Consider the following 57,671-nt stretch of genomic DNA (forward strand, 5'->3'; position numbering starts at 1 on the left):
AGGCAGCAATTGCCGCCACCTGCAACGGAGTAAAAGTGCCATAGTCGTGATAGCTTTTGATGCGAGCCAGCGCATTAACCAATTCCGGGTTACCCACCATAAAACCAATACGCCAACCGGCCATATTGTAGCTTTTGGATAAGGTGAAAAACTCAACCGCAATGTCTTTTGCCCCAGGCACTTGCATGATTGACGGCGCTTTCCAACCATCATATACAATGTCGGCATAGGCCAAGTCATGCACCACCAGCACGTCGTATTGCTTCGCTAACGCCACCACCCGTTCAAAAAATTCTAGCTCCACACATTGTGCTGTAGGGTTAGACGGGAAGCCGAGGATCATCATTTTCGGTTTAGGAATGGTTTCACGAATCGCACGTTCCAATTCACAGAAGAAATCAATGCCCTCGGTCAATGGGACTGAGCGAACTTGCGCCCCTGCAATCACCGCACCATAAATATGAATCGGGTAGCTAGGATTCGGCACCAATACTGTATCACCGTGGTCCAGTGTCGCCAGCATCAGATGAGCCAGCCCCTCTTTCGAACCGATAGTGACAATAGCTTCAGTTTCAGGATCAATATCCACTTGGTAACGCTCGGCGTACCAGTTGGAAATGGCCCTACGCAGCCGCGGTATACCCCGAGAGGTTGAGTAGCCGTGGGTGTCTTCACGTTGCGCGACACTGCACATTTTCTCAACGATATGGGGTGGTGTCGGACCATCGGGATTACCCATACTGAAATCAATAATATCTTCACCGCGACGGCGGGCCGCCATTTTCAACTCAGCGGTAATATTGAAAACATAAGGGGGCAGGCGATCAATACGTGTAAAACGACGCTTAGCAGGGAGTTCAGCCATAATTTCCTCGAGGATACGTTAGCGCCCGGACCGTCCGAGCGACGCTGACCATCAGATGGTCTGTTTATGAACATATCCCAGCGCTAAAGGGCTGTCGAGTGGCTGGTAACAAATATCTAACTCATCGGAGAAGTTACTGAGAATCAAACTCACTCGCCAGCATCCCTAATACCCAGTCATCACACCATTGCCCGCCAAGTTGATAATTATCACGCAACGTCCCTTCCAACTGAAAACCACAGCGTTCCAGTAACCCGCGTGAAGCATAGTTGCCCACAGTAACCGTGGCTTTCATTTTATGAAACTGACATTGCTGGAAACCAAACGCCAATACAGCCAACAAGGATTCTTTGGCAAAACCTTTGCCCTGGCAGGACGGTAACATGGCATAACCCACTTCAGCTTGCTGTAATGGCAACCATTCAGCCAAAAAGCCGGTAAGCCCCATGCTCTGCCCGCTGGCGCGTTCACGAACCACCAGACATAGCCAATGGTTGGAGGTCTTTTCCCAAGGGGTTAAACGTGATTCAAAACGCTCACGAATCTCGGCCATATCCATCGGATCTGCCATATAACGCTGAACCACAGGATCTTGGTATAAGCGTAAAAACAGCGGCCAATCCTGCTCTTTGAGGCTCTCGAGCACCAACTGTGGTGTTCTCAGAGAAATCGGCGAGCTACTGAACATCGGGATCACTGGTGACATTTTTCCCTCGAATTGAAGATGTTAGCCATAAACAGAACGCAGAATATTAAAGAGGAAATTTTTCCATAACCTCATCCCTTTATTCTTCTCCATTTTACTTAAATAATGTTCACTTCAAGATAACAAAAAACAAACAAATGGTCAGCATCGCGCGCGCCATTACCACGGCCCTCCCCTACAGCTATCGGAGAATCAGTATTATGGCTTCATTACAAATAAACGATATTCCCGCAGCAATCAAAGCGGTGAAGCAGCAATTACGTCAGGCGCTGCCTGATTATCAGCAGGTCTTCCAAGCCGTGGAAGAGAATATTCGCCAGCAAGTCACCGAAATCCGCCGTAGTTTGGCGCAGGGTGAGAACCCTGTTCCCCAAATTCATGCCGATGATATTATCAATGGTAACGTTACTGAAGAACAAAAAGCACAAATAAAACAACGAGGATGCTGTGCCATTCTCGGTGTCTTCCCAACGGAAAAAGCAGCAGCGTGGAACCGTGAAATCGGTAACTATCTCGAACGTAATAATTTCGTCGAACGCCTGAAAAATGCTGCGGAAGATAACTATTTCGGTACGCTGGCTGCCAGCAAACCGCAAATTTACGGAATTTACTGGTCAACACCGCAGGTTGAGGCTCGCCAGGATCAGCGCATGAATGCGGTGCAGGTATTCTTAAATAATCTGTGGCAAACCGAGAGTAACGGCAAGCAACATTTTGATGCTAACCGGGTGGTGACTTATGCCGACCGGACCCGTCGCCGCCCGCCAAAATCATCGTCACTGGGCCTATCCCCCCACGTTGATGGTGGCTCCATAGAGCGCTGGTTGGATGAGAACTTCCGTCATGTGTACCGCCACGTGTTCTCGGGTGACTGGCAGAAGTATGACCCATTCGCCGCTGAAGGCCGCCCACAAGTGCGCGAATTCCCCTCACCGGCAGTGTGCTCGATGTTCCGTACCTTCCAAGGCTGGACGGCCCTGACACCACAGCGAACCCATGCGGGGACGCTGAATGTTATCCCGATCGCTAATGCCATGGCCTATATCCTGCTGCGCGCATTACAAGATGATGTTGCTGACGATGATCTGTGCGGTGCAGCACCAGGGCGCGCTTTATCCGCCTCTGAGCAGTGGCATCCTCTTTTAATGGAAGCCATTTCCCCTATTCCAGATTTGGAAGCAGGTGATACGGTATTCTGGCATTGCGACGTGATTCACTCAGTGGAAAATGAGCATAATGGTGAGTTTGACAGCAACGTCATGTATATCGCGGCGGCGCCATGGTGCGACAAGAACGCCGCATACCTGCCACGCCAGTTAGCCAGTTTTATTGATGGCCGCTCACCACCAGACTTTGCCGCCGATGATTTCGAGGTGGATTTCAGTGGCAGAGCCACCGCCGATAACCTAACCACCCTCGGCAAACAACAGTTGGGTATGGCTGAATAACATTCCTATCAATCCCGTGTTTCTCTGCCAATAAGAACGATATAAATAATCTCCTCAACGTTATCTCTGCTGGCGCGACCCGCCAGCAGACTCCCCTGCAATCCGCCGCGTCGATTTACCGGATAACGCGGATAAAGTGGCAGTTGCCGGTCATTTTCCTTATAGTTAGCCGCTTATTCGCCGCCGAATCTGATGGCCCCAAACTAAGATTCAAGGCTGTCGCCAAGAGAAAATAGTGTGCACCAGATATTTGAAATGCTACTGGCGGTGTTTGATCGTGCCGCATTAATGTTGATTTGTTTATTCTTTCTGACCCGCACCCACCTGTTTCGTCAGTTATTGCAAAAAGAGAAGCACACACCACTGGAACTGGCAGCGGTAACCGCTATCTTCTCGTTGTTCGCTATTTTTGGTACTTATTCCGGTATTAACGTCGAAGGTTCATTAGTGAATGTTCGGGTTATTGCTGTCATGTCTGGCGGTATTTTATTTGGCCCGTGGGTAGGTATCATTACCGGACTTATCGCCGGCTCTCACCGATATTTAATTGATATTGATGGAATTACATCAATCCCCTGTCTGATTACCAGCATTATAGCCGGCCTAATGTCCGGCTATATAAATCTGAAAATAAAGAAAGAGCGGCAATGGAGTATCGGTATTCTGGCAGGCATGATTTGTGAGTCACTCACCATGCTATTGGTGATTATTTGGGCCAGGCCGACCGCATTAGGTATTGATATTGTGTCTAAAATCGCCATTCCTATGATCTTAGGGGCGGTTTGTATCGGGTTAATTGTCCTGCTGGTACAGAGTGTCGAAGATGAAAAAGAGGTTATTGCCGCGCGGCAAGCAAAACTGGCACTGGATATCGCCAATAAAACCCTGCCCTATTTTCGCAATATCAACGGCGAATCACTGCGCAGTGTGTGTGAGATTATTCGCACCGATATTAAGGCAGATGCTGTCGCCATTACCGACACCCAACATATTTTGGCTTATGTGGGGGTGGGCGTTGAAGCCTATAATATCGGTCATGAGATCATCAGTGATATTACCAAAGAGAGCATTCAGTGTGGGAAGATTACTATCCGCAATAATGATGAAGTCCATCGCACGCCACAAATTCACTCCCTCATCATTATTCCGTTATGGGAAAAAGGTGAAGTCACTGGCTCACTGAAGATCTACTATTGCCATGCACATAAAATTACCTATTCACTGAAAGTGATGGCGGTCGGCTTGTCACAAATTATCTCAACCCAGATTGAAGTCTCCCGTATAGAACAACTGCGTGAAATGGCAAATAAAGCGGAAATGCGCGCACTACAAAGTAAAATTAACCCGCACTTCTTATTTAATGCCTTGAATGCTATCTCGTCCTCAATTCGTATTAATCCAGATACCGCGCGCCAATTGATCATCAATTTATCCCGTTATCTGCGTTATAACCTTGAGCTGAATGACGAACAGATTGATATTCGCAAAGAACTACATCAAATTCAGGATTATATCGCCATCGAGCAGGCCCGCTTCGGCAGCAAGTTAACTGTGATTTATGATATTGACGACGATATTGCGCTGAAAATACCCAGCTTGTTAATTCAACCCTTGGTTGAAAATGCCATTGTGCATGGCATTCAGCCGTGTCGTGGTAAAGGTGTGGTGGTCATTGCGGTTAAAGACAGTGGCGACCAAATAAAAATTTCCGTAAAAGACACCGGTAATGGTATTAACCCAGAGACAATTGAGCGCGTGGCGAATAATGAAATGCCGGGCAATAAAATTGGTTTACTCAATGTGCATCATCGGGTGAAGTTACTGTATGGGGAAGGTTTACAGATACGCCGCATGGAACCGGGCACCGAGATCTCTTTTTATATCAGCAAAAATGGCGGCAAAATCCATGCTGACCCCCATATTCCAGCCGGAGTCTAGTCCGTGAAAGCAATCATTGTTGAAGATGAGTTTCTGGCTCAAGAAGAGTTGAGTTACCTGATTCGCCAGCACAGCAACATCACCATTGAGGCAACCTTTGACGATGGGCTGGATGTGCTTAAATACCTGCAAAACCATCAGGTCGATGCTATTTTTCTCGATATCAATATTCCATCATTGGATGGCGTGTTATTGGCACAAAACATCAGTAAATTTGCCCATAAGCCTTATATTATCTTTATCACAGCCTATAAAGAGCATGCCGTTGAAGCCTTTGAAATTGAAGCATTTGACTATATTTTAAAGCCTTATCATGAGTCTCGTATTGTCACTATGCTGCAAAAACTCGAAGCGCTGCATAAGCGTGAGCACCAAAATAGAGAACAGACCAGCAGTACCAACCACCGTTCTGCGGCGCATACCATCAATTTGATGAAAGATGAGCGCATTATCGTCACTGACATCAATGATATCTATTATGCCGCAGCACAGGAAAAGGTCACGTTGGTCTATACTCGGCGCGAAGAATTCATTATGCCGATGAATATTACTGAATTTTTCAGCCGCCTACCGGAGGAGTACTTCTTCCGCTGCCATCGCTCCTATTGTGTCAATTTAGCCAAAATCCGTGAAATTGTGCCGTGGTTTAATAATACCTATATTCTGCGGCTCAGTGATTTGGACTTTGAAGTCCCTGTCAGCCGCAGCAAGATAAAAGAATTCAGGCAACTGATGCGTCTTTAAATGCATTTCATTCCGCGTGGAATGCAGCTCATTCCCCTTTCGATCTATAGTGATTAGCCCGCCCGTATACTGGTTTCATTCGGCGGGCTGATAACACCTCAAGACAAGATTTCCGGTGCCCCATCAGCGCGTAATCTTTGGCTTCCGACGCGATTGCAAATCATTGTTATGTTCGCAATAGCCATATTCGGGCCACATTGCATTGATGTTTAAGGAGTCCGGCATGAGCAGTAAACCGGTAAATCGTTGGCTAATTGTTGCGGGTACCATCATTGTTCAAATGGGGTTGGGAACTATCTATACCTGGAGCTTATTTAATCAGCCACTGGGAGAGAAGTTCAGTTGGTCGTTAGGGGCAGTTGCAACCACATTTTCCATTACCAGTTTTTCTCTCGCTATTGCCACTCTGTTTGCTGGCCGCCTGCAAGAGCGCATAGGTATCCGTAAACTGACGTTACTTTCCGGTATCATTCTTGGTTTGGGCCTGATTGCCAGCTCTTTTGCCACATCATTAGGAATGATTTATCTATTGGCTGGTATCGTGGTCGGTTTCGCCGATGGCACCGCCTACATCACCACCCTGTCGAATCTGATCAAATGGTTCCCGGAACGTAAAGGGCTGATTTCCGGTATTTCAGTGGGGGCATTTGGTACCGGCAGCTTATTGTTCAAATATGTAAATGCCAGTCTGATTGCCAACCAAGGAGTGTCGCTGGCATTCTTCTACTGGGGCCTCATCGTGATGGTATTAGTAGGGGCTGGCTCTTTCCTGCTACAAGAGAAAGCAGTGGCACCACAGGTCAATAACAGCCTGCAAACCGCCCGTGCCGGGCGTGATTTTAGTGTCAAAGAGATGCTGGCGGTTAAAGAGTCTTACTTCTTATTTATCATCTTCTTCACCGCATGTATGAGTGGCTTATATCTGATTGGTATCGTGAAAGATTTAGGCGTACAACTGGCAGGAATGGACTTGGTGACGGCAGCCAACACCGTTTCAGCCATTGCCATCTTTAATACCGCCGGGCGCATTATCCTTGGCGCACTATCAGACAAAGTGGGCCGTCTGCGCGTAATCAGCTTCACCTTGCTGGTCACCACATTAGCGGTATCCGTGTTGAGTTTTGTTCCACTGACTCATGCGCTGTTCTTCTTGTGTGTCGGGGCGATAGCCTTCTGCTTCGGCGGCAATATTACGGTGTTCCCGGCGATTGTCGGCGACTTCTTCGGTCTGAAAAATCACAGTAAAAACTACGGTGTCATCTATCAAGGGTTTGGTTTGGGTGCTCTGGCAGGTTCGTTTATTGCCGCACAACTGGGTGGATATCAGGCGACCTTTATGGTTATCGCGGTGCTGTCAGTACTTTCCTTGCTGCTGACGTTGATAATCAAACCGCCAAAAGGTGCAGCAACCGAGACTGAAAGTACACCAACAGCAACAGCGGGCGTAACTGCCCGTAGCCATGCCTAATAGAGGGTGACACGGCCCACCATAACTAATACAACTCAGCCAGAGTTTGTAAAGTATGGGGGCTGTTTTAAAGCAATGATGTAAAAAAGCAGAGCCTTGGCTCTGCTTTCATATTTCAGCGATGGCGAACAAAAACCTTATAATTCATGTCCTAATGTCTGACGCAAGTAAGCGCCCGCCCCCAGCAAACCCGGTTGCTGATGGGTAATCATATAAACAGGAATATCTTGCAGGAAATCTTTGAAACGGCCTTTATCTTCAAAAGCACTGCGAAAGCCCGAAGCTGTAAAGAAATCCATAAAGCGTGGCACGATACCGCCAGCAATATAAACGCCGCCAAAAGTGCTGAGATTCAATGCCAGATTGCCGCCAAAACGGCCCATAATCACACAAAACAGTGATAAGGCGCGGCGGCAGTCAGTACAGCTATCCGCCAGAGCGCGTTCAGTAATATCTTTCGGTGCCAGATGTTCCGGTAGGCGTGCATCAGAAATCACGATAGCTCGGTATAAATTAACCAACCCCGGCCCGGAAAGTACTCGCTCGGCAGAAACATGGCCCAGTTCCTGACGCAATACCGCCAAAATAGAGTCTTCTTCTTCGCTGTTCGGGGCGAAGTCCACATGACCGCCCTCTCCCGGTAAGCTAATCCAACGGCGGCCCACATTAACTAAATGGGCCACACCCAGCCCAGTACCTGCACCATAAACCGCCACTGGTTTACCCGCTTGAGGCGTTGTGCCACCAAATTGCAACACATCCTGTTCGGACAACACCGGAATCGCCATCGATACTGCCGTAAAATCGTTGATCACCTCCAGATGATCCAACCCCAGGCTTTGCTGCATAGCTGCAATAGAAAATGCCCAAGTATGATTGGTCATCGCCACCCAATCCCCGGTAATCGGGCAAGCAATAGCGATACAGGCATCCTTTACGGTGACTGTATGCTCTGACAGATATTGCTTAATGACATCTTCCAGACTGTCGAATTCCAACCCTGAATATGTTTTTGCTTGTGATATTTCGCCCGTCGCCACAGCGCAAAGCGCCAAACGGGCATTAGTGCCGCCAACGTCACCCACCAGGGCATAGCTTGTCATCAGAAACTTCTCCGTTACAGGGATGCTTAACTTCAACTATGTCCACTGTAAAATCAGGCTGGAGAAACAACAATATCAATGCGCTAAACCCTTTCGCTTTGCGATAAAGATCACATAAAAACGTTTCAGCAACAGCAAAATACCGCTGCTGAAGGTGAAAAATGACGTAAATATTTAGCGTGAATTGCGCCCTTCCTCAGAAACCGGCTGCAATGTCGCAAGCTGGCGCGAGCGGATAACCCGCATCCGCAGGCTGTCATAGGCCCAGTTGTAACATACGGTGTAAGGCAGGAAGAACAAGAAGAAACCGATCTCCAACATAAATGCCTGTAATAGCGAAACACCCAACGTGAAAGCCGCGATAGGTAAGCCTATCAGGATAAAACCACCCTCGAAGCCCAGCGCATGGAGTACCCGCACGAGCAGAGTCTTTGCTACCCGACTGACTGGCCAGAAGTGGTCGAACAGACTGTTGTAAACAATATTCCACAGCATTGCCACTGAGGAGAGGATCAAGGCCAATGTTCCCATTTGCAGTATGGAGCGATCCAGTAACCATGCGCCGACGGGCGCACAAATGGCAACGGCAATCACTTCAAACCCAACGGCATGAATAATCCGCTCCAAGAGAGATCGGTGATGAACTTGCATAAAACACCTACTTAAATTAACTGATGACAGATTGTTAGAGGTGATTATCATCGTTTTTTAAGATAGATTAAAAATAGAACCCATCGATAAAATAGATAGTTTATGCATTATTCTCCCGAAGCCTTAATTGCATTTGTTGAAGCCGCAGCCCTTGGGTCCTTCTCCGCGGCAGCCCGTAAGCTACGCAAAAGCCAATCAACTATCAGCACCGCCATCGCCAATCTGGAAGCCGATCTGGGTTTGACCTTATTTGACCGCCAGGCGCGCCAACCGGTATTAACTGACCATGGTCGCCGGGTGCTATCCCATGTGCAGGAAATTCTGGCGGCCAGCGAACGGCTGGATAATCTATCAATACGTCTGGCAGGTCAGGTTGAAACCCGACTGACTTTTGTCCTTTCTGATACTTATCAACCAACACATCATGAGGACTTACTACGTCGCTTTGAGCAGCGTTACCCTGATATCGAATTTGAGTGCCTGATTGCCGAAGAGGGCGACGTCATTGACCTGCTGCAACTACGGCGAGCGCATATCGGTGTAGTAGAAGTTCAGTCGTACTATCCACCGGATATTGCGGCCAGCCGATTAGCCGCACAGACTGAAATGGCTATATTCGTGCAGCAGGGTCATGCGCTGGCAAAGCTCCCTCAGGTTCACCCCGAACAACTGGCTACCGCCCGGCAACTTTGCCTCAATACTTACAATCGTACTGAGCGCAACCAGTCGCAAGGGCTAATGTGGTCTGCCCCCAGCTACTTAATGTTGTTAGAAATGGCGGAGCAAGGCTTCGGCTGGGCGATTTTGCCACGCTGGCTGGTGGAGCAATACAGCCGTCAAAAACTGGTCGCGTTGCCCACCATTGGTTGGCCTAAAATGATCTCTATTGATGCGGTTTGGTCGAAAAAAAGCCCACCGGGGCCAGCGGGCTATTGGTTGTTAGACCAATTAACCGGTCGTAATGGTATCGATAAACCAGATGCCTAATTAGCTACCACTGTAATTATTTTCTGACATCCCTTTCTCCGCCTTATCTTGTGATCCCGTTAGCTTACGTCGTCGGTGAAAACGCATACACTAAACTGTCGTTTACTCTCGTTAATAAGGGTCATCATGGTCTATCAGGCAGCTTCCTCCCGTTATCAAGAGATGAAGTATCATCGTTGTGGTCGTAGTGGATTAATGCTTCCGGCAATTTCTCTTGGCCTGTGGCATAACTTTGGTGACAGCACGCTGTACGAAAATAGCCGCAATTTAGTGCATCGCGCTTTCGATAGTGGTATCACCCATTTTGATTTAGCCAATAACTATGGCCCGCCGCCCGGTTCAGCCGAGCTGAACTTTGGCCGCATCCTGCAACAAGACCTGCGCCCCTATCGTGATGAACTGATTATCTCTTCCAAAGCGGGATACACCATGTGGCCCGGCCCTTATGGTGACTGGGGTTCGAAGAAATATCTGGTAGCCAGTATCAACCAAAGCCTACAACGTATGGGGCTAGATTATGTAGATATTTTCTACCACCATCGCCCGGATCCTAATACACCATTGGAAGAAACCATGGCCGCATTGGACCTGCTGGTGCGCCAAGGTAAAGCGTTGTATATCGGGTTGTCCAACTATCCAGCGGCGCAAGCCCGTCAGGCCTGTGAAATTCTGGCAAATCTCGGTACGCCTTGCCTGATTCATCAGCCTAAATACTCTATGTTCGAACGCTGGATTGAAACCGGGCTGCAAGATACTTTGGATGAGTATGGCGTAGGATCTATTGCCTTTTCTCCGCTGGCAGGCGGCGTATTGACGGATCGCTATTTGGCGGGTATTCCGCAGGACTCAAGGGCTGCCAGTGGCAGTAAATTCCTTAATCCCGAGCAGCTTACCGCAGAAAAACTGGCCAAGGTGCGCCAGTTGAACGCATTGGCCCACGAACGCGGTCAGAAGTTGTCACAGATGTCTTTAGCCTGGGTATTACGTGGCGGGCGGGTGACTTCAGCACTGATTGGTGCCAGCAAAATCAGCCAGATTGACGACGCGGTTGGTATGCTAGCCAACACTGATTTCAGCACCGAAGAAATCAAACGTATTGAAGATATTCTGGTGTAAACGCTCTCTCCAAAGGCCCCAACAGGGGCACTCCGGTGCCCCTAATCCATCATTATTACAGATAAATCTCAATTTTTTATTTTACAGTTTTATCTGAATCACAGTTGCCGAACCGCAGTTTAAGATAGGCCATAGCCAATAAAGCTGCGCAAGGATAAATCATGTCAAAAGTGGATGTTTTGAAACCAACGATATTTAGACCTATTGCGTTAAGACCACTGTTATTAGTAACGATATTAGCCTGGTTTCCTCTCGTTCCTATGGCAAATGCCGAAAGTATTGAGCTACTCCCCAGTGTTTCATTGCAGATCGGTGAGCAAGATCGCCGTGGCAATTATTGGGATGGTTATGACTGGCGCGATCAACGATGGTGGCAGGATCATCAGGGCCGGGATTTAGGCGAACGAAATCGCCATGGACATTACTGGGATGGGCACCGCTGGCAAAACAGAGACTGGTGGCAAAAGAACTATTATTACCGTGAAGGGCGCTATCAGAAACACGATAAACATTATGACAACCACGGCAAGAAACATCATCGAGGGAAAGGGCATGACCGCCATCATGATGATGACTAATTAAAAAAGCTTCTGGCGGATGATTGGCTATCGATCCGCCAGTATGAAGAAGTTAGAGCAAGCTAATCAACAGATAAGCATTTAATCCAACCACCACTAACACAATCATCTTCCCCAAAATCTGAATCAATTTTGAGTTAACCATCTCTCCCATCAATTCTTTATTGCCAGTAAAGACCAGCAATGGAACTAACGCCAACGCAATACCAAAACTCAGCAGTACCTGGCTCATCACCAAGATCCGTGTTGCATCCATACCCGCCAGAATGACAATAAAGGAAGGCAACATCGTGACCGAGCGTCGCACCCAGATAGGGATATAAAACCGGACAAAGCCTTGCATGACGACCTGCCCTGCCAAGGTCCCCACCACTGTCGATGACAACCCAGCGGCAACCAGACTCAAACCAAAAATAGTGGCTGCGGCATTACCTAACAGGGGTTGTAGTGTGAGGTACGCTTGCTCGATTTCAGCAATACTGCCATAACCATTGAAATGGAAAGCCGCCGCCGCCGTTGCCATCATAGCCAGATTCACAAAACCGGCAATTGTCATGGCAATCGCCACATCCAATTTAGTCGCAGCATAACGAGAAGCCTTGGAGTTTTCTCCCGCCGTTTGCGTCAAGGATGAATGCAGATAAATAACATGCGGCATAATAGTGGCACCTAATACCCCGGCCGCTAGAAACACCGCGTCACGGTTAGGCAAGTCAGGAACCAACATACCGCGACCCAACGCCGCCAGTTCTGGTCGGGAGAAAATAAGTTCGACAATATAAGCCGCCGCTACAAATAACAGCAACCCACCGATAACCAGTTCGAGAGGTTTTTGCCCACGCTTTTGCAGCATAAGAATCAGGAAAGTGGCAATGCCGGTCAGGACAGCACCTTCAAGCAGGGTCACACCTAGCAGTAATTTAAACCCGATTGCCGCCCCAATAAACTCGGCCAGATCCGTGGCCATGGCGATGATTTCGGCTTGTACCCAGTAGGCCCATACCGCAGGCCGTGGAAAACGATCACGGATATGCTCAGCCAGATTTTTACCAGTGGCAATACCGAGTTTAGCGGACAGTAATTGGATCAACATAGCCATGATGTTGGCCCAAACCACCACCCACAATAAGGTATAACCGAAAGAGGCCCCCGCCTGAATATTGGTTGCGAAGTTACCGGGGTCGATATAACCGATGGCCGCGATAAAAGCAGGCCCCATCAGGGAGAGTTTTATCCTCCTTGATGTACGGCGGGATGTATCGACAGTACGGCTATTCAGCATTCAGTATTACCCTTGAAAACTTACGTCTACTTTCTTATCAATAATAATATCTAAATGATAATAATTATCAAGCGCACTTGGCGTGGTAGAACTTATCTCTCTGATAGCTAACACCGTATAATCACCCGTGGTAGCTTTCTGAAAAGTTGGGTTAAATGTTCCATCGCCCTTTTCGTAACGAATGACTACAATTGTTCAACCTAGCATATTTAAACTACTTCCGTAGCAAATTATTAACATCCTATTTTTTGTGATCCACTCCACTAATTCGTTTGCATTAGTGCAAGTGAATTTCTATATTTGCTGCCTACGTCTCGTTTTTAATGTAGCCGTTACATAAAATGTCCACCGAAATCTAGCCTGCCTCAAATTTGGAGCACACATGTCCCATATTCTGCAGTTTGCGTTGGCCTTAGTCGTGGTGGCCATATTAGCTCTGGCGATCTGTAAGGATCGTAAAAGCATCCGCATTCGGTTTGTTATTCAATTGCTGGTAATTGAAGTGTTGTTGGCGTACTTCTTCCTCCATTCGGAAGCTGGATTGGGTTTTGTGAAAGGATTCGCCGGTTTATTCGACAAGTTGCTTGGATTTGCCGCCAACGGTACCGACTTTGTCTTTGGCAATATGGGTGATAAAGGTTTGGCGTTCTTCTTCCTGAGAGTGCTGTGCCCTATCGTCTTTATTTCTGCTCTGATTGGTATTCTGCAATATATCAAAGTTCTCCCCGTCGTTATTCGTATCATTGGTACTTTGCTGTCTAAAGTTAACGGCATGGGTAAGCTGGAATCATTCAACGCCGTCAGCTCACTGATTCTGGGTCAATCTGAAAACTTCATCGCCTATAAAGACATTTTGGGCAAAATGTCTGAAAAACGCATGTACACCATGGCAGCAACTGCGATGTCGACAGTTTCTATGTCAATCGTGGGTGCATATATGTCAATGCTGGACGCGAAGTTTGTGGTTGCGGCGCTGGTACTTAACATGTTCAGTACCTTTATCGTGTTGTCATTGATCAACCCGTATAAAGCAGAGGACGAGGAAGAGTTGCAACTAAGCAACTTGCACGAAGGCCAAAGCTTCTTTGAAATGCTGGGTGAGTACATTCTGGCCGGTTTCAAAGTTGCTATCATCGTTGCAGCCATGCTGATTGGTTTTATCGCGTTAATTTCTGCGATGAATGCCTTATTTAGCTTGCTGTTCGGTATCAGCTTCCAGGGTATCTTGGGCTATGTCTTCTTCCCGTTTGCCTGGGTGATGGGCGTACCGACTCATGAAGCCTTACAAGTTGGTGGCATCATGGCAACCAAACTGGTATCTAACGAATTCGTGGCAATGATGGACTTGCAGAAAGTGGCATCAGAACTGTCGCCACGCAGCGTGGGTATTCTGTCAGTGTTCCTGGTTTCATTCGCTAACTTCTCCTCTATTGGTATCGTAGCCGGTGCGATTAAAGGTTTGAATGAGCACCAAGGGAATGTGGTTTCACGCTTTGGCTTGAAGCTGTTATACGGCTCTACGCTGGTCAGTGTGCTGTCCGCCTCTATTGCAGGCCTGGTACTCTAAGTATCAGAAAAAAATCTCTAAAGAGGCGCTACGGCGCCTTTTTTTATACCTGCGATTCATACCCGGACTATTTACACGGATGATGACTCTTTGAGTAATCAAAGGCTGGACAACTTTAGTGGGTAAGTTTAATGCCGCGACTGATGTGATATGCCCGTTAATAAGCAATAGATGGCGTTCTAAGTGAGGTAGTAAATATAATGGTGGGTCGTGCGGGATTACTCGGTCTCTGACCTCGCCCTTCGGGTCAACGCTCCCGCGTTGCTGTCTCGCTTCGCTCGGCTCGAACCTGAACGCAGGGTCTCACCCACACGATTTCGTGTAGTTTTTGAGTTTTTAGATCTGGGGAAGTTAATACGGTACTTGATATAATGGTGGGTCGTGCGGGATTACTCGGTCTCTGACCTCGCCCTTCGGGTCAACGCTCCCGCGTTGCTGTCTCGCTTCGCTCGGCTCGAACCTGAACGCAGGGTCTCACCCACACGATTTCGTGTAGTTTTTGAGTTTTTAAATCTGGGGAAGTTAATACGGTACTTGATATAATGGTGGGTCGTGCGGGATTCGAACCTGCGACCAATTGATTAAAAGTCAACTGCTCTACCAACTGAGCTAACGACCCATTATATAGATTTATTCGACATTTTTAACACGAGTCATGCGGGATTACTCATCCTGCGGATTCGCCCTTCGGGTCAACGCTTACGCGTTGCTGTCTCGCTTCGCTCGGCTCGAACCTTTAACCAATTGATTAAAAGTAACTATTCTGCCAACTGAGCTAACGACCCATTATATGGTAATACGAAGTAAAAGAAGTGGTGGGCGATACCAGATTCGAACTGATGACCCCCTCCGTGTAAAGGAGATGCTCTACCAACTGAGCTAATCGCCCACTTCTACTACCTTGAATCTTAATACTTTTAACAATGAGTGATGAGTGGTGGGCGATACCAGATTCGAACTGATGACCCCCTCCGTGTAAAGGAGATGCTCTACCAACTGAGCTAATCGCCCTCATCTATCTCATTTATTGCATAACACGTCGAGTTTGGTGGGCGATACCAGATTCGAACTGATGACCCCCTCCGTGTAAAGGAGATGCTCTACCAACTGAGCTAATCGCCCCGCCGTGTTGTTGGAGTCGCATTATAGGGATAGTTCGAAGTGAGTCAACGGTTTTTAAAACGAAAACAATCGTTCGCCGCAAATTTAAACAGGATGCGATATTTATCGCCGCTATGAACCTTTATTAAATGATCCCCAAAATATTTCAAGGTGCAGGACGGCGGCAAACAAATGAACCCGATGAGCTTACCCAAGGATGTGATTCGGGTGAGTGAGTGCGGCCAACACACCTGCAATTTGAAAGATGACAGGGATATCATCAATTGCATACCGGTAACATCGTTGAGGAATTACTACAGGGTGGTAGAATGTCGCCTACTTTTTCAAATTTCGAGCAACTGTCAGCTTTTGCTGACCGGCGTAGCGTAATAAGGCATCGATTCCAATGAAGATCAAAACCCGTTTTGCACCCAGTCCTACCGGCTATCTCCATGTAGGTGGCGCACGCACCGCATTGTATTCCTGGCTGTTCACCCGTCATTTAGGTGGTGAATTTGTTCTGCGCATTGAAGATACCGATCTTGAGCGCTCAACTCAGGAAGCCATCGACGCTATTATGGACGGTATGAACTGGTTGAATCTGGATTGGGATGAAGGCCCGTATTTTCAAACCAAACGGTTCGATCGCTACAATGCGGTGATTGACCAAATGTTGGAAAAGGGCACCGCTTATCGCTGCTATTGTTCTAAAGAGCGCCTGGAAGAGTTGCGTGAAACCCAAATGGCCAATGGCGAGAAACCTCGCTACGATGGTCGTTGCCGCGATAGCCAGTGCACTCATGGCGCTGATGAGCCATCAGTGGTACGTTTTCGCAACCCGCAGGAAGGTTCAGTCATTTTCGACGACAAAATCCGTGGCCCTATTGAATTCAGCAATCAGGAACTGGATGACTTAATCATCCGCCGTACCGATGGTTCACCAACCTATAACTTCTGTGTCGTCATCGATGACTGGGATATGGAAATCACCCATGTTATCCGTGGTGAAGACCATATCAACAATACACCGCGCCAGATTAATATTCTGAAAGCATTAGGCGCGCCAGTGCCTGAGTATGCTCATGTATCAATGATTCTGGGTGATGACGGTAAAAAACTGTCGAAACGCCACGGGGCTGTTGGTGTTATGCAATACCGCGATGACGGCTATCTGCCAGAGGCACTACTGAACTATTTGGTGCGTTTGGGTTGGTCTCATGGTGATCAGGAGATTTTCTCTGTGGCCGAGATGACCGAGCTGTTTACCCTCGATGCAGTCAGTAAGTCAGCCAGTGCATTCAATACTGAAAAATTACAGTGGTTGAATCATCACTATATCAATAGCCTGCCACCAGAGCATGTTGCTGTTCACCTGTCATGGCATGTTGAACAACTGGGGCTTGATACCCGTAATGGCCCTGAGTTAGTTGAAATCGTAAAACTGCTAGGTGAGCGCTGCAAAACGCTGAAAGAGATGGCCGAGTCCTGCCGTTACTTTTACGAAGAATTTGACGAGTTCGATGCTGATGCGGCTAAAAAACATTTGCGCCCAGTGGCCCGCCAGCCACTTGAAGCAGTTAAAGCCAAACTCGCCGCCATCACCGCCTGGACCACTGAAAACGTTCACAACGCGATTCAGGGCACGGCTGATGAGTTAGGTGTAGGTATGGGTAAAGTGGGGATGCCGCTGCGTGTCGCAGTCACTGGTGCGGGTCAATCGCCAGGAATGGATGTCACTGTCCATGCTATCGGTCAGGCACGCTCACTGGCACGTATTGATAAAGCATTAGCCTTTATCAGCGAGCGCGAAGCACAACAATAATACGGTTATTGCGCGTTCAATCAGGCGGCTATTCAGGCCGCCTTTTTATTATTACTCGTTAGATAGTGTGAGCGACATTTAATATTTAATGCTATTTACCCGCTGATTTGGCGGCTTTTTCAGCGCTTAACGCGAGAAATCGAATTAGCCGTTGACACTGTTTCAGTGGTTTCATATCATGCGCCCCGTTCACACGATTTATTATGTGCACATTGGGGCTATAGCTCAGCTGGGAGAGCGCTTGCATGGCATGCAAGAGGTCGACGGTTCGATCCCGTCTAGCTCCACCAAATTTTCTTGTTTGATTGCATCATCAGGCCAGAAAAGGGTGGCATCATAGATAAGTCAGTACGAACAACCACATTTGTGGGGCTATAGCTCAGCTGGGAGAGCGCTTGCATGGCATGCAAGAGGTCGACGGTTCGATCCCGTCTAGCTCCACCACTCTTTAAAAAACCGGCTTATGGCCGGTTTTTTGCTTTCTCGCGCAAGCCTCCCTCACTCTTTGTCATTTATCTCTGTTATCCTGCGAACTAATCAAAGGTATTGATTACGGTGGAAATAGGCATGAATCAGCAGCAACAAATCATTCAATGGCTACAGGCTGACCCTCATCGTATGCAGGCTTTGTCGATTGCCCGAGAGCTCGGGTTAAAGCAGTGGTGTCTGGCGGCAGGATTTGTGCGTAATCTGGTGTGGGATCAATTGCACGGGTACCCGTTAGCGACCGCGCTCAATGATATCGATTTAGTCTATTTCGATAAGCAACATGCCCACGAGCAGCATGACTTACAGCGAGAAGCGCAGCTACAGCAAAAGAGTGCGGCTCAGCATCTCTCCTTCCCCTGGTCAGTAAAAAATCAAGCCAGAATGCACCTGTATAGGGGTCGCCAACCTTATACCAGTACCGACGATGCTATTAGCTACTGGGTTGAAGTAGAAACAGCAATCGGTGCCAGGCTCAATGCGAGCGGCGATATTGAGCTGGTGGCTCCACTGGGTTTGGGCGCACTGTTTACCCGAACGATCACCTTGAACCCGAAAAACGGTGAGGCCGATACCTACTACCAACGGGTAAATAGCAAAGGTTGGCTGCAACATTGGCCTGAACTACGTTTGGTAATTTAACGTTTCAGAACCGTGTGGTAGCGTTTAAAAAAACAACCAAGTGATAAGCAAGTGATAAGATTGTGTAAAGCAGCCCTCAAAAGTTAAAGGTTAATATCCTCCCGTCGATAAGCATTACTCCATCCAGGTTTTACTAAGGAATAATGATGTCGAATACTATCTCTGCAGCATCCGTGTCAGTGAGCAGCAGTAGCTCTTCTGACAGCAGTGCGGCGGCACAAATTAAATCCATTAATCAGCAGATCCAAAAACTGACCGAAAAATTAAGTACCTTAAAAGATTCCGGTTTGACTGCAGATGAATTACAAAAGCAGCAGCAACAGATTCAGAGTCAAATTGCAGCGCTGCAAGCTGAGCTTGCCCGTATTCAGGCCAAGGAAGCGGATAAAACCAAAGAAGGTGACAACAATGCGGCAACTGCGCCCGCCGGTGATGGAGTAAACCGCCCTTCCGCACAGAACCAGATTGACGTTTATATTTAATAACATTGATATTCGGTTAAACAGTGATAGGGCGATGGCAACATAACGGCTATCGCCCTGTTTTAGAAAGTAAAATCAACCACGCTTGAGGGGTTTTACCAAACCATCCAATCCCTCGATTTTAATGGTCAGCGTCAGCTCCATCAACATACCTAACTTGCCTGGTGGGAATTCCCCTTTGCGGGCGAACCAGAGCAGGTACTCTTCAGGTAAGTCGATTAATACCCGCCCTTGGTATTTACCAAACGGCATCCGGGTATTGGCAATCTCAATCAAATTCTCTTTTTCCATACAGCCCTCTGGCGTTACCACTATTCACCCAGCAGACGAATCATTTCCGCTTCATCAATGACTGTAATCCCAAGCTCCTGCGCTTTCGCCAGTTTTGAGCCAGCCGCCTCACCAGCAATAACCAGATCCGTTTTTTTGGAAACACTGCCACTCACTTTGGCACCTAAAGCAGCCAGACGATCTTTCGCTTCGTCCCGTGAGAGAATGGTCAGTGAACCCGTCAACACCACTGTTTTCCCAGCAAAGGGGCTATCAATCTCTTCGGCAATAATTTGCTGAGGTTCCGGCCAACTGATCACTTGCTCTAGCGCCTCGATCACTTTCTGATTATGTTCTTCGCTGAGGAAATTCCGCACGTGCCTGGCTACCACTTCCCCGACATCTGGCACACTTTTTAATGCATCGATATCTGCCGCGCGCAAATTAGTCAGAGTGCGAAAATGAGCCGCTAAATTAGCCGCTGTCGCCTCCCCTACCTCACGAATACCCAAAGCATACAGGAAGCGGGCAAACGTCGTTTGCTTCGCCTTTTCTAGCGCCGCAATCAGATTTTGCGCCGATTTTGGCCCCATCCGATCTAAACCAGTCAGCTTGCCTGCGGTCAGCTCAAATAGATCAGCCGGGTTCTCGACATACTGTTTCTCTACCAGTTGCTCGATAATCTTGTCACCCATCCCGTCCACATCCAACGCCCGGCGCGAGACAAAATGCTTCAACGCCTCTTTACGCTGCGCTGCGCAGAACAGACCACCGGTGCAGCGGGCAACCGCCTCGCCTTCTACCCGCTCGATATCAGAACCACATACCGGGCAGTGCTCCGGGAAAACTATCTCTTTGGCATCCTGCGGGCGTTGTTCCATCACCACACCAACCACTTGTGGGATCACATCTCCAGCGCGGCGAATAATAACGGTATCACCAATGCGTATACCAAGACGCTCAATTTCATCGGCGTTATGCAGTGTCGCATTACTGACAACCACGCCAGCTACCTGCACTGGTTCCAGACGTGCGACCGGGGTGATAGCACCGGTGCGCCCCACCTGAAACTCCACGTCGCGAACTTGAGTTATCTGTTCCTGCGCCTGAAATTTAAACGCCGTAGCCCAACGGGGAGCGCGTGCTACAAACCCCAATCTTTCTTGCAAGTCGAGTGAATCAACCTTGATAACCACGCCATCAATATCAAACCCCAAACTGGCACGGTCCTGTTCTACCTGACGATAGAAGGCAATGACCTCATCACTACCGGTGCATAACTTCACTCGATTACTGACCGGCAGACCCCAGGCTTTAAATTGCATCAGGCGCTGAATATGACTGCGCGCAAGCTCACCGCCATCGAGTAAACCCACACCATAACAGAAGAACATTAATGGCCGTTTGGCGGTGATGCGGGGGTCGAGCTGACGTAACGATCCGGCAGCAGCATTGCGTGGATTGGCAAAAATTTTACCGCCTTTGCGACGCGCCTCTTCGTTAAGTTGCTCAAAACCGGCTTGTGGCATAAAGACTTCACCGCGAACTTCCACCCGCTGTGGGATATTCTCCCCATGTAGGCGCAGTGGAATGGCACGGATGGTACGCACATTCGCGGTAATATTTTCACCCGTGGTACCGTCACCACGGGTAGCAGCTCTAACTAACTCACCATTCTCATACAATAGGCTGACCGCCAGGCCATCGAGCTTCAGCTCACAGCAGAAGGTCAACGGCTCAGCGGTTTTCAGCCGGTCATGCACCCGTTTGTCAAAAGCCAGGTAGCTCTCTTCATCGAAAACGTTATCAAGAGATAACATCGGCACTTCGTGTCTAACCTGTTCAAATGCATCAAGCGGCGCAGCACCAACCCGCTGTGTCGGTGAATCATGAGTAATCAATTCAGGATGTTGTGCTTCCAGGGAACGTAATTGCTGCATCAAACGGTCATATTCAGCATCAGGGATCTCAGGGGCATCCAACACATGATAAAGATGTTCGTGATGGCGCAATGAGGTTCTTAGTTGATTAATTTGCTGAATTATCGATTCCATGGCTCACCATCAAAGATAAAAAACCCCCGGCATGCGGGGGTTCGGGTTAATTCGATTCATTGCGAGGTAACGTTATCAGGCGCTAGCGTTTGCATCCAGCACTTCACGGATACGCGCCTTATACGTTTCCAGCTTCTGCGGGGTCATCATGCGGCGATCATCATCCAACACTACACCACCGACATCATCAGCAATGCGTTGGGCTGATTGCAGCATTAATTTAAAGTTCTGATTGGCATCACCATAAGACGGCACCATCATAAACATTGAGACACCCGGCGTTGAAAAATCAGACATGGTATCAGGGTCGAAAGAACCCGGTTTTACCATATTCGCCAAACTGAATAATACTGGGCCACTGCCTGCCGGGCTAAGATGACGATGGAAAATACCCATCTCACCAAACTGGAAACCAGACTGAAGAACACTCTGTAGCAGCAACTCGCCGCCAAGAGCGCCACCATGATGCGCAGCAACATGCAGCACCAAAACGGTCTCTTTCAGTTTCTGTGGTTTCACCTCTGCTGCCGGAGCGACAGGCTCTGGTTGTGATTCCACATGTTGTGGTGCCACACGAGGTGCAGGTTCTGCCACATGCTGTGGCTCTGCGTGTCGCGGTTGCGAATACGACTCTTCAACCGATCCAAGCAAAGGATCACGCTGTGATGCATGCGGTGGTTGCTCAGCCGATAGCCCACCCAAAAGAGGGTCGTCATAGTCTGTTGGCACTGAAGCAAAAGGCTTGTGACGAGGTTCCGTCTTGACCTGAGCCGGTTTGGTATCAGTATGCTGAATAACCGGCATGTCTTCGTCGTCGTCATCAATATGACTAAACGAAGGCTTCTCCTGTGGATGAGCAGTGCGGACGCGCACTTCTCCTACCCCTTCATCGAGACTCTCGATCGGGGTTTCAACACGTTCTTGTTTCGGACGTTTAACTGGGCGATCGCGAAAAAGTGAAGAGCGTTCTTTACGGCTGGTCCATAAACCATGCAATAACAACGCTATTATGGCGATCGCGCCAACAACGATTAATATCAGACGCAAATCCTGCATCATTACTATCTCTGTTGTTCCAATACATTGCCACCGCGGCAAACATTCACCCTTTAACTCTATTTGCCAACGAACACAAGTGCAAGTCCGTGCTCAATTTTCTTCGAAGAAAGATGATTATGCTAGATGTTTCGCTCGTTTTTTGCACAATATGTGACTATGCAGTGGGAAATCATACCGATATGATACGTGGGTCAATAGACTTACAGAGAACTGAATGGCATGGCGTATACGCAAAAAGCGGTAAAAAAGGTGAGTGGTGTCCATTATTTCGCCCAAGGATGGCAATTAATTTCCCGTCCGGGTATCCGGCGATTTGTTATTTTGCCCTTACTGGTAAATATTCTGCTGATGGGGGGCGCCTTCTGGTGGTTATTCAACCGTATAGGTGATTGGGTTCCACAATTGATGAGCCATGTTCCCGACTGGTTACAGTGGCTGAGTTATTTGTTGTGGCCAGTAATGGTTATCTCGGTGCTACTGGTATTCAGTTACCTGTTCAGTACCCTGGCCAATATTATTGCAGCCCCCTTTAGCGGCTTGCTGGCTGAGCAACTGGAGGCCAGTCTGACGGGTAAACCACTGCCAGACACCGGTATATGGGGAATAGTTAAAGATTTGCCGCGCATCATGGCGCGCGAGTGGCAAAAACTGGCTTACTACCTGCCCCGGGCATTAGGGCTACTGCTGCTCTACTTTATCCCTGGCATTGGTCAGACCGTTGCGCCGGTATTGTGGTTCTTATTCAGTGCCTGGATGCTATCAATTCAATATTGCGATTATCCCTTTGATAACCATAAAGTGAGTTTCCAGCAGATGCGCAGTGCATTGCGACAAAATAAAGTCGATAACTTGCAATTTGGTGCACTGGTGAGCTTGTTTACTATGATCCCATTCCTTAATCTGGTGATTCTGCCGGTTGCCGTTTGCGGAGCCACCGCAATGTGGGTAGATCGTTACCGCGACCAGTTTACTCAACCACCTCGTTAATCTCCTTTGGGCGTGCCAGCCACGCCCTTAAAGCTATTGGGATTAAAACTTATTTCCTAATAACATATCGATATACTAATTACTTACTTCCATAGCCATACTGTTAGCGTATGCTTTGAACGTTTCCTACATTTTCATAGAGTTAAAGGACGGGCTATGAGCAAGATATATGAAGACAACTCTTTAACAATCGGCCATACGCCGCTGGTTCGTCTGAACCGTATCGGTAACGGGCGCATTTTGGCGAAGGTTGAATCACGCAATCCAAGTTTCAGCGTTAAATGCCGTATCGGTTCCAATATGATTTGGGATGCCGAAAAGCGCGGCATTCTGACCGCAGGCAAAGAGCTGGTAGAACCTACCAGCGGTAATACCGGCATTGCTTTGGCATTTGTTGCCGCCGCTCGCGGTTATAAATTAACCCTTACCATGCCAGAAACCATGAGCATTGAGCGCCGTAAGCTACTAAAAGCGCTCGGCGCTAATCTGGTCCTGACCGAAGGGGCCAAAGGGATGAAAGGAGCCATTGCTAAAGCGGAAGAGATTCAAGCAACTGACCCTGACCGTTACCTGATTTTGCAGCAATTCAGTAATCCAGCGAATCCGGAAATTCATGAGCAAACCACCGGCCCGGAAATTTGGGAAGATACCGATGGTGAAGTGGACGTCTTTATCGCAGGTGTCGGTACCGGTGGTACCCTGACCGGTGTTAGCCGCTACATTAAAAATACCAAAGGCAAAGCGATTATCACTGTGGCGGTTGAACCGACTGACTCCCCGGTTATCACGCAAGCGTTGGCTGGACAGGAAATCAAACCCGGCCCACATAAAATCCAAGGTATCGGTGCTGGCTTTATTCCCGGCAACCTCGATCTGAGTTTGGTTGACCGCGTAGCGTTGGTAACCAATGATGAAGCTATCTCAATGGCTCGCCGTTTGATGGACGAAGAAGGCATTTTGGCCGGTATTTCTTCCGGTGCAGCAGTTGCGGCAGCAGTCAAACTTTCCGAAGAAGATGGCTTTACTGACAAAACAATTGTGGTTATTCTTCCCTCCTCGGGTGAGCGTTATTTAAGCACAGCATTGTTTGCAGATTTGTTCACTGAGCAAGAGCTGCAACAGTAGTCAGGCTGTCGCACTAAATGCTAAAAAAGCACCCTCATGGGTGCTTTTTTTGTGGCGCACTTCAAAGTTTTTACTACATAAAGATTGATTTTACCCTCTGGGTTTAGTATTTAACCGGTCAATTATTTTGATACGCGAAATTAATCGTATCTTGAGTGAATCTCTGGCTGAATCGATTTAACAATTATGCAATGCGACAAAAAATGTCATCACCGAACGTGGATTGAAGACATAACGCAAAGAGAGCATTATTCTTAGATACGACAGTGTCGATTTTAGACCTGAATTCAGGTTGCATCAGAAACTGTCTTTGTGACTTGCCGGTGGTTGAGGCATAGTCATGCGCAAGTCAGATAGTCTTGTTATACGCGCACCAATACAGGCTAAAGTTTGGGTTCTACACTAAACTTTAGCTCCACAACATAAATCCAATAAGTTGGGGAAATACAATGTTCCAGCAAGAAGTTACTATTACTGCACCAAATGGTCTGCATACCCGCCCGGCTGCCCAGTTCGTAAAAGAAGCAAAAGGCTTTGCGTCTGAAATTACTGTGATCTCTAACGGTAAAAGCGCCAGCGCCAAGAGCCTGTTTAAACTACAAACTCTGGGCCTGACCCAAGGTACTGTTGTTACGATCTCGGCTGTTGGTGAAGATGAGAAGAAAGCTGTTGAGCATCTGGTAAAACTGATGGCTGAGCTTGAGTAATCACGCACGCTTTTTTAGTTAACACCAGTCAAGAGTAAGGTAGGGTTATGATTTCAGGCATTTTAGTATCACCGGGTATCGCTTTTGGTAAAGCACTTTTGCTGAAAGAAGATGAGATTGTCATCAACCGGAAAAAGATCTCTGCTGACCAAGTGGAGCAGGAAGTCGAACGTTTCAAATCTGGGCGGGCCAAAGCGTCTGAGCAGTTAGAAGCGATTAAGACCAAAGCTGAAGCAAGCCTCGGCGAAGAGAAAGCTGCCATCTTCGAAGGGCATATCATGCTGTTGGAAGACGAAGAGCTTGAGCAGGAAATCATAGCCCTCATCAAAGATGAGCATGCCTCTGCTGATGCAGCCGCTTATTCAGTGATTGAAGGGCAGGCAAAAGCCCTGGAAGAACTGGATGACGAATACCTGAAAGAACGTGCGGCTGACGTGCGTGATATCGGTAAACGCCTGCTGAAGAACATTCTCGGTCTGACCATTGTTGATCTGAGTGCCATTCAGGATGAAGTTATTCTGGTTGCCACCGATTTGACGCCATCAGAAACCGCACAGCTTAATCTGGATAAAGTGTTAGGGTTTATCACCGATTTAGGTGGCCGTACCTCTCACACCTCGATTATGGCTCGTTCGTTGGAACTCCCTGCTATCGTCGGCACCTCCGATGTGACCAAACAAGTCCAGAATGGCGACTATTTGATCCTTGATGCAGTAAACAACAAAGTCTATTTAAACCCAACTGCCGATATTATTGAGCAGTTGAAAGCGGTGAATACTCAATACATCACCGAGAAAAATGATCTGGCCAAATTAAAAGACCTGCCTGCTATCACCCTTGATGGCCATCAGGTTGAAGTGGTTGCCAACATCGGTACTGTGCGTGATATCGCCGGTGCTGAACGTAATGGCGCTGAAGGTGTTGGTCTGTATCGTACCGAATTCCTGTTTATGGACCGCGATTCTTTGCCTACAGAAGAAGAGCAGTTCCAGGCATATAAAGCCGTTGCTGAAGCGATGGGCTCTCAGGCTGTTATCGTCCGTACCATGGACATCGGCGGCGATAAAGATTTGCCGTATATGAACCTGCCGAAAGAAGAGAACCCATTCCTGGGCTGGCGCGCTATCCGTATTGCTATGGATCGCAAAGAAATTCTGCACGCACAGCTGCGTGCAATCTTGCGAGCCTCAGCATTTGGCAAATTACGTATTATGTTCCCGATGATTATTTCGGTTGAAGAAGTACGTGAACTGAAAGCAGAACTTGAACTGCTGAAAGGCCAATTACGTGAAGAAAACAAGGCCTTCGATGAAACTATCGAGGTCGGTGTAATGGTTGAAACACCTGCGGCGGCGGTTATCGCTCGCCATTTAGCTAAGGAAGTTGACTTCTTTAGTATTGGGACAAACGATCTAACTCAGTATACTCTGGCAGTAGATCGTGGCAATGAGCTGATTTCTCATCTCTATAATCCAATGTCGCCATCGGTATTGGGCCTGATCAAACAGGTTATTGATGCATCTCACGCTGAAGGTAAGTGGACCGGTATGTGCGGTGAACTTGCTGGTGATGAACGTGCTACACTGTTGCTATTGGGCATGGGGCTGGATGAGTTCAGCATGAGTGCGATTTCGATCCCACGCATCAAGAAAATTATACGTAATACGAATTTCGAAGATGTGAAGGTGTTGGCAGAGCAGGCATTAGCTCAACCAACAGCGAAGGAATTGATGGATTTGATTACCACATTCATCGAAGAAAAAACACTCTGCTAATTCCACGATACTGGAACGCTGCCCGATATAAATACTTAGGAGAAGATCATGGGTTTGTTCGATAAACTGAAATCACTGGTTTCAGATGACAAAAAAGACAGTGGTACTATTGAAATCGTTGCGCCATTGTCTGGTGAAATCGTCAACATTGAAGATGTTCCTGATGTTGTTTTTGCAGAGAAAATCGTTGGTGATGGTATTGCTATCAAGCCTTCAGGCAATAAAATGGTTGCTCCTGTTGATGGCACCATCGGTAAAATTTTCGAGACTAACCATGCTTTTTCTATCGAATCAGACAGCGGCATTGAGCTGTTCGTCCACTTCGGTATTGACACTGTTGAACTGAAAGGCGAAGGCTTCAAACGCATCGCTGAAGAAGGCCAGCGCGTCAAGAAAGGTGATGTGGTTATTGAGTTCAATCTGGCCCTGCTGGAAGAGAAAGCCAAGTCTACATTGACGCCGGTTGTTATCTCCAACATGGACGAGATCAAAGAACTGATTAAGTTGTCCGGTAGTGTCACCGTTGGTGAAACACCAATTATTCGTATCAAGAAGTAATCTCATACGAATAAAAAAACGGCGCCTAAGGGTGCCGTTTTTGTTTTCTGCTATTACCGTTACTGTCAAACTACTCCACTGCAAGCCAACGTGGGATCCGTAGTGTAATCACCAATCCCCCCTGCTCACCATTGCGTGCTTCAACCTGCCCGCCATGGGCCTGAATCACCTTACGCGTAATGGCCAATCCCAAACCATAACCTTTGCCAGACATCGCCGACTTAACGCGCACAAAGGGGTCAAAAATACTGGATAACTTGCTCTCTTCAACGCCTGGTCCTTGGTCAGCAACCTGAATCTGATAACTCTTATCCACCAATGAAAGTGTCACTTTTACCTGTTGCCCATGAACGGAGAAACGCAGCGCATTGCGGACAATGTTATCAATAGCCCGTCGCATCAATTCAGCATTACCTCTGACGGTGTACTCGATAGGGGGCAACACCTGTAGCAAGATCTCAACGCCCGGCACCTGCGCCTCAAAGCGCGCATCATTTACCACCACTTTGACCAGCTCATGCAAATCGAAATACTCGTCATCGTCAGCAAGATCGTGGTTTTCAGCTCGTGAAAGTGCCAGCAACTCACCAATCATCTTATCCAACCGTTCCGATTCATGCTCAATACGCTGTAATGAGCTTTCAACATTGCCAGGATTCTGGTGCGCTAAGCCAATCGCCAGTTGCAAACGCGCCAGCGGGGAACGCAACTCATGGGACACATCATGCAGTAGTTGTTCCCGCGCACTGACTAGAGCTTCGAGCCGTTCGGCCATTGAGTCAAAGTCACGCGCAACTTCAGTCAGCTCATCATGACGCCGCCGCATTACCGGCAGCAATCGTACCGACAAATCCCCCTGTGCCACCCGTTCAAAACCGGCACGCAACTGGCGCATCGGCCGCGTTAGATTCCAGGCTAATAACGCACTAAAAAACAAACCGCCTAATACGCCCATCCAAATCATAGGGATAGGAATATTCAGTATTTCATGGCGCTTTTCATCGGGGCCACCCTGCTGATTAACGGGTCGCAAGCCATCGATGTCGTAACTGACACGATAGTTTTGTCCATCAGGGCCTTGGGCCCAAGTGGTAACCTCACGACGATAAAACTCAGGTTCACCGCCTTGGGGAATCGATTTCCCGGTAAGCGCCTCTTCAGTCAGCGGTGGCAGCGCCGCCACCGGTAATACAGAAAAATGGGCTTTATCAGCCTCCGACCAGTTAGCTGTCATGGTACTTAGCGCAGGCAAACCACCGGAATGTAATACCGACGCCGCCGAGGCAACCTGTAATTTGGCAATTTGCCGCACCATTTCACGCTCAGGGGGTTCATGGCGATTGCCATAAAAGGAGAACACCAGCCACAGCATCTGGGTCATTAAAATAAAGGTAAACCAAAAACCCAGCAGGATTTTCCAAAACAACCGTCCGCGCATAAGCAATCTCACTCCACCCAAGGCTATTATCTGATGCGATAACCAATACTACGTACCGTTTCAATATTCAGATTGTTCCCCGGCAGGGCTGCAAGTTTTTGACGTATATTGCTGATATGCACATCAACACTGCGGTCATAGGCTTCCCGTGGTCGGCCTAATCCTTTATCGGATAACTCATCTTTGGTAACCACCCGCTCTGGTGAACGCAACAGCAGTTCCAACAAGTTAAATTCCGATGCAGTCAGATCAAACGGTTTACCCTGCCATTCACTGCTGCGCGTTGACGGGTTGAGTGTGAGGTCGCCATGGCTGATGATACTGTCATCGGCTGACGGCACCTCAGGATGTTCATCAAAGCGGCGCAATACTGCGCGCAAGCGGGCGACTAGCTCGCGGGGATAACAGGGTTTAGGCATATAGTCATCTGCCCCCATTTCCAGACCGATAACCCGGTCAATATTATCCCCTTTAGCGGTTAACATAATGATCGGTAAGCGACTTTTTTTACGCACTTGCCGCAAAACATCAATACCACTCATATCAGGCAACATAATATCGAGGATCAAGGCGGTATAGTCTCCAGATAAGGCTGCGGCAATACCCGCTTTACCGGTTAATACCAATTCGGCATTAAAGCCCTCACCGCTCAGGTATTCTCTCAGCATAGTGCCCAGTTCCACATCATCATCGACTAACAAAATCTTCATTTTTAACTCTCCTGCCTGATTTCGGCTATTTTCATGCCTATTTGACTCGCGCGCAGCCGGTTTTACTCAATCCTTACATATTCTTGAATCTCACTTAACTCACACTCATCGGTGTTGGCGGTAAATTATCCCCCTGCATTTGGTTTCACCGTTCTCTTCATTGTGGTTCAAGGATCTTTGATTGATTATGCAACAGGTTACAAGGTCGAAACGACGCTTTATCGGGCTGGCTGTACTGCTGCTGATAGCGGGCGGCGTGCTGCTATTCAGATTGATTTCACCGGCGGATAAACCCGCTTACATCACCGCCGCCGCCGAAACTCGCACTCTGGAACAAACTGTCTTGGCTGATGGCACCATCAAGGCACAAAAACAAGTCACTGTTGGGGCTCAGGTTTCAGGGCAAATCAAAGCGCTCCATGTCACCCTAGGACAGCAGGTTGAGAAAGGCCAGTTAGTGGCTGAAATTGATGACCTGACTCAGCAAAATACCCTGAAAGATGCCGAAGAAGCGCTGAAAAATGTGCTCGCCCAACGAGCGGCGAAAGTGGCAACACAGAAAAACAACCTATTGACCTACCAACGGCAGCAGCAAATTTTGGCCAAAGGTCTCGGCGTACGCGCTGATTTTGATAGCGCCAAAGCCACATTAGAAAGCACTCAGGCGGAAATTACTGCGCTCGATGCCCAGATTGCACAGGCGGAAATTGCCGTCAGTACCGCCAAACTCAATCTTGGGTACACTAAAATCAGCTCACCCATCACAGGTACAGTGGTGGCAATCCCGGTTGAAGAGGGGCAAACCGTCAACGCAGTACAAAGTGCGCCAACGATTATCAAAGTCGCTCAGCTCGACACCATGACGATAGAAGCACAAATTTCTGAGGCTGACGTGGTGAAAGTTAAAGCCGGTATGCCGGTTTACTTCACTATTTTAGGTGAGCCGGAAGAACGATTCAGTGCCACGCTGCGGGCAATAGAACCGGCGCCTGATTCGATCAACGATGAAACCACCACCACCTCATCCAGCTCAAGTAGCAGCTCCAGCTCCAGTAGCACTGCCATTTATTATAACGGCCTGTTTGATGTTGCTAACCCAAATGGCGCGTTACGAATTTCAATGACCGCGCAGGTCTACATCGTGCTCAACAAAGCCGAGAACGCCATCGTTATCCCCGCAACCGCATTAAACAACGTAAAAGGAAAGTATCAGGTCCAAGTGGTGAGCAACAACGGCAACATCGGTTGGCGTGAAGTGACCGTTGGGCTAAATAACAATGTTGATGCACAGATCCTCTCAGGCCTGCAAGCCGGAGAACAGGTGATCGTCAGCCAAGGCAGCAGTACCACCGCCAACAATAAGGCCCAACGTATGGGGCCACCGATGGGGATGTAACTGATGCCAGACCTCAACCACAGTAAGATCTTACTTCAGCTTGATAATGTCAGCCGTGAATTTATTAATGGCGAACAGACGGTTCAAGTGCTGAAAAATATCAATCTAACTATTTACAGCGGAGAAATGGTGGCGATTGTTGGCGCATCAGGCTCCGGTAAATCAACGCTAATGAATATTCTCGGTTGTCTGGATAAACCCAGCGCAGGCGAATATCTGGTCGCTGGCCGGATCCCACAACATTTGGACCGTGATGCGCTCGCCGAACTGCGCCGTGAACATTTTGGCTTTATCTTTCAGCGCTACCATCTGCTAAATGATTTGAGTGCGCGGGAGAATGTGGAAATTCCGGCAATTTACGCCGGTATCAATCGCGAGGAACGTAAAAAGCGAGCCGCCAGCCTGTTGTCTCGCCTCGGTCTGGCCGAGCGGCTGGATTATCGCCCAAGCCAGCTTTCCGGGGGGCAGCAGCAGCGGGTCAGTATTGCCAGAGCACTAATGAACGGCGGGGAAGTTATTCTGGCCGACGAGCCCACCGGAGCACTTGATACTCACAGTGGTAATGAAGTCTTAAATATCCTGAAAGACTTACACCAGCAAGGCCACACCGTGGTAATTGTCACCCACGATATGTCGATTGCAGAACATGCGCAGCGAATTATTGAATTGAGAGATGGCGAGGTCATTGCTGACCGACAAATGCAGTCGACAAAATCAGTAAGTACAGCAACCGTCGAACAAGAACCAGACATTGCCAGTAAACCACTACTCACCTCGTGGAAAGCGCAGCGCGACCGCCTACAAGAAGCGTTTAAAATGGCAATACTGGCGATGGCCGCACAGCGTTTGCGCACCGTACTGACCATGCTGGGGATTATTATTGGCATTGCCTCGGTGGTATCGGTGGTGGCACTAGGAAAAGGTTCGCAACAACAGGTTTTGGCGAATATCAACGCGATGGGGACCAGCACGCTGGAGATTTTCCCCGGCAAGGATTTTGGTGATATGCGCTCAGCGGCAATCCATACTCTACGGGCGACCGATGCGGATGCCCTGGCACAACAAGGTTATATTCACAGCGTGACACCAACGGTTTCGACCAGCACCACGCTACGTTATGGTAATAAATCGGTCAGTGGCACCGTCAATGGGGTCGGTGAGCAATATTTTCTGGTGCGTGGCTACAATATCAACCAGGGAATGGCCTTTAACCGTGCTAGCGTCGATGGCCTGATGCAAGAGGCAGTCATTGATGAAAACACCCGCGATAAGCTGTTTGCCCAAGGCGAAAACCCCATCGGAAAAGTTATCTTACTTGGCGCACTGCCCTGCCGCGTGATTGGTGTGGCGGCCAAGAAACAAAGTGGTTTTGGTAGCGACGAGAACCTCAATGTGTGGATCCCCTATACGACGGCGATGAAACGTATGCTCGGCCAATCTTATCTAAAGAGTATTACCGTGCGGGTGAACGATGATATTGACCTGGCGAATGCTGAACAGGGTGTAACAAAATTGCTCACTCAACGTCACGGGACACAGGATTTCTTCGTGATGAATACCGACAGTATCCGTCAAACCATTAAGAAGACCACCTCAACCATGACATTGCTGGTATCAATGATTGCGGTTATTTCCTTGATCGTTGGTGGTATTGGAGTGATGAATATTATGTTGGTATCGGTCACCGAACGTACTAAAGAAATAGGTGTGCGGATGGCGGTTGGTGCCCGTGCCAGCGATATTATGCAGCAGTTTTTGATAGAGGCGGTATTAGTGTGCTTATTGGGCGGTGGCCTTGGCGTAATATTATCGCTAGCAATCGGCCTGATATTCAGTCAGTTCAGTAGTAACTTTTCAATGGTTTATTCAACAACATCCATCATGATGGCCTTTATATGTTCTAGTTTGATTGGGATTATTTTTGGTTTTTTCCCCGCCAAACGGGCAGCCGAGATGGACCCTATCAGGGCTTTAGAGCGGGAGTGAAGATGATTGGGGATATTAGAATCATCATCTATATCCCCTTCAATAGACTAACAATCAATACAATCTCGATATTATTTATCGATAAAATAGAGAAACATAAAAATAACAGCAGCCTATATCAACAACAAAGTAAGTCATGACCAACCAGAGCATCAGATATAACTCAATCATAACCGCCATATTATTATAAGACAATTCCCACAAAACAAGATTGTTCTTAATAATAGCAAATTAACTTTATTAAATTTAAGCTAACAGCCTGAAGAACCTTTACACCTCTAATTACCTACGGTAATGTGTGGCTATACATATTAAAATACCAGACCATGCCTGGCCTAGTATTATCTATTTTTTATAATACACGTATAAATATCTCTATCCTTTTGGCGTAGTTATTTTCGTCATATTGGTATTCCACAATCTATTTTTGTTTTCAGCATACTGGGTGCTGTAAATCAGGGGCGGTAGCGTGGACAAACCAGATTAAATTTTTGGACAACAACAGATGGCTCGTAGTGGTTTCGAAGTACAAAAAGCTGCCGTTAACGCTTTGTTTCTAAGGGAAATTAAAACTAGATTTGGCAAGTATCGGCTGGGTTATCTTTGGGCGGCGCTAGAGCCTATGGCTCACATGCTCATGCTACTAGGCATTTTCGGCTACATTATGCAGCGTACCATGCCAGATATTTCCTTCCCGGTTTTTCTGATTAATGGGATTGTTCCCTACTTCGTATTCATTAATATCAGTAACCGGTCGATTGGTGCTATAGAAGCCAACCAAGGCTTATTTAACTATCGCCCGGTAAGGCCGATAGACACCATCATTGCCCGCGCTGTTTTAGAATCATTAATTTATGCGGTAGTTTACATCTTACTGATGGCGATCGTCGGCCTGCTTGGCGAGGAGTTTGAAGTCATTAACCTTATTTCGCTGGTTCTAGTCTGGTTAATGCTAATCATTTTCTCCTGCGGCGTCGGTCTGAGTTTTATGGTGATAGGAAAAACCTTCCCCGAAACCGAGAAGTTTCTACCCATTCTGTTAAAACCGCTCTACTTTATTTCCTGCATTATGTTTCCGCTCCATTCAATTCCAAAGGATTACTGGCCGTACTTACTGTGGAATCCGTTAGTCCATGTCGTTGAGCTATGCCGTGAAGCCGTCGTTCCGGGTTATGTCAGCGAAGGTGCCAACTTATACTATCTGGCCTTCTGTACGTTGGTCAGTCTGTTTGTTGGGCTTGTGTTGTACCGTAACGGTGAAGAGGCGATGCTAACCTCATGATCAGAATTGAAAATCTAACCAAATCTTATCGTACCCCTGCTGGGCGCCATTATGTTTTTAAAAATCTGCATGTCGAGTTCCCTGCTAATAAAAGTGTGGCCTTAATTGGTCGCAATGGTTCAGGTAAATCAACGTTATTACGTGTCATCGGTGGTATCGACCGGCCTGATAGCGGCAAAGTTATTACCGATAAAACGATCTCCTGGCCAGTAGGACTAGCAGGTGGATTTCAGGGGAGTTTGACCGGGCGTGAAAATGTTAAGTTTGTCGCCCGCCTGTATGCAGCAGACCGTGAACTACGAGAGAAAGTGGCCTTTGTTGAAGAGTTCGCCGAACTCGGCAAATACTTTGATATGCCAATCAAAACCTACTCTTCTGGCATGAAATCCCGCCTGGGTTTTGGCCTGAGTATGGCATTTAAGTTTGATTACTATCTGGTGGACGAAGTCACCGCTGTAGGGGATGCGCGCTTTAAACAAAAATGTGCAGACCTGTTCAAATCCCGCCACCAGGAATCAAGCTTTCTTATGGTTTCCCATAGCCTCGGTTCACTGAAAGAGTTCTGCGATGCCGCGCTATTTATTGGCCGAGATAATCAGGTGAAATATTTCGAGTCAGTAGATGAAGCGATTGCGGTTTATAAAGAGGATGAAGGGATATAGTTTTTATTTAATTTAAGTAAAAGTGTTAAATAGAATTAAAAATAAAATAATTGATATAACAACAATCATTTGGAAAAAATAAAAACGACATGAAATATCACAAGTAGCTATTTATATAGTTAAAAATAGGTTTTTTTAACTCTGTTGGACATGTAACGGAAACATACAAAAAGTCTCAATTAATTAAATCAGTCTACAGATTAAATTCACATTAAGGAATGGTTCATGAAGTATCTAGTGATTAACCCTTATCATAATGCAAGTCATGGAATTTCCAATTACATTAAAAATCTAAAAAATGTAGTTAATGATATTGATTTAGTCAGCTTTGACAATAAAAAAAATCTCTCTCCAATTGAATTCAGGGAAGAAGTCTTAAGATATATAACAACTAAATTTGGGTTTGATGATGTTATCATAGAAGCGCCAGAGGCAAGAGCATCAACGTTACTCCTCCCATCAAAATATAATGTTCACATCCGTTTACATTGTCCTTTGGCAGTTGCCCAAAAATACGATGGGCACACTCCTAATCAACAAGAATACTCAAATGAACTTAGGGTAATATATAAAGCAAAATTAGTTTCTTCTCCTTCTTATGCTTTAATAAAAGAAATAGAAAATGAATTAAAAAACACACAAGTCACATATTATAAAAACCCAATAGATATTGAGGAGCCGGAGTTAAAACCTGAAAAAATATATGACTTAGTGTTTATGGGTAGATTTCAAGAGTTAAAAGGCACAGCTCATATAAATAGAATACTAGAATATTTACCAGATAACTTCAATGTTCTATTATTTGGTGCAAAGTCTGAAACATTTAAAATATCACCTAAAGTAAAATGTAAAGTTCATAAAAAAGGACAAATATTAGGTAACGCGAGATTTGATTTAATCAGAAAATCTAAGTGCCTGATGCTACCAAGTAATTTTGAGAATTGTAGTATGGTGATACTAGAAGCATTAGCATGCCATGTTCCGGTTGTAACTTGGGATGTTGGTGGCAATAAGGAAATATCCCCCCCTAGTGTTTTACAATGTGCAAAATTTGGTGATTATAGAGACTTCGCTATAAAAATAATAAATTTTGTCGAGAACCCACCAGAAAAAAATCATTTCGAGATAAGCATTAATAATATTAATAAAGACTTTAATAATGGAATTTCATCTCTAATTAAAGAAATAACAAAAAAAGAAATAGTACCTTATTTTGGCATGAACAATGCAAAACATCATGTATATGAACCTGTTAGGAGTGAAATATCACACCAGGAGATAAATAAATTAAGAGTATTTGGAGTCGCATACTCGAATGAACATATAGAAGAGCTTTGGGGGCCCGTAATTTCTTATTTAGGTTATGAGTATAGGTATGTATCCAGACAGCCATTGGGTCATCATACCGTTTTTAAACATGATCCTTTTGAAATAGAAAAAAAATATTTTTGTCATTTCGATTGGGTTAAAAATACGTCTCGATTAATAACTCAAATAAAAAATTACAGGCCAAATTTCATATTATTTCATAATGGTTCCCATCCTATTTACACACATGTATTAAGAGCATTAAAGGAACTTAAAATCCCAATAGTATATTCAGAATTAGGATGGTTCCCCCAAAAAGATCATGTTTACTTCGATAAATGGGGTGTAAATGGCTTATCTTATTTAGCTAGTCAAACATCTGAACAGCTATGCGGTAAGACATTTGATAATTGCAATGCTGAGGTGAAAATTTCTGGCGACTATGCACTTTTAGTTACACAGTTAGAGAATGATACTAACTTGATCGTCAACTCTCCAAGATTCAAAAACAATGAAACCTTCATTAAACATATCATTGATCAAGTATCTGATAGAACATTATTAATAGTAAAACCTCACCCGTTGGATAAAAATACTGATCGCTATGATAAATTTGCAAGTGATAGAGTAAAAATAGAGAAGAGTTTAGATACTAATACCCTAATACAAAATGCGCACTCAGTTATTGGTATAAATTCAACAGTGTTACTTCAATCTCTAGAATTTGACGTTAATATTTATACTTACGGTCACTCAATACTAGACAACAAAGGAGTATCAATTGACTGTATATCTGATGAAATAAGTTTGATATGGCAAGATACACTAAAAGGTTCGAGAAAAGTTAGAAACGCCATAATTAATAGCTTAAAGAGTAGACAGATAAATCTTTTGGCGATAAGAGAAAAAGTAAGACCAAATGACATTTCGTTAATTCCATTAATTGAAAATAACATTTCCGACTTCAGTCATATAATTAATTCAAAACTAGAAAAAATCCCCAAACAGATAGATCATCATATTGAAAATAATACATATTCAAAAAATCCTGTCATATATAAAAAATTTAGAAAATTAAGAAAACTGGTAAGAGAACCTAAGTCATTCATCCACGACATGTGGAAAAACCTCTTTCATACAAAAAACAAGGTAATTCATAAACAATGAAATTAATTTGTTCATTTGGAAGCTGCTTATCGGCAAGTGTCGCTGAACAATTATCTAAAATGTTTGATAATTGGTTAAGAATAAGCAGTGTCCAACATAATAGAATTGACCAATTTGATCAAATTTACATAAAGGAAATTTACCCTAGACTTACTAAAAACAATATTGGTTTAACACTTTTGGATGAATTTAATTACGTCAATACTATAGACAACCAATTGGCTGATATCGGATTAGGGCGAGCTCTACCTAAAAAAGAAGATAAAGTACCGCTTAATAATATTCTTAGTTGTATAGAATCTGGCAAAGTTGATATTTTCATATTTGATAACTTTGCTGAATTGTTTTTCAAACTATATGAGCACATTGAGCTTAAAACACCAATGTTTATTAATGAGAAGTATTTAACCGAAAAGGCTAATAAGTTTACATTTAATAATAGTTTTATTTCTGTGGAGAGTTATGTTCTAAGCTATAGCAGTGTATTTGAGTATATAACTTCAAAAAATCCAGGATGTAAGATTATTTTCCTTCCATTCCCAATATCATTAAAGAATGACAAAAATCTTAAATCAAGGAGTGATTTATATTTAGAGGCAATAAATGGATTAACCTCTACGTTCGAAAATATATATATACACTCAGAGATTGAAATATCAATACTCGATCTACTTAGAGAGAATGATATATATCACTTTAATGATAGGGCTTATAATTTTCTTGCAAAGAATATCATCAAACATTGTCTTACCTAAGAAATAATAAAAATCAATATGAGTTAAGGTGAATATATGTCAATATTAGTAACAGGCGGCGCAGGTTATATAGGCTCGCATACAGTAATAAAGTTACTCGAAGACGGTTATAAGGTAATTGTTCTGGATAATCTATCAAATTCATCAAAGAAAGCAATAGAAATGGTTGAGCGAATCACCAATAATAAAATAGACTTCATTATTGGTGATATATTAGATGCTAATATACTAAATGATATTTTTAGAAAAAATAAAGTAGAGTCTGTAATTCATTTTGCGGGATTAAAATCCGTTAGTGAGTCTATTAATAAACCAATTAAATACTATAAAAATAATATTTCTGGCACTTTGAATTTAATTAACGCAATGCTTAAGGCTGAAGTCTACAACTTTATATTTAGCTCTTCAGCTACTGTCTACGGCTTACCAGAAAAAAAACCATTAACTGAAGACTGTAGAACTGGAGGAACAACTAACCCTTATGGTGAATCAAAACTGATCGTTGAGGAAATGCTAAAAAGTATTTCTAATGCTGAACCAAAATTTAATGCTACATGCTTACGCTATTTTAATCCTGTAGGGGCACATGAGTCTGGACTGATCGGTGAAGATCCTAATGGGATTCCCAATAATCTTGTCCCATATTTATTGCAAGTTGCAATTGGCCGGTTAGAATACGTTTCTATTTATGGTAACGATTATCCTACGCCTGATGGAACTGGTATAAGAGATTATATTCATGTTATGGATCTTGCAGAAGGCCATTTAGCTGCTTTAAAAAAAACTGGTAGTATAGATGGTGTTTCTGTATATAATCTTGGTACAGGTAAGGGATATTCAGTTTTTGAAATCATTAACGTTTTAAGTAAAGTATCTAATAAAGACATCAAATATAAGATCGCACCAAGAAGAACAGGTGATATTGCAGAGTGTTGGTCAGACTCTTCATTGGCAAATAAAGAGTTAGGCTGGAAAGCACAGAAAGACTTATCGGAAATGATAAGGGATAGTTGGAATTGGCAAGTAAAAAACCCTAATGGTTATAAAAAAAATTAATTTATATCATCACAGCTCTAACTGATTAATAACCTTTTAGAGCTACTATTAAAAATATCAACCCAATCATTAATGTATATTCCCCACCCCCTCATCTTTAATATCTACGCGAGTGCGAATAAACTTATTCCCTTCCAGCACATTGTTATCGGCGTAATCAGCAAAGTACTTACCAGAATTATCTTTGGGGTTATCACCACAATCAAAACCAGAGAGATCTCTGCTTTGGCGGGAAGCTAGCCAAATGCCGACCTGCTCGTCGGTAAAGGTGTTATTGCGGATAATATTATGGTCGCTATGCTGCCAGCGGATAACCGACTTTCCACTACTGTAATGCTCGCCACAGTTCTTATACAAAAACACACCACCCGCACCATTGCCTTCAAATAGATTTCCCTCGATCAGATTATTGGCAGATGAATCCACCGCTAATCCTTCTCGCTTGCCCCGCCCCAGACTCTCATGACCATTATTTACTATACGGTTATTAATAATCCGGTTGTTGCGTGATGAGTGTTCCAGATATATTCCCGACATATAAGACTGCTGAACAGTAGAATTACTGAGAGTGGAGTCAGTCACGTAATCATCAAAATAGATGCCCACTCGCCCACTGCCGGTCACCACTACCGCGTCGATAAGAATCCCCGTCGGCGTTCGGTGATAATTAATCTGGTGATCGGTGCTAAGTTGATTAGCCGGAATATTAGAGGTAATACGGATGCCACTGCGACTAAAGTTGCGGATATGGCAATTTTTGATGCTGACGTTTTTTAGTGGTTTGCCTTTGCTATTGACCATTATGCCAAAGGGTAGAGTATTGTCCCCTTCCAACGTCGCCCCTTGACAGTCGAGATGAGTATTGCTGTGCGATATCAGTAGGGATTGACGATAAATACAGTGCGGCTGCAAGCTGATATTCCCCTGTAACGCGGTGGCATCAGGCAAATAGCATGTCAGTTGAGCAGCTTGTAGCGATAATGTGTATGAAGTGGCTGTGGCTAATACTAACCAGAGGTGGCAGCGCAACAATAATCGGAAAATGGTTACAGCAGTATTATCTGTATTATTTATCGGCATCAGCAATAATCATTTCTCCGCCCCATCCTGAAAAGTATCCCCAAAACTCACTAAACCTGGATCCGGTAATATTCGTCTTTATATTCGGTCTTTACCGTAGGTATCAGTTCAAGCTGATTATCACCATAATAAACCGCATTAATCTGGGTGTTTCTCAGTATATATAGCCGGAATTTTTTGAATAACTTCATATCTGGCTTGAAATCAGACTGCCAAAATTGATTGAGGTGCCCCTGAAACGTTAACCCTTTCATGTCATACAGCGCGTTTCCCATCACGATCAACGGTTTATTATGGATCAGTGCTGATAACCCGGCAGTGCTATTAATCGTTACCACCGCCTTGGCGTGAGTCAGTAATTCCGGCATCGGCAAATCGTGTACATATTTTACCCGCTCACTGATGTTGTACTGCTTACCGAGTTTACGGATTAATGGCCCGTACAGGCGATGCCCCCGGTCCATAGGGTGATGTTTGATAACTAACCACTGGTCACTACAGGCTTTTTTTGAAAATGAATACATTACGTCATTGATGTAATCACGCACGTCATTGTACGGGCTGTGGTTGCGGATCTGGCTATCATTGTAGACCTGTAAAACTACCAGATGGTAGCGCTGGTCAAGCTCGCCCTGTAGTTGACTCAGCACTTTTCGTTGCAAGAATCGGTACCACTGTTTACGCGCGGCAGCACGTATCCAGCAACGGGCTTCGTACCAAGGTGAAAAGGATTTATGGTGACGATATTGTGGAAATTGGTGGCGGTAAAACCAGCCCGCCAGATAATAACCGATGCAACGGCGTACCCGCAGACTAAAGCATGATGTCAATTTTTTGGCGACCGGTGCTTTAATTTCTGGCAACTTACGGTAGAAATCAGGATTACGTGGCAAGGCGGAAAACGCATTCACCCCGCCCTCTTCGAGGGTAATAAAATGCGGGCGGAGGTAGCCTTCCTCAAACGCCAGAAAACGCACCCCTTTGGTCTGCGCCCAAAGCCTGGCAACTTGGTGTAGCGGGCGGCAATCACCAAAACACAAAATAGTGTCGAAGTGGTAATCTTGCCAGGTATCTTTCAACCAGGTGGGGAACTCTTTCGGCGTCTGCCTGAACACCAAATAGTCACGCTTACGGCAATAAAACTTGTCACCGCCGTTGAATACTACGTTCACCGCTTCGCACCCCTGAGATTCAAGCCACTCAGCGGTATCACTGAAATAAGGTCCCATCGGGCCTTGTAACAGTAGGTACTTCTTGCCAGCAAGAAGTGTTGTCAGTGCACGGCAATCTGTAAGCATAAACACGTCACCATTATCATTTAACAGACTGATTTATAAGTTTATTGTCACTTTAGTTAGCATGAGCAGTTTTCTATAATTACGCATAATCCTGCCCGATTTTTTTTTGCTAAATTGCATTTCAGCACGTGGCTGAGCCGCCAAAATGTCTAACGCCCGTTCTGCGGTTATTGCTTCACGCCGAAGAGGGTCAACATAGGTCGGATAAGCGATCAACGCCTGATATACCAAGTCATCCAGCGTCAATGTGCGCTGCCGGCGTGGTGCAGAATGTTCGTCCTGTGTCAGCCCCCAACCGGCATAAAAAGGTATGCCGTAGCAAAATACCTGCTTCCCATGCAACAGCGCTTCAAAGCCCGAAAGCGACGTCAAAGTATGCAACTCATCCGCAGCCTGAATGCATTGGATGATGTCGGCATCCTGCGCCTGAGTGTTAGCCCAACGCGCAATATCAGCCGCAGGAATATGCCCTTGCCGGTTGCCAACCAATACGTCCGGGTGCGGCTTATAGATAATGAAAGCGTCCGGGTTACGCTGGCGCACCGTTTTCAGCAGTTCACTATTGGTACGAATACTGATTGTTCCGCTCAAAATGGATGCATCGTCTTCCACCTGGCCGGATACCAGCAAAATGCGTTTGCCACTGGCTTGCGGCGGCAGACTGAATGGCGCGCCAATGTTGTATTTACTGATTTTGCCACTGACCAATCGCTGGCGAAGCTTTGCGGCCCGCACTCGCTGTAGGTCAGTTAACCGGCTGCTGTTGAGTAACGACTCAAGATCACTCGGCCGGGTGGCATCGTAGTAAATGCCGCTTTTATCCAGCACCAGCGACAGCGGTGAATGCAAGTCAGAACCCAGCCCCGATGAGCGTATAAACCCATCTTCCATACGCCATACCGGCACTTTTTGCGCCTGAGCCTTTGCTTGCCAGCGCTGTTCGCCTTTATTGCCCCACACCACACAAGCCGTGTTCGATGTTTTACCGTCTCTGAAAGAGACGTTGTTCAGTGTGGTTTTTAAAAACAGTAAAAAAATGCTGCGTTTCCAAAGTGTTAAACCCGGCGCCCATAACTGACCCTGGCGTTGTAGTTGATGGTTTTTTTGCATCAACAAACCGTCTAACACAGCAAATAATGTCGCCGGCTGGCCACTACAGGGATCGATATAACGGCTGTAGCGCAGATAGGCGGCGCTGAATAAATCCAACAAACTGGCCTGCCCACGCCGGGCCGATAATCCGCCAGCCTGCGGGTGGCGATCGTCAGTCAATCCCCAACCGGCATACCAGGGTTGACCAAATACCGTGACAGCTTTACCCGCCAGCAACGCTTCAAAACCATATTGCGAAGTCACCACATACACACGACTGACCTGGCGCAATAACGACTGCGGGCTGACATTTTCTGCCAGCAACTTGATGCGTGGATTTTTTGGTATTGCCTTGAAGTAGCCTGCTTTCTTGCCCTGTAAAACATCGGGATGAATTTTCAGCCAAACCTCTGCCTGTGGGTTTTCATTCAGCGCGGCATCTAACATGGCCTCAAAGTCTGCCGCATCGGCATTGCCGTATTTAACCGCCATGTCACCAAAAGTCTGGTCCACGACCAACACCGCATCACCTTGCGCAGGCACGCCGCTGAATGCCGGTGCCAGGTTATATTTCGACAAGTCAGCATCAACAATTAACTGCATTGCCTCTCGGGCGTCGGCATAAAGTGGCTGGTTACCGGCCCGGTCAAGAATCAGCCTTTCCAGCGAGCTTGGCCGTCTGGCGTCGTAATAGATACCCTGAGTATCCACCACCATCGACAGTGGTGGGCAGCCTGACACGCCCAACCCCAACGAGCGGATAAAACCGTCTTCAAGACGCACAACAGGCAAGCTGGAAGCTCGCGCCAACGCAACCGCTTTATCACCACTTGGACGATGGCCCCACACCGCCACCGCACTTATCTGCGGTGGAATTGAGCGCAACGATGAAAGCTTGCAGCAGGGTTCAGCCAGAAAGTTTTCCAGATGCTCGATGCGATAGATTCCTGCCGAAAAGATGCCTATCATCAGAGTGTTAGCACCACTTTAGCGGCAACTGCCAACTGGTAAAGAATGGTCGAAATCCCCCGCGTTACTTCGATGTTCTTCGATTCAAACTTCGGTAATACCATCAGTTCGTCACCCGGTTGCAGCGTTTTGACGTCTTCAGCATTCAGTGCTTCACCATTCTGTTTAATCAGAATGACTTTGGTGTTACTGGCTTTTTGCGTGTAACCGCCAACCTTGGTAATGTAATCATCCGGGCTAAGACCTTTCTGCCAACTCACCGCATTCGGGAACATTACTTCGCCATGGATCATGACCAGCGAGGTCTTTTCAGGGATCTTAATTACGTCACCGTCCTCCAGAATCACCTGATCAAGATTACTTTCGTTGAGCACCACTTCACCCTTAGGTACCACGTTGCGGGCTTTGGTAACAAAGCGACTGATAAGCTGTGCTTCTTGCATTCGCAGACGGGCCTCTTCTGAAGTGGAAGACTGTGCTGATAAAGAGGCTTCTTCGAGTTTTTGCAGTGACAGGTCAAGCATCTCTTTCTGACGCAGCGCGACCGAGCGGCGATACAGTTGGATCGAGTCCATTTGCGACATGCTATTAGGGCGGATTTTTGCCAGCACCTGACGCATAGTCGCACCATAAGGCAGTACCATGGCATGCTCGCCGGAATGCGCCCCTTCGATTCGAACCTGAATGGTTCCTGAGTAGCGATCAGTGCTGATAATCAGCTTATCGCCATCTTGTAATGAACGCCCCGGTGCAGAGCTAAGTGGATAGTATTCACTGCGCTTAATCGTACCCTGCTGGCGGATAATGGTCATATGTGTGGCCCCCGGCTTAGGGCGTGCCCAACTGAGCGCTTCACTCACCGGAATCGTGCTGTTGCGGAATTCAAAGTCATAGCTGTTGAACACTTCGCCTTCGACACTGAAAGTGTGCTGGCGTGGGCCGACTACGATGGTATCGCCGTCAGCAAACTGTGATAGCCCCAAATTGCCGTTAAGGAGAAAGTCGTACAAATTAACCTGTGAGCGCACGCGGTTACCACGTTTGATGCTGATATCCACATAGCTGCCTCTCTGAGTATCGACACCACCGGCTTTACTGAGATAGGAGAGTAACGAGTCAGATGCCACCCCGCCGTACAATCCGGGGTTATTAACGTAACCGGTGACAAACACTTTGACCGGCTGGGCCTGTAATAAAGAGGCGTAGACATTCACATTCGACTGATAGACCTGTTTGACTTTGGCAGTCACCACACTGTTGATCTGGCTATTCGGGATGCCAACTACTTTCAGCGGGCCAACGTTTGGCAAGAAGATATTGCCTTTCGGGTCCACACTCAGCGCACCTTCAAAGTTAAATGCGCCCCATAACCGTACCTGAATCTGATCCCCCAAACTCACTACGTAGTTTGGATTGAAACCGATGCTGGAACCACTATCTGCCGCCGAGACCGAGGTAAAGAGTTGCGCGCCAAACATCCGACTCATCACCGCCGGGATCACCGGAGGGGGGGTATCGTCAAACTGGCTATCGCTATAAGGTCTCTGGCTTTGACCTGAAATAATCGACGGTAACGGTGCGGCCCCGGTCATATTGGGATCGGCATTCAGATCAACGGCCTGAGCGGGTGTTGCCTGTATGGCAATAATCAGAAGAACAGATTTCAATAATTTCATAGCATGCTCTGAGTTACTGCCTGCGGTGTCATTCCGACAAGCTAGAAATAGCGTTAAAACGGCGTCAATCTTTATGATCGTCAATCACCGCCAGCAATAATTTGACAGTACCAAAAAGTAAGCCACAAACCAGTAACCAACTGATAAGCAGATACAAACTGTTGGGGAACTTTGACTCCTGCGGTAGCTGAGGAGAGCTGATCACTGACAACATTTTCAGTTTTCTTGCCGCATCAACACGGGTTTTTTCAATCGATGTCAGGGTCAATTTGTAGATATCAGTATCGAACTGTACCTTGGCTTTAATCTCTTCAAAATCTACCGCCATACGGTTCAATTTGTGACCATCGGGCGCAGTAATTTTGCTTTTTTCATTATCAATCTGGCTGGAGAGCGACTTGAGTGCGTTCTTCGCACTGATGACCTGAGGTGCATCTTCACGGAGAAAAGTCAGTAGGTTACGCAATTCTGCTTCCATCTGAATGCGTTGGCTAACCAAGGTGTTAATCAACGTAGTGGCAGCCAAAGCCTGAGCTTCAGGGTCAAGAATATTATTGCTGTTCTGGTAAGTGAGTAGCTCGGTTTTGCTGCTATTCAAACGAACGCGCGCTTCCTGCATTTCGTTTTCGGCAAACAGCAACTGCTCGCGGGCAATTCGGTGTGAGATCTCATTGATAAATCTTTCGGATTCTTTCAAAACAGCCTGATTGAACCGTTGAGCAAATTCAGGCGAGAATCCTTGGGTACCAATGGTGAGCAAACCGGTTTTGTCATCGTAAGAAACGGAGATACGGTTACGGTAATAATTAAGGAATTGCTCGCGAGTGGCACTATCTGACAAATGATAGAAAAAATCCCAGCCGCTATGACCGAATGCCTGACGAAAATCGAGCTGTTTATCCAAGACCGCCAACATATCAGGAGAATTAATATATTCCTTCAGATATAAGGCATCTTCCGCAGAACTAGGGTTGCCAGCACCCATCAGCAAAGCGACATTCAGATTACTGCCATTGATATCGTTGGAATGTTTGATGGCGACTTTAGATTCACTGAGATAGCGTGGTTGGCTAAAAATTAACAAGTAGAGAATCAGCAGCAACATCGGTATCAGAATCATAACCTTACCTAAATGGCGCTGTAGCTTGGACAGAGTTAAGTGTGACATGCGCACGCGCTTCAACATATCACCTGGCCAAGCCGACTTTATTTTTTCAATAAACATGGGTTTCATCATTTGTTATTTGCGCGGGCATTTCCCCATCACGTCTAATGCAATCATCAACAGAAAATTCGAGTAATAAAATGATCATTACCCAGCTCAGGTAAATTAAGTTCGTCGATCGTCCGTATCATGTTCAATCAACACATGTCGCAACATACGACTAGCCCAGAGGAATAAGCCCACATTGGGCTAAAATACAGACGTTTTGCCAGCAAAACTCTAAATGAAGGGGTAAATCAATAAAAATTGCGGCTACAACACTGTTGATAATTATAATTTACATTTAACGAGTTTTAATAAATATTACAACCCGTTAACTTGCTAAAATCAGTGAAATAAATACTCATACAACTAAAACATCAAATAAAATCTATATGTGATTCCAATAGAAAATATAAGCAAAATACGAACAGCAGCAGTATAGGAAGAATAGACAGCTAACACCAATTGGTTAAATGTTACAGAATGTAACCATTGATAGCCAAATAAATTAGATATAGTTAGTTGATTTATAAGAAATTTCTCAAAATTAAATTAAAATACCCTTATAACTCATACCTGTAAACAACTCACATTCAAATTCACTACGGAATCAATGAAGCTAATTGTACGAATATTCCTACAATATTTATTCTAACAATGTGACGTGAATTAACTATATTAGCAAAGCAGGCTTGTACTAATAGCCACAGTTGATTGCATAAATTTCATTTACCACTAGATAGCCTCTAGCAGACAATTTGCTTACAGGGAAAGGACAGCAACGGGGTTCTGAGGCTTTTAAATATGATTAATTATAAATCAAAATCTCTGGCACCAAAGCTCCGTTCCTTTTTATAATTTATAGGTTCAAAACTATAAAAGTTGAAGTATTGCGAGGAAGGCAAAATATCATATCAACCCCATCTGATAGCGCGATCAGATAGAGTTGATACGTAACGCTCGGCCTACTTAATCAAAAACACCTGTCGACAAGTATCGGTCACCACGGTCACAAATAATCGCCACGATCACCGCTGCGGGGTTCTGTGCCGCCACCCGCAGCGCGCCGGCAACCGAACCGCCAGAACTGACACCACAAAAAATGCCCTCTTCCGTGGCCAGCCTTCGTGTCGTTTTCTCTGCTTCGCTCTGGGTGATATCCAGTACCTGATCAACCAACTCCGGGCGGAAAATCCCCGGCATGTATCCCGGTGACCAACGGCGGATACCAGGAATACTACTTCCTTCTGCCGGTTGCAGGCCGATAATGGTAACTTGCGGGTTTTGGCTTTTCAGATATTGGCTAACGCCGGTAATCGTCCCGGTAGTTCCCATGCTGGACACAAAATGGCTCACTTTACCCGCGGTTTGTTGCCAGATTTCTGGCCCGGTACCGGTGAAATGTGCGTAGGGGTTATCGCTGTTATTGAACTGATCCAACACCTTACCCTGCCCTTCAGCCTGCATCCTTAGCGCTTCATCGCGCGCCCCTTCCATTCCTTGCTCACGACTAACCAGAATTAACTCCGCACCGTAGGCACGCATTGCGGCCTGCCGCTCTTGACTCATATTTTCCGGCATCAGTAGCTTTAGCTTATAGCCCTTCATCGCGGCGATCATCGCCAGCGCAATACCAGTATTGCCGCTGGTCGCCTCGATCAACACATCACCCGGAGCTATTTCTCCACGTAATTCTGCCTGCCGGATCATGGTTAGTGCCGCACGGTCTTTGACCGAGCCTGCCGGATTATTTCCTTCCAATTTGACCCAAATCTGCGCATCCAGCCCTTGGCTTAAACGTTGCAGTTTGACGAGTGGGGTGTTGCCGATGCATTGTTCGAGGGTTGTCACTGTAAATACCTATTAAATACCCTTCCTCCTTGAAGTGGCAGCTATGTTCACTGCTCTCACGAACCCGAATCACTTACTTATGTAAGCTCATCGGGATTCGCTCGTTAGCTGCCTTGCTGCCACTCCAATGACGTTGGGTATAATTCTATGTTTACCAAAAGAAGAAAAACTTATCAGGCGCTTTGGGCTAAAGCAATGGGTTGTAATAATTGGTCGCCAGAATATAAGCGTGCATTTAACCCGCCCACATAATAACGGTTACCGCGCACCGGGGCGTCAATTTCACCTTCCGGCAGTACCACACTGATAGGATCCTGATGCCAACCAATAGGTTGCACCGTCAGTTGCCAGAAGTGACCACGCGGGCTGACTTCAAGCACTTGTACTGGCAGTGGGCAACGATCACTGGCGTGTGTATTGACTTCCATCTCCCACGGACGCAGGAATAAATCAACACTGCCCTGATGCATTGGGGCCAAATCCAGCGGCCAGTGGTGCGCGCCAATATAGAGTTGTGAGCCTCGAATCTCCCCACTCAAGCGATTAACTTCGCCCAGGAATTCCAGCACAAAGCGGGTCGCAGGGTAGCGCCACACTTCATCTGGCGTCCCGACCTGCTCGATATTACCCTGACTCATCACCACCACCCGATCAGCAACTTCCATGGCTTCTTCCTGATCATGAGTGACGAAGACGCTGGTAAATTTCAGCTCTTCATGTAACTGACGCAACCAGCGACGTAACTCTTTACGCACCTGTGCATCCAGCGCACCGAATGGCTCATCCAGCAACAGAATTTGTGGCTCGACGGCCAACGCCCGCGCCAGGGCCACACGCTGTTTCTGCCCACCAGAAAGTTGTGATGGGTAACGGCTGGCAAGATGACCTAATTGCACCATCTCCAACAGTTGCTCCACCTTCTGTTTGATAGCTGCCGCATTCGGCCGTTCACGGCGCGGTAACACCGTCAAACCAAATGCAATGTTATCGAATACTGTCATATGGCGGAACAAGGCGTAATGCTGAAAAACGAACCCGACACGTCGATCACGGGCATGCAGGCGGCTAACGTCAGTGCCATGGAAACTTAAACGTCCAGCGTTCTGGTTCTCCAGCCCGGCAATAATGCGCAGAAGGGTCGTTTTCCCCGAACCGGAAGGACCAAGCAAAGCCACCATCTGGCCAGAAGGAATATCAAGCCGGATGTCATTCAGTACCTTGGTGCGACCAAAATACTTGCTGATATTATCAATCTCAATGCTCATGCTTTTGCTCCTGTTCGAGACGAACAACCTGACGCGCTAAGCGCCATTGCAGGCCGCTTTTCAGAAAAAGGGTCAATATTGCCATCAGGGTCAGTAACGCCGCGGCGGTAAATGCCCCGGCAGTATTGTAATCCTGATGCAACAACTCAACTTGCAGTGGCAAGGTGTAGGTTTCGCCACGAATAGAACCGGATACCACCGAGACTGCCCCGAACTCGCCAATGGCGCGGGCATTGGTCAACACCACGCCATACAACAATGCCCAGCGAATGTTCGGTAACGTTACCCGGCGGAACATCTGCCAGCCGGATGCACCCAGTAATACTGCGGCTTCATCTTCCTGGCTGCCCTGACTCATCATCACCGGCACCAGTTCACGCACCACAAATGGGCAGGTGACGAAAATGGTGACCAACACCATACCGGGCCACGAGAACATCAATTGAATGTCGTGAGAATCTAGCCAGCCCCCCACCACACCATTTGAACCGTAAAACAGCAGATACATCAGGCCGGCGACTACCGGTGAGACCGCAAACGGAATATCAATTAGGGTCATCAATAACTGGCGGCCAGGAAATACAAACCGCGTCACCAACCATGCCAGTACCACACCAAACACCAAATTCACCGGCACCGTAATCAGTGCCACCAGCACTGTCAGCCAAATGGCATGCAACATGTCCGGGTCTAATAAATTCTGCCCGACCACCGCTATCCCTTTGGAAAAAGCAGTGATAAAGATCCACACCATCGGGATCACTAACAGTAAAAATGAGAACACCGCGCCGATGGCGATCAGGGTCCATTTACCCCAATTGATGGGTGGGCGAGCTACGCCGTTAAATTCAGTGATATCAGCCATCAGTGCCCGCCTATCCGCCGACCAAAGCGGCTTTGTAACGTGTTAATACCAAACAGCAATACCAATGAAACGGCCAGAATAACGGAAGCAATTGCACTGGCAGCCGGGTAATCAAATTCTTGTAGTCGGATGAAGATCATCAGCGAGGTCACTTCGGTCTTCCAGGCAATGTTACCGGCGATAAAGATAACTGCGCCAAACTCCCCCAGACTGCGGGTAAAGGATAAAGCAGTGCCTGCCAGTAATGCCGGAGCCAGTTCTGGCATCACCACCAGCCGGAAGCTCTGCCAACGGCTGGCGCCGAGAGTTTCCGCGGCTTCTTCATATTCGGGACCCAATTCTTCCAACACCGGTTGTACTGTGCGCACCACAAACGGCAAGCTGGTAAACGCCATCGCCACGGCAATCCCCAACCAGGTAAAGGAGACTTTAATCCCCAGTTCGTTCAACCAGGCACCGTACCAACCGGTGGTCGAAAATAGCGTTGCTAATGTCAGACCCGCCACCGCCGTGGGTAAGGCGAACGGCAAATCCATCAAACCATCCAACAAACTGCGGCCGGGGAACTGATAGCGGGTCAGAATCCACGCCATCAACATACCGAAAACCGCATTAAATACGCTGGCGACGCCTGCGGCCAGTAAGGTCACTTTATAAGCAGCGACCACTTGGGGGTTAGTAATCACCTCCCAGTACTGGGTCCAACTCATCTGTGCAACCTGCATGACTAACGCGCTGAGCGGTAATAATAAGATCAGGCAGGTGTAAAGCAGGCTGCTCCCGAGACTGAGGGTAAATCCGGGCAGAACCCGTTTACTGGATGCCGACAACATTACTGATGCCCTTGCGCTAACAATTTATCCAGCACGCCGCCAGTCACGAAATGAGTACTCATCACCTGCGGCCAGCTACCGAATTGATCTTCAACACGGAATAGTTTGGTTTGTGGGAATTGAGACTTGGCCGCTTCCATTGCCGCTTTGTCGTAAACCCGATAATTAAAGCTGGTGATCACTTGCTGTGCTGGCGGACTGTAGAGATAGTTGAGATAAGCTTTAGCCGCTTTCTCAGTGCCATTCTTCTCGACATTTTTATCCACCCAGGCCACCGGGAATTCAGCCAAAATATCTACCGGCGGGACAATTACTTCGTATTTATCACTGCCATACTCTTTACGGATATTGTTAACTTCCGATTCAAAACTGATCAGTACATCACCCAACCCGCGTTCAACGAAGGTGGTGGTAGCACCACGGCCACCAGTATCAAACACCACTACATTGGTCAGGAAACGCTTCATCCAGTCGCGGGTTTTAGCCTCATCCTTACCATTCGCTTGTTGGGTAGCACCCCATGCCGCCAGATAGGTGTAACGGCCATTACCGGAAGTTTTTGGATTCGGGAACACCAGTTTGACGTCTTCACGCACCAGATCATCCCAGTTGTGGATATTCTTTGGATTACCCTTACGTACTAGGAATGCCATGGTGGAATAAAACGGTGAGCTGTTATTAGGTAACCGCGCCTGCCAGTCGGCCGGGATCAGATTGCCCCGGTCATGTAGGATCTGCACATCGGTGACTTGGTTATAAGTCACCACATCTGCTTTCAAGCCCTGTAAGATAGCCAGTGCCTGTTTAGACGACCCAGCATGAGATTGTTTGATGGTCAGCTTGTCGCCGGGATTTTGCTGCTCCCACTGTTGCTGGAAGCCGGGATTGAGGGCCGTGAATAACTCGCGGGAAACATCATAAGAGCTGTTAAGTAACTCAGTGGCAGAGGCAGTTGCACTGCCGAAAATTAACGCGCTTAATAAGGCAACACGGTGCCATCCTTTACGTGTACCGTTCTTCACTGAAGTCTGTTTCATGCTGCACCTTATTCACTGAGTTCATCCGACAGGCATGTCATTAAATGTGAACAGTGCCTTTAATATCTTCAGTGTATTTATAACTAGGTGCATACCTATAATGCTTTTATATACCGTTTAGTGATGTTCAAGTATCAAATGCTCTAAGCCAGCAACAACGCTGGTCGCAAGCCACTCCCTTTTGCCCATTAAAAAACCCGGCCAACCGGCACCGGGTGATAGAAAAGACTTATTGAGTAAAAATTGTCGGTTGCGAAAAACCGGCCCTTCAGCCTTTCGTCATTACAACGATAATAATTGAGTCAGCGACGGTGCGAAGTAATAACTACCGGTCACTGGCTTACTGAAACCTAATAACAGATCGTGCTTACCGTCTATCGAGCCAAACATACTTAATAATTGTTGTTCGATATTATGTAAGCGTGCGCAATAAGCAATAAAGTACAAACCGTGTTTGCCACTGGCGGTACCGTAAGGCAAGCTTTGACGCAGAATTTTCAATCCTTTGCCATTTTCTTTTAAATCGACCCGGCTAACATGGGAGGTCTCCGGGCGCTTATCTGATGGCAATTCTTCGCTGGCATGCTTGGTACGCCCAACAATTTGCTCTTGCTTATGTTCAGGAATACGCTGCCATTTTTTCAGGTCGTGCTCATAACGCTGTACTAACACATAGCTGCCACCGGCATCTTCTTCACCGTCCGCAATCACCGCCACTTCCGAGCGGCTATCCCCTTGTGGGTTTTCGGTGCCATCAATAAAACCAGTAAAATCACGTTCTTCTACCCAGCGAAAGCCATGTGTCTCTTCTTCAACGGTGATCACATCGCCAAAAGCAGCCATCGCGGCCTGGGCTAAAGTAAAGTTGATATCCTGACGCAATGACTGAATATGAATCAATAAATCGCGTTGTGTTGCGGGGGCAACCATTGGTGCTTTGCCTAATGGCACAAAAGGTTTTAACTCATTAGCCCCTTTACCACCGGATAGGTCATGCCAAATATCAGAACCAAAAGCAATCACAGCACCTAAATACTCGTTAGGAAATTTTTGCTGTAACTCCTGCAATGACTGACAGAATTGTTTGCACCCCTGACGAATAGCATCTAGCTCGCCCTGTACTTTTGCTTCCATAAAAATGGCAAAACGACAATGTTCCATCAGAATGCCACTCTGAACTTGAGTCATGTTTGGTTCCTCACAAAATATCGGTGTTAATTATGGCGAATATAATAGCTGAACCGATTAGGATTACCTTGCGGCAACGCAAAATAAATTTAGGCGGAGGAAATGAGACCAAAGGTGGGAATATTATTAGCTAATTCACAGAAGAGAGCCAAAGTAATGATAAATCTGCCAGAAGCCAATTTGGACGCGGTTTGCAGCGGCCTCACCTTCAGATGCCCAAATAATGGGCCGAGTAATGAGTGCCGCTAACACTGCTATAACGTCAGGAACTAAGGGATGGTTATTCGCCTTTAGCTCGCCAGATAATCTTGCTCACTTTCCAACTTTGCAATGTATCATCGGATGGCATTAAACCTTCAGGACCATGCCAGTCGCCATCAAATAAATAGCTGACGTGCTTGCTGTCCGGTGCCGCACACTCTATTTGCGCACTATCATCACCGCTACCTTTGCGGCAAACACCAAAGGCTTTTTTATATAGTTCACTAAATGGTGTACCAATCGTAACACCCCATTGGCTGGGAATAGACTTATCCAAAACATCAATGCGCTCTACCGTGCCTTTCGGTTGCCCTGAGATAACCAGTTTGATTTGGTTCTCTTTCATCGCCTGATAGAAGGAAATCAATTTACCGTCGTTGGTCGCCATACCGCTACGCAGCCGGAAATCGCCTTTTAACCCCTCTTTGATGTCACTCTCAGTCAACGCAGTAGTGGCGGTAATTCCGCCAACACCCTGATCAGTCACCTGCATACTGCTGCTGCCAAACCAATTCAGTGGTGACAGACTGGACCAGGAAAAACCTGACATGGTTGAGCACCCGGCTAACAACAAAGGGGCACCCAGTAATAACAATCTCACCCCAGATAACCGTGGGCGAATATTCATCTAAAGCTCCTTATAAAACCACCGCATCCGGTAAGCTGTTCTGCATTGTACAAGCTACAGAGGGCATCTACATGCGCAGTTTAAAAATGATAACCAGTGGTTTGAGTCCACACAGCTAAAAAAGTGCCATAACACTACCGGCTTTAATTGTTATAACCAATAAATAGGTCTAATCGGATAGACTCGCGGCCATCGTATTGCAATACTTCAGCACGCCTTAACGCAAATTTGGTCTACTATTGGGTACCACAAAGGCTTGTGTAATTTTTGTTTTCAAACCTAATAATTCATGCATTGAAGGAGCAATAAAATGAAGAAATTAACCTTAGCGGCAGCCTTGGTTATGTTATGCAGCACGCCATTGCTGGCACAGAGTGCCACAGCACAAGGGGGCTTCGATGGCCCGGCAGCAACACAGACACAACCGACGACTCAGGGCGGATTCTCGGGTCCAAGTGCGACCAATACCACGGTAGATAAAGTCAAAACCATGCGTGATGACACCCATGTCACTCTACAAGGGAATATTGTCGAGCGCCTTGGCCACGATACTTACACCTTCCGCGACAGCACCGGTACCATTACCGTTGATATTGATAACAAGCGCTGGAACGGTCAAACCATCTCGCCACAAGATAAAGTCCAAATCGAAGGCGAAGTTGATAAAGACTGGAACTCGGTAGAAGTTGATGTGAAAAGTATTACCAAGATTAAGTAATTAATCTTTACCCTATCCTCTGCGGCTTTATCAGCTTTTGGGGATAGGGTTATTGCCATATTAAGGGTGAGGCCAATAGGGCGACCTCAATATTCCTGATCCACAATCAGCCGTTTGCCCAGCATGATGCTGTCTTGGGTTTCGTAATCGAGCTTTTCATACATACCAATGACCGCGTCATTGTCTTCGCGCACCATGATATTCAGCTTCGGGCAGCCACGGGCGATAAGTTTCTTCTCGAGGCGGCTGATCAGCGCATTGGCAAAGCCACGGCCACGGAAGTCAGGATGGACCCCCAGATAATAAGCCGAGCCACGGTGGCCATCGTAACCGCCCATGATTGACCCTACAATCGCCCCACTCACTTCCGCTACTAAAAACAGTTCGGGCGAGTGATTCAACTTACGCTCAATATCCATTTCTGGATCATTCCAAGGCCGCAGTAAGTCGCAATGCTCCCACAGCAGAATCACTTCTTCAAAATCGTCTTGCTGGAATACGCGGATTTCCATGGATGTTCGCACCCTTGAGTAATATGGATATTCTGATTATCGTGGCAATATTATATCACGCAATATTAAAGTGATATTTCCCACCGTGATAGTGAGTAATGATATTTGAGAAGAAGCAGATAAATCTTGCCGACCTTGTAGCTTAATAGCCGCTAATCCACACAGAAAGTACAATAATGGCGGCGAATCGGGGTATACTTGGCCCCTAAATATTTGCAAGCTAATAGAACCCTCGCTGATGAATTCACCCGATATCACCCAAATCAAAACCTACCTGCTAGCTTTGCAGGATAAAATCTGTGCCGCACTGACACATGCCGATGGCGGTGCAAGCTTCACAGAAGAGAGCTGGACCCGCGAAGAAGGCGGCGGCGGGCGCAGTCGGGTATTGGTTAATGGGGTGGTATTTGAACAGGCGGGGGTTAATTTCTCTCAGGTATCTGGTGCAGCATTACCCGCATCCGCTACTGCGCATCGCCCCGAATTGGCCGGTCGTAGTTTTCAGGCACTTGGGGTGTCGCTGGTGATTCATCCACTAAGCCCTTATCTGCCCACCAGCCATGCCAATGTGCGTTTCTTTATTGCTGAGAAACCTGGCGAAGATCCAGTGTGGTGGTTTGGTGGCGGTTTCGATTTAACCCCTTACTACGGCTTTGAAGAAGATGCTATTCACTGGCATCAGACCGCCCATCAGTTGTGCCAACCTTTTGGTAAAGAAATCTACCCACGCTATAAAAAATGGTGTGACGATTACTTCTATATCAAGCATCGCAATGAAGCGCGAGGCATTGGTGGCCTGTTTTACGATGACTTGAATAGCCCTGATTTTGATACCTGTTTCCGCTTCACTCAGGCGGTAGGTGATGGTTTCCTTGATGCTTATATGCCAATTGTTGCACGGCGCAAAGCATTGAGTTGGGGGGAGCGCGAGCGTCAGTTCCAACTTTATCGCCGTGGCCGTTATGTGGAATTTAATCTGGTGTGGGACCGTGGCACCTTGTTCGGTTTGCAAACCGGTGGTCGTACCGAATCTATTTTGATGTCGCTACCACCCCTGGTGCGCTGGGAATATAACTATCAGCCGGCAGAAGATAGCGCTGAAGCGGCGCTGTATCGCGATTTTCTGCCCGTAAAAGAGTGGCTAGCGACCGGAGAACAGCACTGATGCAAATTTGGGTTGATGCGGACGCCTGTCCGAATGTGATTAAAGAGGTGTTATTTCGCGCCGCAGATCGTACCGGCATGATGGTCACGCTGGTGGCTAATCAGCCATTGAAAACCCCGCCATCAAAATTTATCCGTACCTTACAAGTCGCCTCCGGTTTTGATGTTGCCGATAATGAGATCGTGCAACGGGTGGAGAAAAATGATCTGGTTATCACGGCAGATATTCCCCTGGCCGCCGAAGTGATAGACAAAGGCGGTATCGCCCTGAATCCACGGGGTGAGCGCTATACGCCAGATACCATTCGTGAACGGCTGAATATGCGTGACTTTATGGATACCATGCGCGCCAGCGGTATTCAAACCGGTGGGCCTAACACCTTAAATCAGCGTGACCGCCAGCAATTTGCCAACGAACTGGATAAGTGGTTACAGCAAGCGGCCAGAAGCCTATAAGCAAAAACCCGCCGAAGCGGGTTGAGGTTAGTAATAGGAATACTCAAAGTCATTGGCATTGCAGTCAGGCAGCAGTTGAGTAAATCCCGATGAGCTTACACAGGTAAGTGACTCGGGTGAGCGAAAGCCGCTAACAACGCGGCAATGCCAAGGATAAAGCGTATTTATAAAGGCTCGGTTTGTGCTTCAACCACCGCTAACGCCACCATATTCACGATCCGACGCACTGAAGCAATTGGCGTCAAGATATGCACCGGTTTCGCCACCCCCATCAGCACTGGCCCAACCGT

At 46.7% G+C, this 57,671-nt stretch carries 50 protein-coding genes, 6 tRNA genes and 3 other RNA genes (2 of these 59 running past the window's edge); 28 read left to right on the forward strand and 31 right to left on the reverse strand.

Annotated features, from left to right (window positions below; translation table 11 throughout):
• Both alaC and Q2T72_RS15420 read right to left on the reverse strand, forming a co-directional pair.
• A protein-coding gene (gene alaC, locus Q2T72_RS15415; RefSeq protein WP_083163481.1) for an alanine transaminase crosses the window boundary here: on the reverse strand, positions 1-865 show its 5' portion. 371 nt of this gene lie to the left of the window's left edge; the window shows 865 of its 1,236 coding nt (coding positions 1-865); its start codon is at positions 863-865; the stop codon falls past the left edge of the window.
• Between the two features lie 133 nt (positions 866-998).
• Positions 999-1,511, reverse strand: a complete 513-nt coding sequence (locus tag Q2T72_RS15420; RefSeq protein WP_372569903.1) for a GNAT family N-acetyltransferase — start codon at positions 1,509-1,511, stop codon at positions 999-1,001.
• A gap of 260 nt (positions 1,512-1,771) precedes the next feature.
• Between Q2T72_RS15420 and Q2T72_RS15425 the strand changes: the two genes are divergently transcribed.
• From Q2T72_RS15425 to Q2T72_RS15440, 4 genes are all read left to right on the forward strand, one after another.
• Entirely contained in the window at positions 1,772-3,019 is a 1,248-nt protein-coding gene (locus Q2T72_RS15425; RefSeq protein WP_372569425.1) for a DUF1479 domain-containing protein, read from the forward strand.
• A 237-nt stretch (positions 3,020-3,256) separates the two neighbouring features.
• Positions 3,257-4,957 carry a sensor histidine kinase gene (locus Q2T72_RS15430; protein ID WP_083163474.1) on the forward strand — a complete coding sequence of 567 codons (1,701 nt, stop codon included), beginning with the start codon at positions 3,257-3,259 and terminating at the stop codon, positions 4,955-4,957.
• Positions 4,958-4,960: 3 nt separating this feature from the next.
• Positions 4,961-5,701: a LytTR family DNA-binding domain-containing protein gene (locus Q2T72_RS15435; protein ID WP_083163471.1), complete on the forward strand. Its 741-nt coding sequence runs from the start codon at positions 4,961-4,963 to the stop codon at positions 5,699-5,701.
• Positions 5,702-5,924: 223 nt separating this feature from the next.
• On the forward strand, positions 5,925-7,169 hold the full coding sequence (locus Q2T72_RS15440; protein WP_083163469.1) for an OFA family MFS transporter: 1,245 nt from the start codon (positions 5,925-5,927) through the stop codon (positions 7,167-7,169).
• A 137-nt stretch (positions 7,170-7,306) separates the two neighbouring features.
• Here the strand turns inward: Q2T72_RS15440 and glk are convergent, their stop codons facing one another.
• On the reverse strand, positions 7,307-8,272 hold the full coding sequence (gene glk, locus Q2T72_RS15445; protein WP_372569426.1) for a glucokinase: 966 nt from the start codon (positions 8,270-8,272) through the stop codon (positions 7,307-7,309).
• 174 nt (positions 8,273-8,446) lie between these two features.
• Positions 8,447-8,923: a multidrug/biocide efflux PACE transporter gene (locus Q2T72_RS15450; protein WP_083163464.1), complete on the reverse strand. Its 477-nt coding sequence runs from the start codon at positions 8,921-8,923 to the stop codon at positions 8,447-8,449.
• A gap of 102 nt (positions 8,924-9,025) precedes the next feature.
• On the opposite strand from Q2T72_RS15450, the gene Q2T72_RS15455 reads away from it, so the two are divergent.
• From Q2T72_RS15455 to Q2T72_RS15465, 3 genes are all read left to right on the forward strand, one after another.
• The gene (locus Q2T72_RS15455) at positions 9,026-9,910 is read left to right on the forward strand and encodes a LysR family transcriptional regulator (RefSeq protein ID WP_083163462.1); all 885 of its coding nucleotides are present in this window, start codon (positions 9,026-9,028) and stop codon (positions 9,908-9,910) included.
• A gap of 126 nt (positions 9,911-10,036) precedes the next feature.
• Positions 10,037-11,026: an aldo/keto reductase gene (locus Q2T72_RS15460; RefSeq protein WP_083163459.1), complete on the forward strand. Its 990-nt coding sequence runs from the start codon at positions 10,037-10,039 to the stop codon at positions 11,024-11,026.
• 161 nt (positions 11,027-11,187) lie between these two features.
• Positions 11,188-11,604 (forward strand): DUF2502 domain-containing protein, encoded by a 417-nt coding sequence (locus Q2T72_RS15465; RefSeq protein ID WP_372569427.1) that lies wholly within the window; start codon positions 11,188-11,190, stop codon positions 11,602-11,604.
• Between the two features lie 52 nt (positions 11,605-11,656).
• Here the strand turns inward: Q2T72_RS15465 and Q2T72_RS15470 are convergent, their stop codons facing one another.
• On the reverse strand, positions 11,657-12,886 hold the full coding sequence (locus Q2T72_RS15470; protein ID WP_083163454.1) for an Nramp family divalent metal transporter: 1,230 nt from the start codon (positions 12,884-12,886) through the stop codon (positions 11,657-11,659).
• Positions 12,887-13,268: 382 nt separating this feature from the next.
• Here Q2T72_RS15470 and Q2T72_RS15475 point away from each other — a divergent pair, with 382 nt between their 5' ends.
• Positions 13,269-14,453, forward strand: a complete 1,185-nt coding sequence (locus tag Q2T72_RS15475; RefSeq protein ID WP_083163451.1) for a NupC/NupG family nucleoside CNT transporter — start codon at positions 13,269-13,271, stop codon at positions 14,451-14,453.
• Positions 14,454-14,654: 201 nt separating this feature from the next.
• Here the strand turns inward: Q2T72_RS15475 and Q2T72_RS15480 are convergent.
• The 7 genes from Q2T72_RS15480 to Q2T72_RS15510 all read right to left on the reverse strand — a co-directional run bounded on the left by Q2T72_RS15480 (position 14,655) and on the right by Q2T72_RS15510 (position 15,575).
• A non-coding RNA gene (locus Q2T72_RS15480) (RtT sRNA) lies at positions 14,655-14,780 on the reverse strand.
• A 45-nt stretch (positions 14,781-14,825) separates the two neighbouring features.
• A non-coding RNA gene (locus tag Q2T72_RS15485) (RtT sRNA) lies at positions 14,826-14,951 on the reverse strand.
• A gap of 45 nt (positions 14,952-14,996) precedes the next feature.
• Positions 14,997-15,072 (reverse strand) — tRNA-Lys (locus Q2T72_RS15490).
• Between the two features lie 43 nt (positions 15,073-15,115).
• A non-coding RNA gene (locus Q2T72_RS15495) (RtT sRNA) lies at positions 15,116-15,207 on the reverse strand.
• Between the two features lie 59 nt (positions 15,208-15,266).
• A tRNA-Val gene (locus Q2T72_RS15500) sits at positions 15,267-15,342 on the reverse strand.
• Between the two features lie 46 nt (positions 15,343-15,388).
• Positions 15,389-15,464, reverse strand: a tRNA-Val gene (locus Q2T72_RS15505).
• A gap of 35 nt (positions 15,465-15,499) precedes the next feature.
• Positions 15,500-15,575 (reverse strand) — tRNA-Val (locus Q2T72_RS15510).
• A gap of 385 nt (positions 15,576-15,960) precedes the next feature.
• Here Q2T72_RS15510 and gltX point away from each other — a divergent pair.
• The 5 genes from gltX (at position 15,961) to Q2T72_RS15535 (ending at position 18,986) form a co-directional block, all read left to right on the forward strand.
• A complete protein-coding gene (gene gltX / locus Q2T72_RS15515) occupies positions 15,961-17,376 on the forward strand; it encodes a glutamate--tRNA ligase (protein WP_372569428.1) in 1,416 nt (471 codons plus the stop codon).
• A 214-nt stretch (positions 17,377-17,590) separates the two neighbouring features.
• Positions 17,591-17,666: transfer RNA gene (locus Q2T72_RS15520), tRNA-Ala, on the forward strand.
• Positions 17,667-17,744: 78 nt separating this feature from the next.
• Positions 17,745-17,820, forward strand: a tRNA-Ala gene (locus Q2T72_RS15525).
• Positions 17,821-17,943: 123 nt separating this feature from the next.
• Complete coding sequence (locus tag Q2T72_RS15530; protein WP_372569429.1) at positions 17,944-18,504, forward strand: nucleotidyltransferase family protein; 561 nt, start codon at positions 17,944-17,946, stop codon at positions 18,502-18,504.
• Between the two features lie 146 nt (positions 18,505-18,650).
• Entirely contained in the window at positions 18,651-18,986 is a 336-nt protein-coding gene (locus Q2T72_RS15535) for a FlxA-like family protein (protein WP_083163444.1), read from the forward strand.
• Between the two features lie 75 nt (positions 18,987-19,061).
• Here the strand turns inward: Q2T72_RS15535 and Q2T72_RS15540 are convergent, their stop codons facing one another.
• The 3 genes from Q2T72_RS15540 to zipA all read right to left on the reverse strand — a co-directional run bounded on the left by Q2T72_RS15540 (position 19,062) and on the right by zipA (position 22,369).
• Positions 19,062-19,277 carry a DUF3820 family protein gene (locus Q2T72_RS15540; protein WP_005183737.1) on the reverse strand — a complete coding sequence of 72 codons (216 nt, stop codon included), beginning with the start codon at positions 19,275-19,277 and terminating at the stop codon, positions 19,062-19,064.
• A gap of 20 nt (positions 19,278-19,297) precedes the next feature.
• A complete protein-coding gene (gene ligA, locus Q2T72_RS15545) occupies positions 19,298-21,310 on the reverse strand; it encodes an NAD-dependent DNA ligase LigA (RefSeq protein ID WP_372569430.1) in 2,013 nt (670 codons plus the stop codon).
• A 75-nt stretch (positions 21,311-21,385) separates the two neighbouring features.
• On the reverse strand, positions 21,386-22,369 hold the full coding sequence (gene zipA / locus Q2T72_RS15550) for a cell division protein ZipA (protein ID WP_102970550.1): 984 nt from the start codon (positions 22,367-22,369) through the stop codon (positions 21,386-21,388).
• A gap of 219 nt (positions 22,370-22,588) precedes the next feature.
• Here zipA and cysZ point away from each other — a divergent pair, with 219 nt between their 5' ends.
• The 5 genes from cysZ (at position 22,589) to crr (ending at position 27,521) form a co-directional block, all read left to right on the forward strand.
• On the forward strand, positions 22,589-23,356 hold the full coding sequence (gene cysZ / locus Q2T72_RS15555; protein ID WP_372559579.1) for a sulfate transporter CysZ: 768 nt from the start codon (positions 22,589-22,591) through the stop codon (positions 23,354-23,356).
• A 156-nt stretch (positions 23,357-23,512) separates the two neighbouring features.
• A complete protein-coding gene (gene cysK, locus Q2T72_RS15560) occupies positions 23,513-24,481 on the forward strand; it encodes a cysteine synthase A (RefSeq protein ID WP_083163436.1) in 969 nt (322 codons plus the stop codon).
• 449 nt (positions 24,482-24,930) lie between these two features.
• Complete coding sequence (ptsH, locus tag Q2T72_RS15565) at positions 24,931-25,188, forward strand: phosphocarrier protein Hpr (protein WP_083163435.1); 258 nt, start codon at positions 24,931-24,933, stop codon at positions 25,186-25,188.
• A gap of 47 nt (positions 25,189-25,235) precedes the next feature.
• The gene (gene ptsI / locus Q2T72_RS15570) at positions 25,236-26,963 is read left to right on the forward strand and encodes a phosphoenolpyruvate-protein phosphotransferase PtsI (RefSeq protein WP_372559580.1); all 1,728 of its coding nucleotides are present in this window, start codon (positions 25,236-25,238) and stop codon (positions 26,961-26,963) included.
• Between the two features lie 48 nt (positions 26,964-27,011).
• Positions 27,012-27,521, forward strand: a complete 510-nt coding sequence (crr, locus tag Q2T72_RS15575) for a PTS glucose transporter subunit IIA (RefSeq protein ID WP_004392561.1) — start codon at positions 27,012-27,014, stop codon at positions 27,519-27,521.
• A gap of 70 nt (positions 27,522-27,591) precedes the next feature.
• On the opposite strand, the gene Q2T72_RS15580 is transcribed toward crr, so the two are convergent.
• Both Q2T72_RS15580 and Q2T72_RS15585 read right to left on the reverse strand, forming a co-directional pair.
• Positions 27,592-28,959, reverse strand: a complete 1,368-nt coding sequence (locus Q2T72_RS15580; protein ID WP_083163430.1) for an ATP-binding protein — start codon at positions 28,957-28,959, stop codon at positions 27,592-27,594.
• A 26-nt stretch (positions 28,960-28,985) separates the two neighbouring features.
• Complete coding sequence (locus tag Q2T72_RS15585) at positions 28,986-29,669, reverse strand: response regulator transcription factor (protein ID WP_083163427.1); 684 nt, start codon at positions 29,667-29,669, stop codon at positions 28,986-28,988.
• A gap of 187 nt (positions 29,670-29,856) precedes the next feature.
• On the opposite strand from Q2T72_RS15585, the gene Q2T72_RS15590 reads away from it, so the two are divergent.
• The 7 genes from Q2T72_RS15590 to galE all read left to right on the forward strand — a co-directional run bounded on the left by Q2T72_RS15590 (position 29,857) and on the right by galE (position 39,281).
• Positions 29,857-31,065, forward strand: coding sequence for an efflux RND transporter periplasmic adaptor subunit (locus Q2T72_RS15590; RefSeq protein WP_083163425.1), 1,209 nt, complete (start codon positions 29,857-29,859; stop codon positions 31,063-31,065).
• A 3-nt stretch (positions 31,066-31,068) separates the two neighbouring features.
• Positions 31,069-33,051 (forward strand): MacB family efflux pump subunit, encoded by a 1,983-nt coding sequence (locus Q2T72_RS15595; protein WP_372569431.1) that lies wholly within the window; start codon positions 31,069-31,071, stop codon positions 33,049-33,051.
• Positions 33,052-33,556: 505 nt separating this feature from the next.
• Positions 33,557-34,333 carry an ABC transporter permease gene (locus Q2T72_RS15600; RefSeq protein WP_083163420.1) on the forward strand — a complete coding sequence of 259 codons (777 nt, stop codon included), beginning with the start codon at positions 33,557-33,559 and terminating at the stop codon, positions 34,331-34,333.
• A complete protein-coding gene (locus tag Q2T72_RS15605; protein ID WP_372569432.1) occupies positions 34,330-34,995 on the forward strand; it encodes an ABC transporter ATP-binding protein in 666 nt (221 codons plus the stop codon). Before Q2T72_RS15600 ends, Q2T72_RS15605 begins: the two co-directional genes overlap by 4 nt.
• 225 nt (positions 34,996-35,220) lie before the next feature.
• The gene (locus Q2T72_RS15610; protein ID WP_372569433.1) at positions 35,221-37,470 is read left to right on the forward strand and encodes a glycosyltransferase; all 2,250 of its coding nucleotides are present in this window, start codon (positions 35,221-35,223) and stop codon (positions 37,468-37,470) included.
• A complete protein-coding gene (locus Q2T72_RS15615; RefSeq protein WP_372569434.1) occupies positions 37,467-38,225 on the forward strand; it encodes a hypothetical protein in 759 nt (252 codons plus the stop codon). Before Q2T72_RS15610 ends, Q2T72_RS15615 begins: the two co-directional genes overlap by 4 nt.
• A gap of 36 nt (positions 38,226-38,261) precedes the next feature.
• Entirely contained in the window at positions 38,262-39,281 is a 1,020-nt protein-coding gene (galE, locus tag Q2T72_RS15620; RefSeq protein ID WP_372569435.1) for a UDP-glucose 4-epimerase GalE, read from the forward strand.
• 69 nt (positions 39,282-39,350) lie between these two features.
• On the opposite strand, the gene Q2T72_RS15625 is transcribed toward galE, so the two are convergent.
• The 12 genes from Q2T72_RS15625 to Q2T72_RS15680 form a co-directional block, all read right to left on the reverse strand.
• Entirely contained in the window at positions 39,351-40,361 is a 1,011-nt protein-coding gene (locus tag Q2T72_RS15625; protein WP_372569436.1) for a right-handed parallel beta-helix repeat-containing protein, read from the reverse strand.
• A 50-nt stretch (positions 40,362-40,411) separates the two neighbouring features.
• Entirely contained in the window at positions 40,412-41,659 is a 1,248-nt protein-coding gene (locus Q2T72_RS15630; protein ID WP_372569437.1) for a capsule biosynthesis protein, read from the reverse strand.
• Between the two features lie 33 nt (positions 41,660-41,692).
• Positions 41,693-43,720: a capsular polysaccharide biosynthesis protein gene (locus tag Q2T72_RS15635; protein ID WP_372569439.1), complete on the reverse strand. Its 2,028-nt coding sequence runs from the start codon at positions 43,718-43,720 to the stop codon at positions 41,693-41,695.
• Positions 43,720-45,396 (reverse strand): polysaccharide biosynthesis/export family protein, encoded by a 1,677-nt coding sequence (locus Q2T72_RS15640; protein WP_372569440.1) that lies wholly within the window; start codon positions 45,394-45,396, stop codon positions 43,720-43,722. The genes Q2T72_RS15635 and Q2T72_RS15640 overlap by 1 nt, the downstream gene beginning before the upstream one ends.
• A 64-nt stretch (positions 45,397-45,460) precedes the next feature.
• The gene (locus Q2T72_RS15645) at positions 45,461-46,633 is read right to left on the reverse strand and encodes a capsule biosynthesis protein (protein ID WP_372569441.1); all 1,173 of its coding nucleotides are present in this window, start codon (positions 46,631-46,633) and stop codon (positions 45,461-45,463) included.
• 939 nt (positions 46,634-47,572) lie between these two features.
• Positions 47,573-48,454, reverse strand: a complete 882-nt coding sequence (gene cysM / locus Q2T72_RS15650) for a cysteine synthase CysM (protein ID WP_372569442.1) — start codon at positions 48,452-48,454, stop codon at positions 47,573-47,575.
• 173 nt (positions 48,455-48,627) lie between these two features.
• On the reverse strand, positions 48,628-49,719 hold the full coding sequence (gene cysA, locus Q2T72_RS15655; RefSeq protein ID WP_083163403.1) for a sulfate/thiosulfate ABC transporter ATP-binding protein CysA: 1,092 nt from the start codon (positions 49,717-49,719) through the stop codon (positions 48,628-48,630).
• Entirely contained in the window at positions 49,709-50,584 is an 876-nt protein-coding gene (cysW, locus tag Q2T72_RS15660) for a sulfate/thiosulfate ABC transporter permease CysW (RefSeq protein WP_083163401.1), read from the reverse strand. Before cysW ends, cysA begins: the two co-directional genes overlap by 11 nt.
• The gene (gene cysT / locus Q2T72_RS15665) at positions 50,584-51,417 is read right to left on the reverse strand and encodes a sulfate/thiosulfate ABC transporter permease CysT (RefSeq protein WP_083163399.1); all 834 of its coding nucleotides are present in this window, start codon (positions 51,415-51,417) and stop codon (positions 50,584-50,586) included. Before cysT ends, cysW begins: the two co-directional genes overlap by 1 nt.
• Positions 51,417-52,454, reverse strand: a complete 1,038-nt coding sequence (locus Q2T72_RS15670; protein WP_083163396.1) for a sulfate ABC transporter substrate-binding protein — start codon at positions 52,452-52,454, stop codon at positions 51,417-51,419. The genes cysT and Q2T72_RS15670 overlap by 1 nt, the downstream gene beginning before the upstream one ends.
• A gap of 282 nt (positions 52,455-52,736) precedes the next feature.
• Positions 52,737-53,642, reverse strand: a complete 906-nt coding sequence (locus tag Q2T72_RS15675; protein ID WP_083163393.1) for a Dyp-type peroxidase — start codon at positions 53,640-53,642, stop codon at positions 52,737-52,739.
• A gap of 280 nt (positions 53,643-53,922) precedes the next feature.
• Positions 53,923-54,531 carry an RpoE-regulated lipoprotein gene (locus Q2T72_RS15680; protein WP_083163391.1) on the reverse strand — a complete coding sequence of 203 codons (609 nt, stop codon included), beginning with the start codon at positions 54,529-54,531 and terminating at the stop codon, positions 53,923-53,925.
• A gap of 310 nt (positions 54,532-54,841) precedes the next feature.
• Here Q2T72_RS15680 and Q2T72_RS15685 point away from each other — a divergent pair, with 310 nt between their 5' ends.
• Positions 54,842-55,249, forward strand: coding sequence for a YgiW/YdeI family stress tolerance OB fold protein (locus tag Q2T72_RS15685; protein WP_372569443.1), 408 nt, complete (start codon positions 54,842-54,844; stop codon positions 55,247-55,249).
• Positions 55,250-55,335: 86 nt separating this feature from the next.
• Here Q2T72_RS15685 and Q2T72_RS15690 read toward each other — a convergent pair whose 3' ends face one another.
• Positions 55,336-55,761, reverse strand: a complete 426-nt coding sequence (locus Q2T72_RS15690; RefSeq protein WP_005183815.1) for a GNAT family acetyltransferase — start codon at positions 55,759-55,761, stop codon at positions 55,336-55,338.
• A 238-nt stretch (positions 55,762-55,999) separates the two neighbouring features.
• On the opposite strand from Q2T72_RS15690, the gene hemF reads away from it, so the two are divergent.
• Positions 56,000-56,926 carry an oxygen-dependent coproporphyrinogen oxidase gene (gene hemF / locus Q2T72_RS15695; RefSeq protein WP_083163361.1) on the forward strand — a complete coding sequence of 309 codons (927 nt, stop codon included), beginning with the start codon at positions 56,000-56,002 and terminating at the stop codon, positions 56,924-56,926.
• Positions 56,926-57,381 carry a YaiI/YqxD family protein gene (locus tag Q2T72_RS15700; protein WP_083163358.1) on the forward strand — a complete coding sequence of 152 codons (456 nt, stop codon included), beginning with the start codon at positions 56,926-56,928 and terminating at the stop codon, positions 57,379-57,381. Before hemF ends, Q2T72_RS15700 begins: the two co-directional genes overlap by 1 nt.
• Before the next feature lie 164 nt (positions 57,382-57,545).
• On the opposite strand, the gene maeB is transcribed toward Q2T72_RS15700, so the two are convergent.
• Positions 57,546-57,671 carry the 3' portion of an NADP-dependent oxaloacetate-decarboxylating malate dehydrogenase gene (gene maeB, locus Q2T72_RS15705; RefSeq protein ID WP_083163356.1) on the reverse strand. It continues 2,154 nt past the right edge of the window, so 126 of the gene's 2,280 nt are visible here — the last part of the coding sequence; its start codon lies beyond the right edge, outside the window — the gene reads right to left on this strand; its stop codon occupies positions 57,546-57,548.

The sequence above is a fragment of the Yersinia sp. 2466 StPb PI genome, assembly GCF_041538325.1.
In the GTDB taxonomy this organism is placed as follows: domain Bacteria; phylum Pseudomonadota; class Gammaproteobacteria; order Enterobacterales; family Enterobacteriaceae; genus Yersinia; species Yersinia enterocolitica_E.

Bases quoted from the DNA above. Each gene is read 5' to 3' on its own strand.
- Q2T72_RS15425 (WP_372569425.1), top strand. From the start codon at position 1,772: ATGGCTTCATTACAAATAAACGATATTCCCGCAGCAATCAAAGCGGTG.
- Q2T72_RS15440 (WP_083163469.1), top strand. From the start codon at position 5,925: ATGAGCAGTAAACCGGTAAATCGTTGGCTAATTGTTGCGGGTACCATC.
- glk (WP_372569426.1), bottom strand. From the start codon at position 8,272: ATGACAAGCTATGCCCTGGTGGGTGACGTTGGCGGCACTAATGCCCGT.
- Q2T72_RS15450 (WP_083163464.1), bottom strand. From the start codon at position 8,923: ATGCAAGTTCATCACCGATCTCTCTTGGAGCGGATTATTCATGCCGTT.
- Q2T72_RS15455 (WP_083163462.1), top strand. From the start codon at position 9,026: ATGCATTATTCTCCCGAAGCCTTAATTGCATTTGTTGAAGCCGCAGCC.
- Q2T72_RS15460 (WP_083163459.1), top strand. From the start codon at position 10,037: ATGGTCTATCAGGCAGCTTCCTCCCGTTATCAAGAGATGAAGTATCAT.
- Q2T72_RS15465 (WP_372569427.1), top strand. From the start codon at position 11,188: ATGTCAAAAGTGGATGTTTTGAAACCAACGATATTTAGACCTATTGCG.
- Q2T72_RS15470 (WP_083163454.1), bottom strand. From the start codon at position 12,886: ATGCTGAATAGCCGTACTGTCGATACATCCCGCCGTACATCAAGGAGG.
- Q2T72_RS15475 (WP_083163451.1), top strand. From the start codon at position 13,269: ATGTCCCATATTCTGCAGTTTGCGTTGGCCTTAGTCGTGGTGGCCATA.
- gltX (WP_372569428.1), top strand. From the start codon at position 15,961: ATGAAGATCAAAACCCGTTTTGCACCCAGTCCTACCGGCTATCTCCAT.
- Q2T72_RS15530 (WP_372569429.1), top strand. From the start codon at position 17,944: ATGAATCAGCAGCAACAAATCATTCAATGGCTACAGGCTGACCCTCAT.
- Q2T72_RS15535 (WP_083163444.1), top strand. From the start codon at position 18,651: ATGTCGAATACTATCTCTGCAGCATCCGTGTCAGTGAGCAGCAGTAGC.
- Q2T72_RS15540 (WP_005183737.1), bottom strand. From the start codon at position 19,277: ATGGAAAAAGAGAATTTGATTGAGATTGCCAATACCCGGATGCCGTTT.
- ligA (WP_372569430.1), bottom strand. From the start codon at position 21,310: ATGGAATCGATAATTCAGCAAATTAATCAACTAAGAACCTCATTGCGC.
- zipA (WP_102970550.1), bottom strand. From the start codon at position 22,369: ATGATGCAGGATTTGCGTCTGATATTAATCGTTGTTGGCGCGATCGCC.
- cysZ (WP_372559579.1), top strand. From the start codon at position 22,589: ATGGCGTATACGCAAAAAGCGGTAAAAAAGGTGAGTGGTGTCCATTAT.
- cysK (WP_083163436.1), top strand. From the start codon at position 23,513: ATGAGCAAGATATATGAAGACAACTCTTTAACAATCGGCCATACGCCG.
- ptsH (WP_083163435.1), top strand. From the start codon at position 24,931: ATGTTCCAGCAAGAAGTTACTATTACTGCACCAAATGGTCTGCATACC.
- ptsI (WP_372559580.1), top strand. From the start codon at position 25,236: ATGATTTCAGGCATTTTAGTATCACCGGGTATCGCTTTTGGTAAAGCA.
- crr (WP_004392561.1), top strand. From the start codon at position 27,012: ATGGGTTTGTTCGATAAACTGAAATCACTGGTTTCAGATGACAAAAAA.
- Q2T72_RS15580 (WP_083163430.1), bottom strand. From the start codon at position 28,959: ATGCGCGGACGGTTGTTTTGGAAAATCCTGCTGGGTTTTTGGTTTACC.
- Q2T72_RS15585 (WP_083163427.1), bottom strand. From the start codon at position 29,669: ATGAAGATTTTGTTAGTCGATGATGATGTGGAACTGGGCACTATGCTG.
- Q2T72_RS15590 (WP_083163425.1), top strand. From the start codon at position 29,857: ATGCAACAGGTTACAAGGTCGAAACGACGCTTTATCGGGCTGGCTGTA.
- Q2T72_RS15595 (WP_372569431.1), top strand. From the start codon at position 31,069: ATGCCAGACCTCAACCACAGTAAGATCTTACTTCAGCTTGATAATGTC.
- Q2T72_RS15600 (WP_083163420.1), top strand. From the start codon at position 33,557: ATGGCTCGTAGTGGTTTCGAAGTACAAAAAGCTGCCGTTAACGCTTTG.
- Q2T72_RS15605 (WP_372569432.1), top strand. From the start codon at position 34,330: ATGATCAGAATTGAAAATCTAACCAAATCTTATCGTACCCCTGCTGGG.
- Q2T72_RS15610 (WP_372569433.1), top strand. From the start codon at position 35,221: ATGAAGTATCTAGTGATTAACCCTTATCATAATGCAAGTCATGGAATT.
- Q2T72_RS15615 (WP_372569434.1), top strand. From the start codon at position 37,467: ATGAAATTAATTTGTTCATTTGGAAGCTGCTTATCGGCAAGTGTCGCT.
- galE (WP_372569435.1), top strand. From the start codon at position 38,262: ATGTCAATATTAGTAACAGGCGGCGCAGGTTATATAGGCTCGCATACA.
- Q2T72_RS15625 (WP_372569436.1), bottom strand. From the start codon at position 40,361: ATGCCGATAAATAATACAGATAATACTGCTGTAACCATTTTCCGATTA.
- Q2T72_RS15630 (WP_372569437.1), bottom strand. From the start codon at position 41,659: ATGCTTACAGATTGCCGTGCACTGACAACACTTCTTGCTGGCAAGAAG.
- Q2T72_RS15635 (WP_372569439.1), bottom strand. From the start codon at position 43,720: ATGATAGGCATCTTTTCGGCAGGAATCTATCGCATCGAGCATCTGGAA.
- Q2T72_RS15640 (WP_372569440.1), bottom strand. From the start codon at position 45,396: ATGAAATTATTGAAATCTGTTCTTCTGATTATTGCCATACAGGCAACA.
- Q2T72_RS15645 (WP_372569441.1), bottom strand. From the start codon at position 46,633: ATGATGAAACCCATGTTTATTGAAAAAATAAAGTCGGCTTGGCCAGGT.
- cysA (WP_083163403.1), bottom strand. From the start codon at position 49,719: ATGAGCATTGAGATTGATAATATCAGCAAGTATTTTGGTCGCACCAAG.
- cysW (WP_083163401.1), bottom strand. From the start codon at position 50,584: ATGGCTGATATCACTGAATTTAACGGCGTAGCTCGCCCACCCATCAAT.
- cysT (WP_083163399.1), bottom strand. From the start codon at position 51,417: ATGTTGTCGGCATCCAGTAAACGGGTTCTGCCCGGATTTACCCTCAGT.
- Q2T72_RS15670 (WP_083163396.1), bottom strand. From the start codon at position 52,454: ATGAAACAGACTTCAGTGAAGAACGGTACACGTAAAGGATGGCACCGT.
- Q2T72_RS15675 (WP_083163393.1), bottom strand. From the start codon at position 53,642: ATGACTCAAGTTCAGAGTGGCATTCTGATGGAACATTGTCGTTTTGCC.
- Q2T72_RS15680 (WP_083163391.1), bottom strand. From the start codon at position 54,531: ATGAATATTCGCCCACGGTTATCTGGGGTGAGATTGTTATTACTGGGT.
- Q2T72_RS15685 (WP_372569443.1), top strand. From the start codon at position 54,842: ATGAAGAAATTAACCTTAGCGGCAGCCTTGGTTATGTTATGCAGCACG.
- Q2T72_RS15690 (WP_005183815.1), bottom strand. From the start codon at position 55,761: ATGGAAATCCGCGTATTCCAGCAAGACGATTTTGAAGAAGTGATTCTG.
- hemF (WP_083163361.1), top strand. From the start codon at position 56,000: ATGAATTCACCCGATATCACCCAAATCAAAACCTACCTGCTAGCTTTG.
- Q2T72_RS15700 (WP_083163358.1), top strand. From the start codon at position 56,926: ATGCAAATTTGGGTTGATGCGGACGCCTGTCCGAATGTGATTAAAGAG.